Here is a 57671-nt window from a genome sequence, read left to right on the forward strand (position 1 = left end):
GGAATTTCAAGGCATAGATTCTAACAATGGAAGCGGTGTGTGGAATATGGAGCAAAACGACCCCGACCCATTTATGCGCGAGCTAAACAAGCAAGGCTTACCTTATGTCGTGCTTGAAATAGATTCTAATGGAAATTCTAAGATGCTAGAGGACGGGAGAAATAAATGAATCTCTACGTCTTGACAGAGGAGCGACCAAAAGAGGAGGTTATAAAAGAAATTATACAAATATTTTTGCATGATAAGGGATATTGTGCTTTTGTAGATTCTCTAAAAATCATTCCTATTATAAAGAATGGATTATTTTGCTTTTATTATGAGATTTTGGGTATTTCTTGTAAAAGCATAGAGAAAATCTATCTTAAAATCGTGAGCGGCAATAGTAGCTTTGTTGATTATTTGGTATATTTTCAAGATAAAGAGCCAAATACTAGCGATATGCCATTATATGCTATTGAGGAAACCAAAACTGATGATAGCGAATCTCGCAATACGGGCGTATATCAGCGAATTACAAAATTTGTGTATATTTCGCATTTTTATCCAAACACAAAAAAGATTATGCTCTATAATATTAAAGTGAAGCAAAAAGAGAAACCAACTCAAACATCTATTTTTGGAACGAGAATCTTGCAAACACTTGGTGTTGAAATTGTAGGCAAGAATTTTAATCTTAATGACACAAGTTTGCAGCCCTTTAGTGATATAAAAGAGTTTATAGAATCTAAAAATGTAATGAGAAAGCCACCAAAAGGCAATGTACCTATTACAATAAAGGTATGTGATAGTGAAATATCTTGTGATAGCATTCCACGAGATACACACATATATACAATACCAGAAAATAAAGAAATAACAAAAATACAAATTTCTGCTAGACTTATTAAAAATAATCATTTAGCACACGACCCAAATATTGGTGCACTAAGTGGTATTTGTGCGACTTTAAGAAAACTTGGTTTTGATAAGAAAATAGAAATAATTTCACACGGCTTAGAACAAAAACATATTGGCAACAATAATAAATTTATCCAAATTGCAAATCTTTTAGATATAAGTTTGCAAGGATTAAAGATTCCAAAAATAGAAATAAACAAACAATATTGGCATTATGAGACAAATAGTGAGAAGCTAGCGACTATTTTTATTCATTTGGCTGTTACTTATTTTAGTAAAGGATATGGCATTTTTGAGAACCACGCGGGATGCGAAAAGGGTTATTTTCTCACACCCAATGGAGAGCATATAGCCTTAGAAAAATATGAAAATAAAGAAGCCTATAAAAGCGGGGATAAGAATGCTATTGCCTTTATTCCAGATTTGATTTTACTTGATGTAGAGCATTTAGAAATCATCAATATAGAGGGTAAAAAATATGATAATAAGGCTCAAGGCTTAAAAGAACTACAAAATTATGATTTTATAGAACAAGCTTATATCAAAAAATATTATCCACAATATACAATCATTAGGACATTGGTATTGTATGGTTCTAATGAGGAACATATAGTAGAAATAGAAGTTGGATTTTTACTTAATGCTAAAGGGAGAATGATTCTAGGTATAAAAGCCCCAAAAGTATTCATACAATCCCTTAGCAACCTAATAGCTTTTTGGAATCCAAAATGAAGCAAACACGATTTTTAAAATCACCCCTAAACTATATAGGCGGTAAATATAAGTTGCTCTCACAAATCATGCCCCTTTTTCCAACAAATATTAGTACCTTTGTAGATTTGTTTTGCGGCGGATGTAATGTAGCTATCAATGTAGAGGCAAAAAAGATTCTGTGTAATGATAATTTAATTTATCTTATTGAGCTGTTAGAATTTTTACAAAGCAATTCCATACAATCAACATTAGAACAAACACAAGAAACAATCAAAAAATATACACTAAACAAAACAAATGAAAATGGTTATTACGCATTAAGGAATGACTATAATAAGAAAAAATCCCCGATTTTTTTACTATGCCTTATAGCTTTTTGCTTTAATCATCAAATACGATTTAATAATTCTCATCACTTTAATAATCCTTTTGGTAAAAATAAATCAAGTTTTAATGATACTATGAAAAACAATCTTATAGCATTTATTAAAACTATACAAGAAAAAGAAATACATTTTTCAAAGCTTGATTTTACCAAAGCCTTAGAAAATATTCCTCAAAAGAGTTTTGTCTATGCTGACCCGCCTTACCTCATCACACAAAGCACATATAACGATGGTAAGAGGGGATTTAGTGGCTGGAATGAATATTTAGAACAAAAACTCTTGTATTCCCTTGATGAATTAAATTCTCAAAATATATATTTTGCTTTATCAAATGTGCTGTATCACAAGCAAAACGAAAACAAAATATTAAAAAAATGGATACAGAGTAGAAAATATACAATACACAACATAGATTCTCATTACACGAATGCAAACTATCAAACAAAATACAAAGATAAGAATCAAACGCAAGAAGTGTTGATTACAAATTACTAAAGAATGAAATATGAGATATATAGGTAACAAAGAAAAACTAATCCCGATAATCCACAAAATAATGCAAAAATATATAAACTTAGATTCTAATATGAGCTTTTTTGATGTGTTTGCTGGTAGTGCTAGTGTTGGAAAATATTTTAAGAAAGAGGGGTTTAAGGTTGCAAGTTGTGATTTAATGTATTTTTCTTATTGTCTGCAAAGAGCATATTTAGGTGATTGTCATTTAGCATTTGACAATTTAAAGCAATGCAATAAAAGTTTATTCAACAATGCGTATTTGAATGTTTTGGAATATTTAAATGAGCTTCAAGGCACAAATGGCTTTATTTATAAGAATTATGCACCAAGCGGTAGTAAAAAAACAGGGATAACTAGAATGTATTTTAGCGATAGCAATGCCAAAAAAATTGATTCCATAAGAATACAAATAGAAAAATGGAGATTAGATTTACGTGAGAATGAATATTATCTATTACTAGCTACACTCATAGAATCTGTATCGCTGTATGCTAATATAACAGGCGTATATGGTGCATTTTGTAAGCAGTGGGATAACAGAGCATTAAAGGATTTTAAATTAAAACCATTGAATCTTATTGAGGGGGTATCGGGAGAATGTTTTTGTGGAGATAGTTTTAATATATTAAACAATGGCAAATACTATGATATTTTATATCTTGACCCACCTTATAACCATAGACAATATGCACCAAATTATCATCTTTTAGAGACAATAGCCAAATATGATAATCCCAGCATAAAGGGTATAGCGGGATTAAGAGACTATGCTACACAAAAATCAAGATTCTGTAATGTTAAAACAGCGTTAAACGAGTTAGAAAAAATCGTGAATTTAAAAAAATATCGTTACCTTATCTTAAGCTATAATAGTGAAGGTCTTATGAAAAAAGAGGAAATTGATAGAATCTTAAAAAATATAGGCAAAGTTGAGCTTGAAGAGATTGTTTATCCACGTTTTAAAAGTCAATCAAAATCTCATCAAAGATACATTAAAGAGTATGTTTGGGTGGTGGAAAGGCAAACATCATAATAAAGATTTAAGGCTTTTAAGCATAAAATATGGAGCAAAATGACCCCGACCCATTTATGCAAGAGCTAAACAAACAAGGCTTACCTTATGTAGTGCTTGAAATAGATTCTAATGGAGATTCTAAAGTGCTAGAGGATGGACGGAGTAAAAAAAATACATTTTGATTACAAGGAGATATTATGCAACAACCAAAACCCATTAGTAGAAGATATGATGATATCATAAGAAATATTGAAAATGGTATCTATCAGATTCCAAAATTTCAAAGAGATTTTGTTTGGGATAAGAATAAAAGTGCAAAATTGATTGAAAGCTTACTAAAAGGCTATCCTATTGGAAGTTTTATTTTGTGGAAAACAAAAGAACGATTAAAATCGCTTAAAAAGCTCGGTGGAGAAATTTTAAAAGAGATTGAAGAAGGTGATTTTGTTTATTATATACTTGATGGACAGCAAAGAATCACTTCTTTATATCTAGCCATTAAAGGATTAACAATAGATAAAAATGACTACAAAGAAATATTTATAGACTTAGATAAGAATGTAGAAAATGACGATGATGTTTGCGTGTGTGATAAACCGCAAAAGACTATTAGTTTTTATGATTTGATGAATAGGGATATTTTGGAAATTAGCGATGAATTTGGCAGAGATATTGCTAATCAAGCTAATGAGCTAAGGAAACGAATAGAAAACTATGAATTTTCTACCATAGAGATTGAAAACCAGTCTTTAGATAAGATAGCAGATATTTTCACAAGAATCAACACAAGTGGTAAAGAGCTTACGCTTTTTGAAATTGTGAATGCAAAGATGTATACTGAAGCAACACAAAATCAAGAAGGCTTTGATTTAGAAGAAAAATTTGATATTCTTATTAAAGACTTGGAACGCAGTGGATATGAGTCTATCGCAGAAAATAAAAATATTATTTTGCAACTTATGGCATTGATTCTAAAAAAGAGTGCAAAAAGAGAGGCAATTTTGTCAATAGATAAACATAGCTTTATAGAAAAATGGGATTGTGTTGTAGAATGTCTAAAGCTTTCCATTGACAAGATTAGAGATTCTTTAAAGATCCCTGCTTCAAAGCTTTTACCATATTATGCTCTTATTATTCCTTTTGCATATTTTTATTATATTAACGATAAAAAACCGCCAACAAAAAAGCAACTCGAGAATCTACACATATATTTTTTTAGGGCAGCCTTTGGAGAAAGGTTTTCTTCTAGCACAGAATCAAAGCTTAATGAAGATATAAAACTTGTAGAAAAAATTTGCAAAAATGAAAAGATAGATTTCACAAAAGAGATTAATTGTGATGAATCTAAGAAACATTATGAAGAGAGGCTTAAAAGTGGATTTTCAACCTCTAGTGCTTGGTATAAGGCAGCATTATGCATTCTTGCTTATAAAGAGCCCAAAAAATTTAATGACAACTCATCTGTGAGACTTGATAATTCTTGGCTAAATATTGCAAGTTCCAAAAACTATCATCACTTTTTTCCAAAGGCATATTTGAAAAAGTTGAATAAATATGATGAAGATGAGATAAATTGCTTGGCTAATATTACTTTGGTTGATGATTATATAAATAAAAGAGTCATAAAAGACAAAGCTCCAAGCATTTATATAAAAGATTTTCTTAAAGATAATCCAGATCTAGAACAAAGCTTAGAAACGCACTATATTAATTTCAGTGATTTTGGTATATTAGATGATGATTACGATAAATTTTTAAATAAACGTGCTAGTGTATTGGCTGATGAGATTTTAAAGAGAATTAAATCATAATTTTAAACTGAAAGAATACGCAGATAAAATAAAGGTGTTTGCAAATCCCCTACCATTTATATATTCTTGGGGCGATTGTGCAGCGTATTTAGAAAAAACCAAAAAATATTTGCTAAAAAGAATGTAAGGCGGGTTTTCATAACAAGCTGTGAGAATCTTGACTATGGCGTAAAGAAATTTTTAGAGGAAAATGATGTGGAATACAAAATCATCACTTATATACCATAATTGTTACATTTAAATGAGTATAAAAATAAATAGCAAATTTACCTATGTTATAATATTTAATTAATTATAATCAAGATTCTAAAGTGCTAGAGGACGGGAGAAAGTGAAATGAGATTCTAAACTTTACATAGCAAAGCTTGCAATGACTATATGAAGACTCTTTAGAGATTCTAGAATCCTTAGATATTTCGCTACGCTCAATATGACGTATTTACAGAATCTAGAATCTAGCAAAAAAGCACAAAAAAAGCTAAAAAATGTAAAAATTGCATAAGCAAAAACAATAATATAAGCAAAACTATTAAGGAAGTAAGGATATGGACTACAAACAAGCCTTTTTATCACAGCTAGAAAATAGCTATCTTGGTGTGCAGATACAAGATGCAAAAGATTTGTTCTCGCAAGATTCACTATCAAAGCAAACCCTTAAAAAGAGTGGCTTTATCAATTTATTGCAAATGAAATCAAAATATTTTGGGCATATTAAGAATCTTTTAGAGAAAGAAAAGCTAAACCATTCAATCTATACTAAGCTCTATAATTTCTTTTCAAGCTATCTCAACGAGACAGGCACACCCTTTTTCTACGATACGCCGATGCATAAAAACATCTATGCCAAAGTCTATACTAATTCAAAAGACACAAGCCTTTTTTATAAAACCCAAAATCTCTACTATGTCAAATCCGACACGCTCTACCATGATGCAGAGATTACAAGCCAAGATTCCAAATACACTTTCATCTTTGACACAAGCCATTTTATCCCAAATGCCGATAATGCCAAAAACAAGGTTATTTTTAAATTTGCAATAGAGGAAAATATAAGAATCTATGTGCTAAATGATAAAGAAAGCCTAAAAGAGCTCCCTAATGTTTTTAAACAAAATAGCAGTGATTTAAGTGATGAATTTATCAAATCCCTAAAAGATAAGAAAATACAGCTACAAGAAGAAGAAATAAAAAAGATTCTAAGCTCTTATAAAAGGCAAAATGAAATAGACTTCTTTATCCATAAAAACGCAAGAGCCTTTTTACAAGAGCAGTTTAATCTATGGCTATGTAACTATGTGCTAGATGATATTACGCAGTGGCGACAAGAGAAAATTGAAGAGTTAAATACTCTTAAAAAAGTAGCCTTTAGCATTATTGATTACATAGCGGATTTTGAAGATGAGCTAAAAGCTATTTGGTGTAAGCCAAAGTTTGCTAAGAAAGTGGAGTATGTCTTTAGCCTTGATAGGATAGATTCTGCCTTATTAGATTCTGTCATCAACGATGAGGGCTTTAAGGCGCAAATCAAAGAATGGCAGGAGCTAAAGCTAGTAGATGAATATTTTGAAATCAAAAATATTAGTGATGAAAAGTATAAATTTCTACCCCTTGATACCAAGCATTTTAGTAAAACGACAAAATACAAGATTCTAAGCTCTTTTAAGGATATAGAATCTACCCTCAATGGTGAGCTGATAAAAAGTGATAATTTTCAAGCTCTCAATACCTTGCTGCCAAAGTATCAAAACAAGGTAGATTTAATCTACATCGACCCACCGTATAACACAGGCAATGACGGCTTTATCTATACTGACAAATTTAACCATTCTTCATGGCTTACGATGATGAATAATCGCCTAGATCTAGCAAAAGAATTTCTAAAAAATAGCGGAAGTATTTTTATAAGTATTGATGATAACGAACAAGCAAGGCTTAAGATTCTATGTGATGAAATGTTTGGAGAAGAAAATTTTGTGGCGAATATTGTTTGGCAAAAGAAAAAAGGTGGTGGAGGCAGTGATTCTGAATTTTTTCAAAAAGAACATGAATATATTGTTTGTTATCAAAATCGAGAATGGAAAATTAATAATTTATTGGGAGAGCATGATGAAAATTTTTTTAATAAAAATATTAATGGGAAAAAAGCAAAAATTAGAAAACTAGAAAAAGATGGAGATAATGCCCTTAGGATTGATAGACCAAGTCTTTATTATGCGATTAAAGATCCAAATGGAAATGATTTTTATCCTATCGCTCCAAATGGAGCGGATGGACGTTGGCGAAAAAAACCTGAAAACTTAGATAGGGAACATATTTTTTGGCAAAAAGATTCTAAAGGGAGATTAACGCCTTATGAAGTGATTTATTTTGATGAAATTCTAGATAAGACAAAAATAATAAAAACACGCACAATTTTTACAGAATTTGGCACTACAACAGATGCGACAAAAGAGATTCAAGCTTTATTTCAAAATAAAATTTTTGACACCCCAAAACCCGAAAAACTTTTAAAAAGAATTTGTGATATAGGTAGCAATCAAGATTCTGTTATTTTAGATTTTTTTGCGGGTAGTGGCACGACAATCGCTACAGCTCATAAATTAGGGCGTAAATGGCTTGGTGTGGAAATGGGAGAGCATTTTTATAAAGTCATTATTCCTAGAATGAAAAAGGTCATCGGTGGTTTTGTAAGTGGGATTAGCAAAGAAGTAGAATTTAAAGGTGGCGGGGCTTTTAGGTATTATGAGCTAGAAAGCTATGAGGAAAGTTTAAGTAACTGCGAGTATGTGCTAGATAAAGATTCAATCATTGACTACCGCAAATCAAGAAAACTCATAAAAGCCCTAAACAAAGGCGAGGCCATAAGCTTAGATATGAATGGATATAGAGAGGGCTTTGATATACTGCATACTATGGCAAATGTTTTGGGGCTAAGGATACAAAGACTCTTTTTAGATTCTAAAGGCATAGAATGCGTAGAATTTGACAATGGCGATAGAGTATCTAGTGATAGCGTGGATTTATGCAAATACCCAAAGCTAACAAATCTTATCTGGTGGGAGAGGTAAGAAATGGAGCTGTTATTGTCCATTTTTTATTTGGTTTATGTTGCAATGGCATTAACGCCACTCATTATAATATTTGTATTAGGAAAAGACTTTGGAACAACGACTGTTTATCAATTTGTGATTCCAAATAATATTTTATGCGTTTTATGTATTATATTTGTTGCTTTGATACTTTCTTACTTGTATATTTATTGTATCAAAAAATATAACCAAAATACACAAAGTGAGCAAATGGAATGTAGCGAAATTGAGATTGCCGAGCCTAAATATATACCCATTTACATAACATATTTTGTTATTGCGGTAAGCATTAATGATTTTATGATTTTTTGTTGTGTGTTTATTTTAATATATCTATTGATTTTAAAGGGTAAATTCTCATATTTTAACCCCTATATTTTATTTTCATACCATTTTTACGAAGTGTCTATAAGTGCAAATGACAATAAATATGCTAAATATAAAGTTTTCTTAATTTCTAAACAAAAGATAAAAAATATAAAAACACATAACAATTTAATAAGACTAAATGATTTTACATATTTAGATAAAGGAGAAAAAAATGAATAAGAAAAATATTTATGGAAAGGCAAAAAATCAATTTTACAAAATAGCTGAACACTCACTAGAAAATGTATGGGATTACGAATTAGAATTAAGTAAAGAGGTTGATTTTGTCAAGCAAGGTGGTGGAAATTATAAGCTTGATGAAAATGAGGTATTTTTTATACAAACACAAGATGAGAATTTGCAAGATTATTTAAATCATATGACAAATACAAACTCTTGTAATTCTATAACAAAAAATGCTTTAAAGAATTTAGAAACTTTATATCTTTTTGAAACAAAAGCTAACAAGATTCATCTTTATATTCAAAGGATAATGCCTGCAGCTAGGATTGAAAAAACTTATTTATCGTGGAAGCCAGATATTAAATTAGCCCATATAGAAACAAAACTTAACGTAATTATTAAAAATAATACAGATATTTATTGGAATCAAGAGAAGCAAAAAATATATTTTTATAAATTTGTTGATTTAGAAAGAGTATTTCCTAATTTTTCTAAATATTATAGAGAAGCTACCAAAGAGGATATACAGACTTTTAAAGATAAGCAAAAATACCCTTTTTTACAAGTTAATATTGCAAATTTTGAAAAGATGCCAAAAACTAAGTTAAAAACTATCGCAATGATTGTAGATGAGTTAGAAAGAGTTAAAGAAAATATTGATGATTATAAAGGATATGCTAATAAATACAAAAAAAATTTTATTAAAGATGATAAATTTGAAATCAATAATACAAATGATATAGAGCATTTAGCTGATATAGTTTTTAGAAAAATTTATACGACCGAAGTAGGTGATGAAGAAATTAGGAGAGCTAATTCATTTAAGGTATTGGAAAAATGAATGCAAATTCTATGCAAAACAACCTAATCCTCTACACCACACGAGATAAAAAGATTAGAGTCGAGCTTTATGAGCTTGGTGATAGTGTGTATTTAAATCAAGAAAGTTTAGCTAAACTTTTTCTAAAGAAGCTTTGCTTTGACACCTCAAAGCAAAATATAACTATGCACATTAAAAATATCCTAAAAGAAGTGGAGTTGCAAGAAATTTCAGTTGTAAAGGAATACTTGACAACTGCAAGTGATAAGAAACAATACAATGTAAATTCTATCCTAAAAGATGAAAAGAATCTAGAAGAAACCTATAAAGTCCTAAAGGAAAGGTAATGGCAAAGGCAAAGCAAACAGCAGACATAAAAAAACATTTGCTTTTAAGTGAAATATGCAACAACAAAAGAGTGCAATATAAAGAAAGCTATGAAAACTATGATTTAAAAAGCTTTAGTGCGGATATTGCTTTGCAAGATTATCAAATAGCAAGTTTGCAAAGTGCCCTTATAGCCTTAGACTTATATATGTGCTATAAAGATTCTGATTATATAAAAACTAGAGGCGAAAAGCTTTATAGAATCTATAAAGAACAATACAAAGATTGTAAGCTAGAAAAAGAGGAGATTAACCGTGCGTCCTTTTGGATGGCGACAGGCAGTGGCAAAAGCATAGTGATGATAAAGCTACTTTCACTCTTGGGTAAGGCTATAAGAGAGAAAAAGATTCCAAATAAGCCCATAATGCTACTTGCTCCAAATGATACGATTTTAGCACAATTTAAAGACAATGTAGCAAAATACAATAATCACAATACAGATTTCATCACCCTCAAAGAGCTTAGAGAATATGAGAGTGCAACACAGGGTGCTTTGTTTGGAGAGACTACCGTTTTTATAGCAAGGAGCGATTTGCTAGATAGTGCGGATAATGTAGGCAAGGATAAGGGTGCAAAGAGGCTTGATTACAAAAACTACTGCAATAATGAGGGCTGGTATATCTTGCTAGATGAAGCTCATAGGGGAGATAGCAAAGAATCTATTAGAAAATACTATATCAATGAAATAGCTTGCGGGGATAGACTTAAGGACTATGAGGGCTACTCTTATAATGGCTACTCTAGGGGCTTTATTTTTAATTTTTCAGCGACTTTTAGCGATGAGCTAGATTTTTTTACTTGTGCTTTTAATTATAATTTAGAAAAGTTTAATAACGATGGATATGGCAAGAATATCGCTGTGCTAGATTCCAATCTCAAATCTTTTAGCAAAGAAAATAGTGAGAATGAAAGAATGATAAGAATCATCGAGGGCTTTATACTTTTTAGTGCTATCAAACAAAGTAAAAAGGAGTTATTGCGTAAGGCTAGGGACTTTGGTATCTCAAATATACAATATCATAATCCTTTAATCATCGCAGTATCTGATAAGGTCAATACCCAAGATGCTGGGATAAAGCTGTATTTTAAAGCGATACTACAGATTCTAAAAGAAGATAAAGATATACAAGAAATAGCTCAAAATCTTTATGAAAAACTAAAAAATCAAGAGCTGTATTTTGCAAAAGATGTCTTAAACGATGAGTTTTTAGAATATGTGAAAAATACAGATTCTAAAAATGTGAGGGAAAATGTCTTTTACGCGAGTGAGCCCTCACACCTAGAGTGTTTTAGAGCAAATGAAAAAGAGTTAGCTTTTAAGAGTAAGAATGCTAATGAGCCCTTTATGCTACTTAATATCGCAGAGGCTAAAAAATGGGAGAAAGAGCATTTATTAGAGCTTGGTGTGGAAAGCTTTAAGGATTTGCAAAAGAGTTATTTTAAAAACATTAATAATAATGATTCTAGCATTAATATTATGCTTGGAAGCAAAGTCTTTAGCGAAGGCTGGGATAGCAACCGCGTGAATCTTATCTATTTTATCAACATTGGCAGCAAAAATGCGAAAAAATATGTCTTGCAAACTATCGGCAGGGGTGTTAGAATCGAGCCTTTTTCTAATGTGCGAAAGAGAATGCGATATTGTGATATACACGAGTATAGCACAAAGCAGATTCTAAGCCCTCTTGCTTGTGGGCTAGAAACTTTGTTTATCTTAGCGAGTGATAATGAGGCTATTAAATATATTTTAGAAGAGATTGAAAGCTTCATTACTCAATATCCACTAAAAGGCTTTAAAAAGACAAATACTCTAAGCCCTCTTCCTACTCCAAAATATAAAAATACAGAATCTAAAGAGAGAAGATATAAAATTGGTAAAAAGGAATCAGAGGAGCTAAAAGAATACATACAAAGCTTTGATGAAGATGTCTTAACTCTTAGCAAATGCGTGATACACAGAGAATGTAGCTATGACACGCTAAGGGAAATTAAAGATTTTTTAGACGATAAAAGCGAGAGAATTATCCAATACGGGGATTTTCAAGAATTTGATAAAAATAAGACTTTTAGCCATATTCATAGAATCTTAAATGTTAGAAACAAAGAGCTTAAAGAATTTGTAGATTTAAGCGATGAAATCAATCATTATCAAAGCTTTAAAACCACTTTGGGAGAAAGTTTTGCAAATGAGATAAATGGGATTATAAAAACTCTCAATGTGTATAAAGCCTTAAAAACAAGAGAGGATTTGCAAAAAGAGGGAGTAGCAGAGGAATATATCCCAGCTATTTTAGAATCTGAAGCTAAAAAACAAAGCGGGATTGTAGATTCTTACACAATCAGTGCAAAACTAAGAGAGCATTACTATAATCCGCTTATTATCTGTAATAAAAGCGATAGAGATTCTAAGATAAATTTTGCAATTAATGAGGAGAGTGAAAAGGAGTTTTTACAAGATTTAGAGGAATTTTTACAAAGAGATTCTAAAGGGCTTATGAAATACGAATGGTGCTTTTCTAAACTTGTAGAAAATATCGATACTCTGTATATCCCATATTTTGATAGCGAGGCACAAAGCGAAAGGAAGTTTTATCCAGATTTCATATTTTGGTTTAAAAGTAAAGAAAATGGAGAATATACAATTCTTTTTATCGACCCAAAAGGGCTTACAAGAGAAGCAAATCCAAGAGATAAAATAAAAGGCTTTGAAGCGATATTTAAGGATAAGGAATTTTTATATAGAGGTAAAAAGATTCAAACCTATCTTTTTTATTATAATAAAAATGTGGGGGAATTTATAGGCTTTGAAAAATACAAAAAGAGTAGCATAAAAGAAATTATTGATGAGATAGTGGGTTAATGTGGCTTTTTAAGTGTAAAAATTAGGAATACTCGCAGGTTAGGCAAGAATATTTAAGAATCGCTATTTAAGAATCCTACTATTTAGGAAACTTGCCATTCAAGAAACTTACCATTTAATAATCCTGCCATTTATGTATATTCTTGTGGCGATTACATGGCGTATTGAGAAAAAAATCAAGAGATGTTAGCCAAAAAGAACGCAAGAATAATCTTTATAACAAGCTGCGAGAATCTAGATTATGGCGTAGAGAGATTTTTGTAAAAAATACATGGAGTATAGGGGTTGTGCCAATTTACTAGAATTTATCAGCTAATTTAAGGTAAGATTTACACTAGATTTGGGATTAAAAGCAATTTCTACAAAACAAATTTTTAAGGGATTTCTATGGAAGTAAAAGAGTTTCAGCCTATTATTAATTTTATTTGGAGTGTGGCAGATGATTTGCTACGTGATGTGTATGTCAAAGGCAAATACCGCGATGTGATTTTGCCTATGACTATTCTAAGACGCATTGATGTAATCTTAGAGCCTACAAAAGAGCGAGTGCTACAAACTTACAATACCTACAAAGGCAAAATAGAGAATCTAGAACCTTTATTATGTGGTAAGCAAGGAAGCAAAATGAAATTTTACAACTACTCAAATTTCACTCTTGAGACACTACTCAATGACCCTGCAAATATCAGAATAAACTTTGAAAATTACCTAGATAGCTTTAGTGAAAATATAAAAGACATCATCGCAAAATTTAAATTTAAAAATCAACTTGATACTCTTGATGAGGCAAATATTCTCTATGGCGTGATTGAGAAATTCTGCTCCTCTAAAATAAATCTCTCCATTAATCCTATTTTAGATGATAAAGGCAATGTAATCCACAAAGGCTTAAGCAATCTTGGTATGGGCTATGTCTTTGAAGAGCTTATAAGAAAGTTTAATGAAGAAAATAACGAAGAGGCAGGAGAACACTTCACCCCGCGAGAGATTATCGAGCTTATGACTCATCTTGTATTTTTACCTGTGAAAGAGAGGCTAAAAGAGGGAATCTATACTATCTATGATAATGCCTGTGGAAGCGGCGGTATGCTAACAGAATCTAAAGACTTCATCACAGACCCGCATGGGCTTATAAAGTCAAAAGCAAGCATTCATCTCTATGGACAAGAGATAAACCCGGAAACTTATGCGATATGTAAAGCCGATATGCTAATAAAGGGCGAAAATCCAGACAATATCAAATACGGCTCAACATTAAGTGATGATAAATTAGGTAATTTAAAATTTGACTTTATGCTAACAAATCCGCCTTATGGTAAATCTTGGGAAAAAGATCAAAAAGACTTAGGCATAGATAAGAAAAAGGATTGCCAAGACTTACGATTTCAAGTAGGTATCACAAGCAAAAGCGATGGGCAAATGATGTTTTTGCTTAATATGCTAAGCAAAATGAAGCTAGTAACTAAAGACACTCCGCTTGGCTCTCGCATCGCAAGCGTGCATAACGGCTCATCGCTCTTTAACTCCGATAGCGGTATGGTAGCCATAAGAAAGCATATCATAGAAAATGACTACCTTGAAGCCATAGTAGCACTGCCTACAAATATGTTTTACAATACCGGCATTCCTACTTTTATATGGATTATCACAAATAATAAGCCAAAACATAAAAAAGGCAAAGTCCAGCTTATCAACGCTACAAACGATAAATATTTTTCTAAGATGAAAAAGTCCTTAGGGCAAAAGCAAAATGAGATGACACAAAAGCATATAGAAAAAATCACAGATTTATTCTTGAGTTTTGAATCTAGCAAAGATTGCAAAGTGTTAGATAATAGCGACTTTGGTTATACAAAAATCCTCATAGAAAAGCCAAAAAGCATAGAATCTTTACAAGATGATGAGAAGTTTAACGCCCTAAAAGACAAAGATAAAATTTTAGAAAAACTCAAAGAGTTAGAATCTAAGCCAAAAGATTTCAAAGATAGGGCGGAATTTTTTGCTTATCTTGGCGTGAAGCTAAAAAGAGCCGAGGAAAATCTTTTACTAGATTCTGATAAGACAAACAATACAGAGAAAATCCCCCTAAAAGTAGATATACAAAGCTACTATGAGAGTGAAGTAAAGCCCTATGTAAATAACTCTTGGATAGCGTGGGAGAGTGCAAGTGTGGGCTATGAAATACTTTTTAACAAATACTTCTACACCTACACACCGCCAAGAAAATTAAGTGAGATAGATAGCGAATTAAAAGAGCTAGAAAAAGAAGTGCAAAACCTTCTAAGCGAGATAATGCGATGAGAGCTTACAAAGATAGTGGCATAGAATGGCTTGGGGAGATTCCGGAGCATTGGGAAATTAAGCCCCTTAGAGCAATTTTAAATCAAAGAAATGAACAAAACAATGATTTAAAATTACAAACCATTCTTTCTTTGATTAAGGACATCGGTGTAATTCCCTATGAAGAAAAAGGAAATGTAGGCAATAAATCAAAAGAGGATTTACAAAGTTACAAAATTGCACGAATTAATGATTTAGTATTAAATAAAATGAATGCCGTGATTGGTTCTTTAGGAGTTTCTGCGTATAATGGTTTGGTTAGCCCTATTTATTTAGTTTTTTATATTGACAACCCAAAGTATTTGATGAGTTATTACTACTATTTATTTCAAATCAAATCCGTGCAAAAATTTTTAAAAACATTTGCTTATGGTATTATGGAAATTAGAGAAAGCATTGATTATTTGGATTTTAAAAAAATGTTTTTGCCTACTCCACCATTAGAAGAACAAAAAGCAATTGCGGATTTTTTAGATTCTAAATGCAAACAAATAGAAAGCTTTGTGGATAAAAAGCAAAAACTCATCACCCTTTTAAATGAGAAAAAACAAGCCCTCATCAATGAATGCGTTACAAAAGGACTTAACAAAAACATAAAATACAAAGATAGCGGCATAAAACACTTAGGCAAGATTCCAAAGCACTGGAAGATTAAAAAATTTAAGCATTTGGCTATCATTTGCAATGGTAAAGAACAGTTACAAGTTGCTTCTGATAATGGTGTTTATCCAATTTATGGATCAGGAGGTATCATTGGAAAAACAAATCAATTTTTATACAATAAACAATCTGTGTTATTAGGAAGAAAGGGGACAATAGATAAACCATTGTTTGTCGAAATACCCTTTTGGGCAATCGACACAATGTTTTACACAAAAATTTTAGATATTGTGCATTCGAAATACTTTTACTATCTTTGCTTAACAATTGACTTTAAAATATATACTTCAGGCTCAGCAATTCCCAGTATGACACAAAGCGATCTTGCAGAAATTATTTTCCCCTTTGCCCCTCTACAAGAGCAAAAACAAATCGCAGAATTTTTAGATTCTGAAATTTCTAAAATAGATAGTATAATAGAAAAAATCAAAAAACAAATAGAGCTAATAAAAGAATACAAATCCACACTTATAAACCAAGCTGTGTGCGGTAGGATTAATTTATAAATGGAGAAAAGATGAAAATTATTCAAGTTAAAATAAGAAATTTTAGAAGTTATACAAATGAAATTATAATCGATTTTGAAAATTTAACAGCATTTGTTGGAAAAAATGATGTAGGGAAATCTACTATTTTAGAAGCATTAGATATTTTCTTTGATGGAGGTGTAATCAAAATAGACAAAAATGACATAAATAAAGAATGTGAAAAAAATGGAGATAATGAAATTCAAATATCTGTAGTTTTTGATAATTATCCTCAAGAATTAGTTTTAGATATATCAAATCTCACAAATTTAGAAGAAGAATATTTATTAAATCAAAACAATAAATTAGAAATTATTAAAAAATATCCCAATGCAGGAAAACCTAAAATTTTTCTCAAAGCATATCACCCGACCAATGAAGAGTGCAATAATCTGCATTCTTTAAAAATCACAGAACTTAAAAAAATCATCAAAGAAAAAGATATAGTATGTGATAATTTAACAAAAAGTGCGGAATTAAGAAAGGCTATTTGGCAACATTATTCTAATAATCTCCAGTTGCAAGAAATAGAAATAGAGCTTAATAAGGAAGATGTAAAGAATATTTGGGAACAATTAGAAAAGAAATTGCCACACTATGCTCTATTTCAAAGTGATAGAACAAATAATGATGGAGATAATGAAATACAAAATCCTTTAAAAAGTGCGGTGGCTCAAATTTTTAAAGATGAAAAAATCTCTAATGAACTTCAAACTATAGCTGAAGGAGTGATAAGTAAATTACAAGAAGTTACAAATTTAACCCTTGAAAAATTAAAAGATATGAATCCAGAAATTGCTAAAACTTTAAATCCTAAAATTCCAACCATAGAGCAACTTAAATGGGCTGATGTGTTTAAAAGTGTATCTATTGCTGGAGATGAAGACATTCCTATTAACAAAAGAGGAAGTGGGGTTAAAAGAATGATACTTTTAAATTTTTTTAGAGCTGAAGCTGAAAGACAAAAAAATAATAATGAAAAGAGTAATATTATTTATGCTATAGAAGAACCTGAAACTTCACAACACCAATATCACCAAAGATTGCTTATGGAAGCATTAAAAAATTTATCCAAAGAAGAAGGAATTCAAATTATTATTACAACTCATAGTCCAAACATTGTTAAGCAACTTCATTTTGAAGATATAAGAGTGGTTAAAAATAATGAAAATGCAAAAGAAATTGTAAAATTAGAAAAACATGTGCTTCCTATTCCTTCTCTCAATGAAATCAATTATTTAGCTTTTGATGAAGCAGATGAAGAATATCATAATGAATTGTATGGCTATATTGATTCACAAAGTCTTTTAAAAGATTATTTCTTAAATAAACCTACAAAAAACTACAATAAATTAAGCAAAGATGGAAAAACAAAACCAGTAAATATTACAATAACGGAATATATAAGACATAAAATACATCACCCTGAAAATACACATAATCCTAAATTTACTTTTGGAGAGCTACAACAATCTATTAAAGATATGCGAGATTTTATTCAAGCTAACAAAGGAAATTAACAATGCCTAACTACACAGAAAAAGACTTAGAAAGTTATATAGAATCCTATCTACTAGAACACAACGGCTATATAAAAAGAGAAAGTCAAAATTATGATAAAGATTTATGCTTTGATACAGAATTGCTTATAAGCTTTTTAGAATCTACACAAAGTAAAGAATTAGATGAACTTAAAAAGCGATTAGGGGAGGGCTATAAGATTGAGATTCTAAAGCACATTGCTTCTAAAATCAGTAAAGAGGGTATTGTAAAAGCCTTGCAAAAAGGAATAGAATTGCGAGGCATAAAACTTAGCCTTGCATATAGAAAGCCAAGTAATGCACTAAATAGCACAAGCATAGAAAATTATAATAAAAATACACTCTCAATCATTCGCCAACTTTATTATAGTAAGGAAAATCAAAATTCTATTGATATGGTGATTTTCTTAAATGGTGTGCCACTTGTAAGCATCGAGCTTAAAAACCAACTTACAGGGCAAAATGTTTATAATGCGATAGAACAGTATAAAAAAGATAGAGACCCAAAAGAAAGGTTTTTACAAAATTGTATTGTGCATTTTGCACTAGATTGTGATTTAGTCTATATGAGTACAAAACTAGAGAGGGACAAAACAAGATTTTTACCTTTTAATCGTGGGTTAAATAATGGCAGAGGGGATATAGGCTTACAAAGTGGTGCGGGAAATCCACCTAGCGATACTATCAAAACCGCCTATCTTTGGGAAAGGATACTCAAAAAAGACACTTTGCTTAGCCTCATCTTTGATTTTGTAAAGGTTCTAAAAGATTGCATTATTTTTCCGCGTTATCATCAATTTGATGTAGTAGAAAAGCTTTTAGAAGACGCAAAGGCTAATGGTGTGGGAAGACGCTATTTGATAGAGCATAGTGCAGGAAGTGGCAAGAGTAATTCTATCTCGTGGCTTGCCCATAATCTTGCAAGTTTGCATGACAATGATTCAAAACTTATCTTTGATAGCGTGATTGTTGTTACAGATAGAAAGGTGCTAGATTCTCAAATCAGAGATAATGTTAAAGGTTTTGAGGGAATTAGCGGAGTAGTAGAGGCTATCACGCAAGGAAGCAGACAGCTAAAGAACGCACTAGAAGAAGGCAAGAAAATCATCATCACAACTATTCAAAAATTTCCTTATATCTTAGATGAAATCACTAGCTTAAAAAGCAAGACCTTTGCTATCATCATAGATGAAGCACACTCTAGCCAAAGTGGCACAAATGCTCAAAAAATGAGCGAGGCTATCAGAGATAAAAGCCTTGATGAAGAGGAAGAAGCAAGAGAAGAAAGCCTAGATGAAAAAATAATAGAGATTATAAAAAATAAAAAATTGCAGAAAAATGCTTCATACTTTGCCTTTACTGCTACACCTAAGCCAAAAACGCTAGAAATGTTTGGAATGCCTTGTGAAATAAATGGGGAAGTAAGGTTTATCCCTTTTCATTTGTATTCTATGAAACAAGCTATTGAGGAGGGCTTTATCCTTGATGTCTTAAGGGGCTACACAACTTATAAGAGTTATTATAAAATTCTTTCCTCTATCAAAGATGATGATCCACGCTATGATAAAAAGAAAGCTAATGCCAAGCTAAAAGCTTATGTAGAAAATCATAAAGATTCCATTGCTAAAAAAGCAGAAATTATGATTGAGCATTTTTTTACCCATAGTTATAAAAAAATAGGGGCTAAGGCAAAAGCTATGGTTGTGACTAAAAGCAGAAAGAGTGCTATTTATTATTACTTTGCTTTTAGAAAATATTTAAAAGATCATTATCCACAATTTGAAGCTATTGTCGCATTTTCTGGTGAATTACATCTTGATGGTGAAACTTATAGTGAAAGTGCTTTAAATGGATTTAGTGAAGGTGTGTTAAAAGAGGAATTTAAAAAAGATAAGTATAAGTTTTTAATCGTGGCAGAGAAGTACCAAACTGGATTTGATGAGCCACTTTTGCATACTATGTATGTGGATAAAAAACTAAGTGGAGTAAGTGCGGTGCAAACTCTCTCGCGTCTAAATAGAATATGTAAAGACAAAGAGGATACTTGTGTGCTAGATTTTGTAAATTCACACGAGGAAATAGCCGAGTCTTTTAGCGCATTTTATAAGCAAACTTATCTAGGGCAAAGAAGCGACCCTGAAAAGATTTTTGAACTTAAAAGTAATCTTTTAGAATATGAAATTTATACGCAAGATGAGGTAGATGCCTTTGTAGAATCTATTTTAAAAGAGGAAAAAGAAAATAGTATCCACGCACAGCTAGATAAAATAGTGGAGCGATTTAATAAACAAAATGAAGATATAAAAGCAGAATTTTACAGCAAGATAAAAAATTATTTAAATAACTATGCGTTTTTAGCACAGATTTTACCTTATGAAGATGTAAATTTAGAAAAACACTATATCTTACTTAAAAAGCTTATAGCAAAGATTGCTCCCCCAAGGTCAGAGGATTTGGCAAAAGGGATTTTAGATAATGTAAGCTTTGATAGCTACCGCGTGCAACTTATAAAAAGTGAAGATATAAGATTAAAAGGCGATGGCAAGCTTATGCCTTCAGGTGCTGATGGTTCTAGCAAGATACAAGGAGCGGAGTTGCAAGAGCTTTCAGAAATCATCAAAGAATTTAATGAAAAATATGGCAATGTAGAATGGAATGAGGGGGATAAAATAGTAAGGACATTGCAAAATATCAAAGAGGATGTACTAAAAGATGAAAAATTTGTTAAATCCTCTAAACATTCTGATAGGCAAAATTTACGCATAGAATTTGAAGCACTTTTACAAGAAAAAATGCAAGAAATTATAGACGTAAATTTTGACTTTTATAAGCATTTTACTGATGATGCAGCACTTAAGCAAAGAATAACGCAAAAAATGTTTGATATTGTGCTTAATGAAATATATGAGTAATTGTGTAAAAGATTTTTGCAATACATGAGTGTATTTTTCATAAAAAATCTTAGAGCATTCTTTGCTTTATGGGCTATTCAAAGGATTTTTATGAATAGATTTTGTAAGTTAGCAGTTATGTTAATTATGCTATAATTTACTTATGTGGAGTTTGGGTATCAAGCTGATTTTTTGCAAAAAGATGCCAAGCTTTAATATGAAAATGTAGAGCCTTTTGTGGTCTTTGGTTTTAGTATGTCGCGGTATAAAAAGGCAAAAATTCTGATTTAATAGATGAAAATTTGGTAATGTAAAATATCGATGCGATGATAGATTTATTTAAATCAAAGCTAAAAATGCTAGAATAAGCTTCAAGCAAAAGGCATATTATGAAGTTATCAAAAAACATCTTTGGCTACTTTGTTGGCATCTGCGTATTTTTATGTCTTATACCAGCACTTATTTATCTCATCTCTGTGTATTTTGTCGCACCGATAGATAGTCTTGTTGCTTTTTTATTAGCCTACATTTTTATTTTTGTGGGTGTGGTATTTATGCTATGGTCTAATGTCTATATGGTACGTGTTGGCAAGGGTTGTCCTGCTGATGGCTTTAATGTCTCACTAGGGGAACGCACAAAAAGACTTATGGTAGCTAGAGCTTTTTGGCACTTTTGTCTTTTATTTAGGCGTAACCTTGCTTTGCAATTTTTACTATGCTATTATTTTCCCATTACACTCTTGCTGTTTTGTGTCTTAAATGTAACTTTTCACACTCTTTGTTATAATTTCCAGTGTTTGCTCTAGCTCATCTTTAAAATTTCGCTTTTGATTTCTTTTTGATGAGGAGCAAATGCAAATGTGTAGTGGGCAATTTTCTCTTAAAAAGCCTTCATAGTGTTTTTTATAAATCTTACTTGCTAGATTCCCCGTTGTGATAATTGCCTTGATATTTGGGGCTTTTTGTAAGAGACTTGGTATATCGTTTGGGGTTATACTTGAGAGGATAATATCACTATCGCTTGAACTACCCCTTTTTTTCACGCAAGATTTTATGATGTCCCACAGTGCTATTTTGTGCTTATACAAAAACTCCCTTTTAGCTTCAGGCGTATCGTGCAAAATTTCGCTTTTTAGAATTTCTGCTAGATTTTTCCAAAAATTATTATTTTTATGCCCGTAATAAAAGCCGTATTTTTCAGATGAGGGCGGCGGAAAAGAGCCTAGAATCAAGATTTTTGAATTTTCATCATATACGGGATTAAAAGGGTGTTTTACAAATTCTGTTTCGTATTGTTTATCATCTTTTTGATATTTAAAGCTATTCATCACCACCCCTTGCAAAAATACGTTTGATAAATAATAATTCTATTTTGCCAAATATTTATCATTTTTTAATGATATAAGGTTTGAAATTTAGCACATGGATTCTGTCATAGCAGCAACAAAGAGTTGAATTTGTTATTTATTTAGCATTCATCGTCGTATTTTTTTATTCCAAACAAAAGTTTTGGGTATCTATAAAATTGTCTTAGCTTAATTTTGAGATAAAGAAGCTTTATATTATTTATATTTATATTTATTCCTATATCTTTAAATAGCTGTATTATCTTTTTTGTTTCTTTCTCATTTTTGAAATTAAATATTTTTTTATTGTATTTTAATACAAATTCGCCCACTTGAGCATAAAAAATTTTTTTATAAAGTCTTCTAGAAAATAGATTTTTTATTTTGTATATTTCCTTAAATGATGTTAAAAAACCAAGACATCTATCATATGCTCTTAGATCTTTAAAATTGTCAAATTCTTCTTTTATATGCTGTAGTGACTTTGGCATAGTTTTTGGAAATTCTAATTCTTTAGTAGAATTCATTGTAGATCCACTACGAATTCTATAATAAAGCAAAGATTCATCGCATACAAAAATTTTTTTACTCAAAGCAAAAAGTATAATAGCAAAATCATGGTCTTCGTGGTATAAGAAATTAGTAAATCTAAGTTTAAAATCATTTAATAAACTCGCTTTAAATATTCCTTGGTATGTAAACCATAAATTAGGTATCATATTTTTTTCAAGCATTTTAAGTCCGCTATCATAATATCCTGTTTTTATTTTTTTTCCAATTAAATAAGCCTTGTCTTCTACAATATTAGAATCTTCATCAACTGTAGAAATGTTATGCATAAAAATATTGACATTTTTTTCTTTTATATTCTTTAAGCACTCGCTTATGCATCTTTTATCTAGGTAATCATCAGAATCTAAGTGATGTATCAAAACGTCTTCTGGTAAATCTTGTAGTATCAATTCGTTTAAATCCACAAGATCGGTTTTATATACCCTAGCTTGTATTTGTATGAAATATTTGCTAAGTTCTTTTGCATTTATATATTTCTCATCACTTTTATCAAAGCTATTTCTTCTTTCATAAGATTTTATTATGTATTTTTCATCTTGTATATTTTTTTCTAAAATTTCTCTTAATTTAGTTCCTTTCATAAGCTCAAGAGCAGCATTTCTAGCTGTTGAAGGTCCAGGACCACCGTTTGCTTTAGACAAGACAAAAATTCTTTCATCTTTTTTAGCATATTCAATAGCTATATCAAGGCTACTGTCTGTGCTGCCATCATCTACCAAGACTATATCTATATCATCTTTGCTTACATCTACTTGTTGCAGTATAGAATCTATGCATTCTTTTAAACAGTCTTGCACATTAAAAATTGGGATTAAGATTGAAGTTTTCAATTACATTCCTTGGTTTTTTCATTATATTAGCTAAAATTTTTAAATGTTTTGATTTTTTCTGTATTTTTGATAAAATATTATATATTTTAGAGTTTTACTTAAAGGAAATTTATTATTATGAAAAAGATTATTTCTCTAAGAAAAGATGCTAATGGTTCTAGATTTTTAGGCATGATAGCAGCTTTTTATTTAGCTGAAAAATTAAATGTTAAGCCTTGTTTTCATTGGTATGATTATGTCGAGCTCGGATATAAAAAACATTCAGATAGTAGCTCTTTTTATTTTAATGATCAAAAAATTCTAAGCGTTGGAGCAGATTCAAAAGAGGATATTTTTGACAAAGATTTTTTAAAAGAATTTCATGTAGATAGCTTTAAAGATGAAGAGATAGTTTTTGCTGATACTCCAGGAGCATGGCTAGCAAATATAGATGATATAAGAACTGCTTTATGTAAAGATGACGGTAAAAAATATGTAGAATGCGTGTTTCACTTCTTTCGTTTTGATAACAAAAATAGAGACAAGCATAAAGATTTTCCTCAAAAAGCTGTCGAGATTTTTAATGACAAAATAAAATTTAACGAAGATACTCAAGAAGTTATACATAAAGCAAAGAATTTGGCTAAAAGTTTAGGAGATTTTACAGCTATACACATAAGAAGTGGAGATTCCATTTACTCTTACGCACCTTACAGAAAGCATATATTTTTTGACTACCAAGCTACAAGTGCACATATTGCCATAGAGCTTATAAATAGCATAAGTGGCAAGGTTGTTCTTTTTGGAGATGACATAAGCACTATGAGACAAATAAAAGAATTTGTAAATGATGATAGACTGTTTATAGCACAGGATTTAAAAGAAAAATTATATGATGAAACGGGGGGGCATTCACTATCAGTAACTAAATCATTTTTGTTTGATGTTGTTTTTATGTCAAGAGCTAAGGATATTTTTGGCACTAAGTCAGGTGTTGTTAATTTAGCCTCTCAAATAGGAAATGCAAACTTTATTTATACCCATTCATATATACAAAATAAAAAAGCATATTATTCTATGAAAAAAAACTTGGAACAGCTTGCTTTAAATAAGGATCAACAAGCTTGTTCTTATTATTATACTTTTTTACTAGCTGATAAATTAAATATAGACATTTCTTTCCAAGAATACTGTTTAAAAAAAGCTTTAGAGCTTGATGAAGATAATGATAAATATAGGTTTCATTTAGTGCTTTATTATCTAAAACATTATGGTGTTAAACGAGCTGATGAGTATTTAGGAGATATTTTAAAATCAAGAAAAAAAGAGTTTTTGGATACTATATCTACAATTGACGGTGGCTTTCATACGTATGCTAGTAATGAGCTGAAGTTATTTTTTGTGCACAATGATAAAAAATTCCCAAATTTTGCTGTAATAAAACAAGATTTGATTGATAAAGGTCTTATTTGGAGGAAAAACGGTATAAAATACATTCTTTACTCTTATATCACATCTTTATTATGCAAAACAGGCATTATTAATAAATGTATAAAAAAGGGTAGGATAAAATGTGCCTATTATTTTAGGTAGGATTTTTGTTAGCTTTTTATAAATTTATTTATAGGTGCATAATTTAAGATAGTTTATTTTTTTTTTTTTTGTTATAATGTCAATTTTTAAATTTTAGTTAAAGGATTGATTGTTTTGAAAAAGATTATAGCTATGAGAGAAGATGCTAACGGCTCTAGATTTCTTGCAATGATACTTGGCTTTTATTTAGCAAAAAAATTTAACACAGACTTTGTTTTTCATTGGCCAGATAATTTATTTAACAAAGTGGTGGGCGTAAAAAATAACACCTTTTGTTTTGGCGAACAAAAAATAATCCCTGTAAGTGTTGATAAAAAAGAGGATATTTTTGATTCTGATTTTTTAAATAACTTTCATATAAACGAGTTAAATTATGATGAAGTAGCAAGCGTAGAAAATACAAAATTAGGTAATACGCAAGAAATAAAAAAAGCTTTTTATGATAATAACTTTTATAAGTATGTAGAACCTCCATTTTGGTATGCTTATTCAAGAAAATTTAAAAAAGAAAATAAAGATTATGTCAAAGAGGCTGTTGATATATGGGAAAATAAGATTAAATTTAAACAAAATATAAAAGATATTTGCAAAAAGGCTAAAAATCTTGCAAAAGAAATCAATAGGGGGGGGGGCTTTGTATCCATTCATGTAAGGTTAGGAGATTCTGCTTACTCTTATGCTGTTTTTAGAAAATACAGTATGGTATCGTATCAGCCAAGTAATCCGCATACCGTCGTTGAGCTTATACGAAGCTTAAATCAGCCCGTAGTTTTGTTTGGAGATGATATAAGCACACTTAGAGAGATTAAAAAATTTGCAAATTTAGATAATGTTTATCTTTGCGATGATGTTAAAAGTGGTTTAAGTCTTAACAATACAGAGAATTTTTTGTTTGACATAAGTTTAATGAGAGAAGCAAATGCTCTATACGGCACACACTCAGCTGTAGTGCAGTTAGCCACATTATCGTCAAATAAGCCTTTTTTCAACACACATGAGGCTATGAGAAGCAAAAAGCATTATATAAATATCAAAAAAAGTCTATCAAATTTTACAAATTTACATAAAGATGTGCTTGCTTGTTCCTATTTTCAATGTTTTTTACTTGCTAATTATTTAAACATTGATATTGCTTTTCAGGAAGAACTTTTAAAAAAAGCTCTTGATTTAGACTTTGAAAATGATAAATATAGACTTTATTTATGTTTATATTATATGAAGTATAAAGGTGCTAAAAAAGCAGAATACTACCTAAAAGAGGTGTTTAAAACAAGAAAGAATGAATTTTTACAAAACTGTGTTGCAAAATGGAATAATAATACAGATTCGGTTCATGAAAATATATCAAGATCATTAAGAGCTTTTTTGTATTGTGCTGACAAAAAATATGAATGCATAAACAATGTAAAAAATGAACTTCTAAAACATAAGATAATTTCTTATGATGAATTATCTCTTTCTAAAAAATATAAAATTTATTTAAGAAAAATACTTTATAAAATACCTTATTTGAGTAGATTTACGTTTAAAATAACATAATTTTTTTAAAACAATGGTGCCAAATCATAACTTAGCATTTATTTTTACAAATTTCATCAAAAGGCTTGCTTGGCTAATTTTACAAATGAAATAATGTCTATAAGCAAATATGTATAAAGATATGATACAATACAGCTATGAGTTTGGAAAATAAAAAAAATATTTTTATAAATTTACCTACTTGGCTTGGTGATGCTATTATGTGTTCTGCGGCTTTAAAAGCTTTGTTCTTGCATTTTAAAGACCATCACTTCATACTTTTTGGCTCTTTTGTAGCTTGTGAGCTTTTTAAAGATTGTGATAATGTCAGTATTCATCTTGATAATAAAAAAAAGAGATTTTTAAACTATATACTTTTTGCTAAAAAATACAAATTTTTATACGCTTTTTCATTCCGCTCGGCGTATTCAGCTAAAATTTCACTCTTTCTTTTAAAGGCGAAGCATAAGTTTATTTTCGATAAAAACAAACACAAAAATGAACATCAGGTTTTAAAATACATAAAATTCATAGAAGAAAGTTTAGATATAAATATAAAAAATAAAGAGCTTTTTTTGCCTTTTAAAAAACAAAATTCTAATAAAAAATTGCTAGGCATAAGTGCGGGAGCTAAGTATGGAGAAGCTAAAAGATGGGATCCTATCAATTTTGCAAATTCTGCCTTGGCATTTAAAGATAGCCACGAAATTTTACTTTTTGGCTCAAAAGAAGAAAAAGAATTACTATCGATCATAGAAAACGAGCTTGTAAAAGGCGGTGCTATTTGTAAAAATTTATGCGGACAAACAAGCATAAAAGAGCTTTGCGAATTTATATCAAGCCTTGATTTGTTTTTGTGCAATGACAGCGGAGCTATGCATATAGCGGCATTTTATAAGATAAATACTGTAGCTATTTTTGGACCGACAAATTTCAAGCAAAGTAGCCCTTGGCTTAATGAAAATGCAAAGATTTTGCATCTAGATCTTGACTGTATGCCTTGTATGAAAAGGGTTTGTCCCCTAAAACACAATGCTTGTATGACAGAGCTAAAAGCCGAATCTGCCATAAAAGCACTTAAAGACTTAGTATAACTTTATATACACCACCATCATTTATAACATTAAAAGTTTTATCTACTATTTTATTGTCTTTATTTTTGCATTCTATAAAAACCTTTGTAGCTAAATCGCCTATCTCTTCAAGCTTCACTACTTCACAAGAATTCACATCATCTATCCCATTTTTCAGGCTTTTTATTTTTTCTTCTAAGGCTTTGTTGATTTGCTCTGGGCTTAATTCTCTTTTTATACTAGCTGGAACGTATATATGAGATTTTGCTCTTCTTAGGTCATCTTCTTGTATAGCCTTTATGTAATCTGTGCTAACATAGCTTGGATTGTTTGTAGAACACGCTATTATAAAAAATGCTAAAAAACAAGACGCGAGTAACTGTTTCATTTTTTATCCTTTATTAATTTAAATAAATTATAGCCTTTTAAATTAAATTTGCTTTAATTTGTTAAACTTTTCACAGAAAGGACAAAAAATGCGTGATTGTATGCAATATCTTCCATATATGCAGAAAATAGATTCTACAATGTTTGATACAGTTTTAAAACTAAGACAGAGCTATCAAAGTGATATTTATACAGAAAAAGATGTTTTAAAAGCTTTAAGCTCTTATTATACTTCTGTGGAAGAGTTGAAAATCTTGCTAAGCACAGAGGCGGAAAATCATATAGAAGCATTAGCCAAAAAGGCACAAAATATAACTAAGCGGTATTTTGGCAACAATAAAGGTCTTTTTACGCCTCTTTATTTGTCAAATCACTGCAACAGCAAGTGTGTTTATTGTGGTTTTCAAAAAGGAAACAAGATAGCAAGAGCCATACTTGATGAATCCGAAATAAGAGCGGAAATGAAAGAGATATCTAAAAGCAATTTACAAGAAATTTTGCTTTTAACCGGAGAAGGTAGAGAATTTGCTAGTGTGGAGTATATAGCTAAGGCTTGTAAAATTGCAAAAGAATATTTTAAAGTAGTTGGAGTTGAAATTTATGTTTTAAATGTAGATGAATACGAGCTTTTGCACGAAAATGGCTGTGATTATGTAACTGTTTTTCAAGAGACTTATAATCCTGAAAAATATCAAAAAATTCATATATCCGGCGAAAAAACAGTTATGCCTTATAGATTTTATGCTCAAGAAAGAGCTTTAATGGCAGGTATGAGAGGCGTAGCTTTCGGTGCTTTGCTTGGTATAGATGATTTTAGAAAAGATGCCTTAGCGACGGCTTTGCACGCTCATTTTTTGCAACAAAAATACCCGCACGCAGAAATTTCGCTTTCTGTGCCGAGATTAAGACCAATTATAAATAATTCTAAAATTTCTCCAAAAGATGTAAGCGAAAAAAGACTTTTGCAAGTGCTTTGTGCGTATAGAATTTTCTTGCCATTCGCTAATATCGTTATTTCAAGCAGAGAAAGTAAAGAATTTAGAGATAATATAATAAACATAGCTGCAACAAAGATGAGTGCAGGGGTTAGTGTAGCCATAGGTGAGCACAGTAGCGAGAAAAAAGGAGACGAGCAGTTTGAAATTTCTGATAATAGAACGGTAAAGGAGGTTTTTACTATGCTTAAAAAGTCAAATTTTCAGCCTGTTATGAGTGATTATGTGGATTAAAAAAATTATAGCTGTAAGCGATCTTAGTTTTGTTAAAGAGCCATTTTTAGTAAGGGTTGAAAAACTTGCTAAAGCCAAGATAGATGCTTTTATATTTAGGGCAAAAGAGCTTAGCGAATTTGAATACTATGATCTTGCAAAAGAGGTGTTATCTATCTGTAAGAAATATAAAATTCAGTGTATTTTGCATAATTTTGATAAGGTAGCCTTAAAACTCAATCACAAGTATTTTCATTGCCCTTTAGATATACTTACAAAAGAACCAAGGATAGTAAAATATTTTCATATATTAGGCACGTCCATTCATAGCGAAGAAGAATTTTACCTTGCTAAGTATTATAAATGCAATTATGTAATAGCAGGACACATTTTTGAAAGCTCATCAAAACCGGATTTAAAGCCCAAAGGACTTTCTTTTTTACAGACTTTATTAAAGGAAAATTCCATACCAATTTACGCTATAGGTGGTATAAATTTAGAAAACATAAAGCTTTTAAAGGATTATGATATAAATGGAATTTGTATGAAAAGTGCCTTGATGCAAAGTGAAAATGTAAAAAAATACATAAAAAATTGCAAAGAACTTATAAATTTTGGCTAAAATAACGGTTTAAAAATAAGTGCAAATTTTAAGGAGTAGGAATGATAGTTAGAGTTGAAAATCCAAATGATAGAACAGCTTATTTGGAGCTTAGCAGAGATGATATAGAGCTTTTGTTGGAAGAATTTGTTTTGCATTATGAGAATTTAGACCAGTTTATAACAGCTTTTGATTTATTGGAAGTTACCTCTAAGATGGGCGATGAGCTTGGAGATTAGACTTGTATTTTAATATGCTTTTTCTTGTTTAATTATCAATTTTATGATAAAATATATATCAAAAAAGGCATATAATGATAAAATCTTTGGCTGAGTGGAGTGAGCAAGATTACCTTTTACTTGCTATACCCCATAAAAAAACTGATTGGTTGCCATATTTAGATGAAATTTTATATTCTTATATAGAGCTTACAAAAATAGTTAGCAAATATCAAAAAGTTTTACTTATAGCACCTGATGATAATGATTTTAAGCCTTTTAAAGATATAAAAAATACCGAATTTTTTATATGCGAAACAAATGATACTTGGATTAGGGATTATGGTGCGATAGATATTTTAAGAGACGGTAAGCTTTGTTCTTTAAATTTTACCTTCAATGCTTGGGGCAATAAATTTAGCAGTGAGCTTGATAATATGGTAAATAAAAAGCTTTTTAAAAATAAATTCAAAACTAGATTAGACGATGTAAATTTGATACTTGAGGGAGGAAGTATTGATTTTAATGGCGAAGGCATTATGCTAAGCACCAAAAAATGCCTTTTAAACGCTAATAGAAACAAGCTTGAAATGAGTATTTTAGATACAAAATTAAAAGAACTTTTTGGCTTAAAAAAGATAGTTTGGCTTGAACACGGATTTATAAAAGGAGACGATACAGATTCTCATATAGATACTTTAGCAAGGTTTATAGATGAAAAAACGGTCGCTGTTGCTACTTGTGATGATGTGCAAGATGAGCATTTTGGCGAACTTTTGGCTATGAAAACAGAGCTTTTAAATGAAGGATTTGAGATCTTAGAACTACCAATACCAAGTGCTAAATTTTATGAAGGAAAAAGACTTGGTGCAACATATGCTAATTTCATATTTATAAACAATGCTATTATTGTCCCTACTTATAAGGATAAAAATGATGATTTGATTTTAAAAAGATTTGAAAATTTCTTTAAAGATAAAGATGTTATAGGGCTTGATGCAACTGTTTTTATCAGGCAAAATGGCTCTTTGCATTGTTCTTGCCAAAATCGTTTTAAGGGATTAAGATGGCTGTAAAAGCTACTTTCATAGCTAGCTTAGTCGCTATATTTCTAGCACTTTTTAAATTTATAGTAGGATTTTTAAGCTCCTCTGTTGCCCTAATGTCCTTAGCTATAGATTCTTTACTTGATAGTTTTGTTTCTATTTTAAACACGGTAGCTTTAAAAAAAGCAAAACAAAATTCTAATGAAAATTATAATTTTGGCTATGAAAAAATGGAAGCCTTAGTATCCTTGATAGAAGCTTTGATAATATCTTTTGTGGGGCTTTTTATGCTGTTTAAAAGCGTGGAAAAAATCTATCAAAAAGAAGAGATAAGCTTCGTAATACCAGCGATTATAAGCATACTTTTTTGCATTTTAGTTACATTTTTTCTACTTCTTTATCTAAATAGCATTGTAAAAAAAGAAAATAGCTTGATACTTAGAGCCGATATTTTGCACTATAAGGTAGATCTTTTGACTAATGGAGCTACTTTTTTAGGCTTACTACTTATATATTTTACAGATTTTTATATAATAGATGCTATTTTTGGCATATTGATAAGCATTTACATTGTTTTTGGTGCTTATGGTATAGGTAAAAATGGCTTTGAAATGCTACTTGATAAGGCTTTAAGCAAGGATATTATAGATGAAATATCAAAGCTTATATTAGAAAATGATGAGGTTAAAGACTTTCATATGTTAAAGAGTAGAAGCACTGTAAATACAAACTATTTAAGCGTTCATTTAGTGTTTTCACCTACAATATCTTTGTTAAAGGCTCACGACATAAGCCATAAATTAGAAGAAAATATAAAAAATAGATTTAAAGATAGCAAATGGGAGATAGTTATACATCTTGACCCATATGATGATTTTAAAAAGGATTTAAATGAAAATAGCACTGATTCAGCATAAATTTCAAGGAAGCAAAGAAAAAACAAATGAAAAAATTTGTGCCTTTATAAAAGAAGCAGCAGCAAAAAAAGCTGAATTAGTATGTCTTGCCGAACTTCATCAAAGCGAGTATTTTTGTCAAAGTGAAGATGTGTCTAAATTTGATTTGGCGAATGATTACGAAAAAGATTTAAAATTTTGGTCTTGTGTGGCTAAGGAAAATTCAATAGTTTTGGTAAGTTCTTTGTTTGAAAAGAGGGCGATAGGGCTTTATCACAATACGGCTGTTGTTTTTGATAAGGATGGGAGTGTTGCTGGAAAGTATCGTAAAATGCATATACCAGATGACCCAAATTTTTATGAAAAATTTTATTTTACTCCCGGGGACTTAGGTTTTGAGCCTATAAAAACAAGTATAGGTAAGCTTGGAGTGCTTATTTGCTGGGATCAGTGGTTTGTTGAAGCAGCTAGGATAATGGCTTTAAAAGGAGCTGATCTTTTGATATATCCAACCGCTATTGGTTATTTTGATGAAGATGATGAAGAAGAGAGAAAAAGGCAACTTGAGGCTTGGGTTTTGGTGCAAAAGGGACACAGTGTAGCAAATGGACTTCATATAATAACTCCAAATAGAGTTGGTTTTGAAAAAGATGAAAGTAAAACAAGAAGTGGGATAAGATTTTGGGGCAATTCCTTTGTTCTTGGTCCGCAAGGAGAAGAGCTTTTTAGGGCAAATGAAAAAGATGAGTGTTTAAAAATAGTAGATATAGACTTGAAAAAGAGCGAAAATGTAAGGAGATGGTGGCCTTTTTTACGAGACAGACGGATAGAATATTTTGCTGATTTACAAAAAAGATTTTGTGATAATTAACACAAAAACAAATTTATCTCATAACAGATACTGTTATGAGATTAAGCTCCTGCAGGATATACAGATACTTTTTTTCTATTTTTATCTTTTCTTTCAAATTTTACAAAACCATCTATCAATGCAAATATAGTGTGATCCCTGCCCATACCTACATTACTTCCTAGATGAGTTGCAGTTCCTCTTTGGCGAATTATGATATTTCCAGCCCTTACAAATTCTCCACCAAATTTCTTAACACCTAGACGGCGACCTATAGAATCTCTATTGTTTTGAGTAGAACCTTGTCCTTTTTTGTGTGCCATACTATCTCCTTAAGCCTTTATATCACTTACTTTTACGCGTGTTATCTGTCTTCTAAACCCTCTTTTTAGTTTAGAATCTTTTCTGCGTCTTTTTTTGTAAATAATTACCTTTTTATCTTTAGAGTGTGCTAATACCTCTAAGATAACCTTTGCACCAGCTACAAAAGGCGCACCTACCTTTAAGTCCTTATCATTTACAGCAAGCACTTCGCTTACTTCTATGCTAGACTTTACTTCAGCCTGTAAGCGATCAAGTTTTAATTCATCACCAACACTTACTTTATACTGCTTACCACTGTGCTTAAAAATAGCATACATAATATAACCTTTCTTGGTAAGTTACCGCAAAGCACCACTAGGGATTTAAAAGCTTTTACGATTTTAAAAGCTTGTATTATAATAAAGATTTCTTGAATTTTTCATTAAAAATACAAAGTTTAAATTTAAAAAAATATTGTAAAAAATGCTTGACTTAGACTAAGTCTAATGTTTTATAATATAAAAAATAAAAAACAAAGGATAATCAATGGCTTATACTATCATAGAAGTAGAAAGAAAAACCGGAGTTTCATCTCATACTCTTAGATTTTGGGCTAAAAAAGGACTTTTTCCTTTCGTGCAAAAAGATGAAAATAAAGTAAAATATTTTAGCAAAAGCGATGTGGAATGGGTTGGTTGGATAAATTGGCTTAGAAAATCGCAGATGGATATACCTAGTATAAGACATTATATACATCTTGCAAATCAGGGAGAAGGCACTGCAAAAGAAAGAAGAGATATGTTAGCAAGGCAAAAAGAGATAGTTGAGGATAATATAGATGAGCTTAAGTCCGTGCTTGAAGTGCTTACAAAAAAACTTGCAGTCTATGATGAGATGTTAAACAAAAACATAGACGGTTTTAATCCGCAAAGCTCTCAATATAAGTCGTGCGATACTATCAAAACACTTGCTTGTGATGAGAGTGAAAAGTGAAAAGCACTCCATTTTTACATAAATTTCTTAGCATAATTTTTAGCATAAAACAAGAAGAATGGCTTTTAAGCATATTTTCTTTTTTGTTTATATTTTTATTATTTGCCTCTTACGCTATATTAAGACCCATAAGAGAGGCTTTGGGCGTTGAAGTTGGAGAAGATGAGATTAAGTGGTTATTTTTGGCTACTTTTATATCTTGCATTTTTGCTTCTTTAGCTTCTATGTATCTAAGCACAAAGATAAAAAGAAAACACTACATAAATGGCATTTTTATATTTTTTGCCCTTAATGCACTTTGTTTTGTAGTGGTGTTAAATTTTTTGCAAGATGGCACTCAAAACTTCTTTTGGTTTGGTAGAATTTTCTATGTATGGTTAAGCGTATTTAATATGTTTGTTATTTCTAGTGCTTGGTCGCTTTTAAGTGATTTATTTACAAAAGATAGCTCTAAAAGACTTTTTGGAATTATAATGTCAGCAGCTTCCTTTGGAAGTATTGTAGGTGCTTTTTTAGTAAGCTTTTTGACAGAAAGTTCAAAAATAAGCATCACAAGCTTATTTTTAATCTCTACAATATTTTTGCTTACATCCATAAGCTTTAAATATCTTTTGATAAAACAAAGTTTTAAATTACTAAAAAATAATGATGAAAGATATAAATTTGATAAAAAATTTAATACAAGCATAGGTTCTAAAAATCCATTTGAAGGCTTTAAACTAATCATAAATTCAAAACATTTGCTTACACTTTTATTTTTTATCCTACTTTCCACAAGTGCTAGCACGTTTTTGTATATGGAGCAACTTCGTATAGTAGAAGAATTTTTTAAAAGCAGAGAAGAAAGGATTCAGGTTTTCGCAAATATAGATCTTGCTGTGCAAATTTTAAGCTTTTTAATACAAATTTTTCTAACTGCAAAAATAGCACAGTTTTTTGGCATAAAATACCTACTTTCCTTGCTTGGCTTTGTGCTTGGCTTTGGATTTTTATTGTTAAGCTTTTTTCACCCCTCATTCTTGCTTTTCGTGATTATTATGGTTATAAGAAGGGTTGCAGAATACTCTTTAGTAAAACCGGGCAGAGAAATGCTTTTTGTGCCACTTGATAGCGATTCAAAATACAAGGTAAAGAATTTTTTAGATACGGTTGTTTATAGAGGAGGAGATGCATTGTCATCGCAACTTGAAAGCTATCTTACGACTTTAAGCATACAAGCTTCTTTATTTGGCGGTGCTTTGTTGAGTTTTATTTGGGGATATTTAGGACGAATGTTAGCTAAAAATTATGAGGATACAAGATGAAAAGAAGAAATTTTTTAAAATTTATTTCAGCTTTTTGTGTAAGTTTTGCCTTTGCAAATACAGTTACCACAAATAAGAGCATTCTTATTTTGGGTGCAAATGGACGCATAGCAAGGCTTGTAACGCAAAGGCTTAAAGATGATAAAACGTGCTTTTTAAGGCTTTTTGCAAGAAAGATTAAAAGATTAGATAAATTTAAAGATACAAACGTAGAGCTTATAGAAGGTGATGTATTAGACATAAATGCACTAAAAAGGGCTATGCAAGGCGTTGATGTGGTGTATGCTAATTTAGAAGGAGACTTAGCTACCTTTGCTAAAAATATAATTATAGCTATGCAAGAAAGCAAAGTAAAAAGGTTGATTTGGATAAGTTCTTTGGGAATTTATAATGAAATACCTAAAGATATATACGAAAAAACTTCTCCTTATATACCTAGACACAAAGCAGCAGCGGAGTTAATAGAAAATTCGAATTTAGACTATACGCTTTTGCGTCTAGCTTGGCTTAGTAATGCCGATGAAATTTCTTATGGCATCACAAAAAAGGGCGAAAGATTCATAAACGCACAAGAATATGTATCTAGAAAGAGTGCGGCGGATTTGATAGTACGTTTAATAAAAAATGAAAATTTTGGCATAAAAGAAAGCTTTGGAGTGCATAGAAAATAGTTTAATTTAGTAATGGTTATGGTAAAAAGATAATATCCACTAAATCGCCATCTTTAAGCTCTTGTTTATCGACTAAAATAAAGGCTTTAGAATTTAGCAAATTTGTAGTCATAGCGGAGCTTCCTTGTTTTTTGCCCTCTAAACTTGCATAAATTTTAGCCTCTTTAAAGTGCAAATTGCAGGGCAAAACTTCTAAAAAATCATTCTTTTTCTCATAAACTCCCTTAAAAAAAGCCTTGCTTGTGTAATCTTTTTTAAGTTCAAGCCAAGAATTTACTATATGCCTTGCAAAAAGGATAAAGGTTGTTATGGCAGAAAGTGAAAAGCCCGGAAGAGCTAGTATAAATTTATCCTCAAATTTAGCTATTTTTATGTGGCGACCCGGTTTTATATTTACCTTATCTATTAACACTTCATAGTCTTTTACAAGCTCTTTTAAAAAGTCAAAATCCCCCATAGAAACACCACCAGTACTTACTAATATATCACAAGCTTTTAACGCATTATTAAAGCTATTTTTTATACTATTTTTTTCATCTTTAACAAGAGGAAATATTATGCTATTTGCCCCAAGTTTTTTGGCTATGTTTGCTATGGCTATATGATTGCTAGAATAAATTTGTGCCTCATTTTCAAGGTTTTCTCCTAAATCTTTTAATTCAGAGCCAGAGCTTAAAACACCTATTATAGGTTTTTTAAAAACTGTTATATGAAAATATCCAAGCTCTGCTAATAAAGCAAGTTCGGAGTAGGAAAGCTTTGTGCCTTTTTTCAGTAAAACATCGCCTTTTTTGTAGCTTTGTGCTATCTCTCTTACTGCAAAGCCTTTTTTTACATTTTGTTTTATAATAATTTTGTCATCTTTTAATTCTACAAATTCAACAGGCACTAAAGTATCGCTACCATAGCTCATCAAAGCACCCGTCATAGTTTTGACGCAATCTTTTTTGCATAATTTAAAAGCACTAAGTTCAGAAGCATTTACCTGCCCTAAAATTTTTAATGCTTCATTTTGTTCTTCAAATTTAATTGCGTAGCCATCCATAGCAGCTGTTTCTTTTTGCGGGTAAGATCTTAATGCCTTTATATCCTCGGCTAAAATTCTATCAAGACACTGTGTAATAGCTACTTTTTCGAGTTGATTAAAATTATTTATGTATTTATCTAGTATTTTTAAAGAATCTTTATAAGCTAACATTTTTTTCCTAAAAGTCCAGCATTTTTGAGTTTTATAGAGCGATTTTTTGCATAAATTTTTTCTTCTCCTATAAAATCATATTTCCAAATAGGTGCATTTGCTTTAAAATCCTCGACAAAATCATTTAGCGTTATTAAACCTTCTTTTCTATTTTTGGAAAAAACTGCTGCAAAAAAAGAGCTTTCGTGCAAATAAACATCGCCTTTTGAATGTGCAAAGCAAAGTAAAATTCCTTCTTTTTCCACCTTTTTTTGCCACTGTGAAAACCAAGAAAGTAAAAGTTTTTCGTATATATCAAAGCTAAGTGCTTTTATGTTATCTTCAGCCCTAACTATGCCACAAAAAGACAAAAAAGCACCATAATTTTTATGTTTATAGCTTTTAAAGCATTCTTCATAAAGCTTAACTACATCTAAGCTACCATTTACAATTTTAAACATCAGCCGCCACTCACAGGAGGTAATAAATTTACAATATCTTTATCTTTTAAAGCAAGGTCTAAAGACGTAGCTATTTCATCATTAACTGTTACAGCACAAAGATCTAGCCACTCTTTTAAACTATCATCTTTTTGTAAAATTTCTTTTAGCTCTTTTAAACTAGAAATCTCTAGTGAAATGCTTTTTTTATTTATAGGTCCTAAAAAATTTACTTTTACCATTAAAAAAGCCTTTTTGAAACATAAAACTGTATAATAACACAAGTTTAGGTTAAAAAGGCTTAATATGCAAATTTTAAATAATATAAACAAGATAAAGCAAACTCCAATCTACATAATAGAGGAAGAAAAGCTTAAAAAGAATTGCGAACTTTTATCTTATATAAAACAAGAAAGTTCAGCTAAAATTTTACTAGCTTTAAAGGCTTTTTCTTTCACTAAAGCTTTAAGTGTGGTTGCTAAATATTTAGACGGTGCAACTAGTAGCGGTCTTTGGGAAGCAAAATTAGCAAAAGAATTTATGGATAAGGAAATTCATACTTATAGTCCAGCCTTTAAAGATGATGAGATAGATGAAATTCTTTCTTTGTCAAATCATATAGTTTTTAATTCTTTAAGCCAATTAAAAGAGTATAAAGAAAAAGCTTTAAAACAAAACACAAGCATAGGGCTTAGAGTGAATCCGCAATTTTCACTTGCTCCAAAAGAATTATATAATCCCTGCTCTAGATTTTCAAGACTTGGCATACTAGCAAAGGATTTAAAAGAAGAGCATTTACAAGGTGTTGAAGGACTTCATTTTCACGCTTTGTGCGAGGAAAGTGCCGATAGTTTAGAGCTTGTTTTAAAGGCTTTTGAGGATAAATTTAAAATGTTTTTTAAAAATATAAAATGGTTAAATTTTGGAGGAGGGCATCATATAACAAAAAAAGGATATGATATAGAAAAGCTTATAAAACTTTGCAAAGAATATTCACAAAAATATGGAGTGCAAATTTATTTAGAACCGGGCGAGGCTGTGGCTTGGCAATGCGGAACCTTAGTAAGCTCTGTTATAGACATAATAGAAAATGAAAAAAAGATAGCCTTGCTTGATACTTCAAATGAAGCACATATGCCAGATACAGTTATAATGCCTTACACAAGCGAAGTAGCAGGTGCTAGGATAGTAAAAAATGATATTAAAGAAGGAGAATTTCCTTATCTTTTGGGGGGAATTTCTTGTCTAGCTGGAGATGTAATGGGCGAATATGCTTTTACAAATGAGCTTAAAAAGGGAGATAAAGTGGTTTTTTTGGATCAAGCACACTACAGCATAGTTAAAAATACTACTTTTAATGGAGTAAGACTACCTAGTTTAGGTTTTTTAAGGACAAATGGAGAGCTTGAAGTGGTAAAAGAATTTTCTTATGATGATTTTAGGAGAAGAAACTAGAAATTGCGTTATAATGTAAAAGGCTAAAGCAATACCGTGAAAGGCATTTATGTTTAAGAGTATAGGTTTTAAAATTTCATCTGTTTTATTTGTGCTTTTGTTGATTAGTTTTATTTGTATATTAACAACTCTTTATTTTGATTTAAGAAAAACTACAACAAAAATGGGTCTTGATAATTTGCATTCAGTATCTGCTTCTGTATTTCAGACTATGAGGATATCTATGGACTTTGGTATGCGTGAAAAGATAGATGAAGCTATAAATAATGCCAAAAAGATAGAAGGGGTTTCTGATATAGCTGTTTATCCTGCACAAAAAACCATAGAATTTTTTGAAATGCAAAATCCAAGCACAAGCGAGGACGCTCATATATTAGAACAATTTAAAAATCCCAAAATAACTACATTAAAAACTATCATAGATGAAAAAGATCATTTAAGACTGATAAGACCTCTTGTAGCCGAGCAAAGTTGTTTGGCTTGTCACGATAATGCAAAAGAAGGAGATGTGCTTGGAGTTATGGATATTTATCATAGCTTAGAAGCTACTCAAAATGACTTACAAAGAACCCAAAATGTGTATTTAATAATATTTTCAGTAGCTTTAATAGCTACAGTTTTGCTTTGTGCTTTAATCTTAAGGATAGTCGTTGCAGGACCTATATTAGAATTACTACAAACCGCGAAAGAGCTTTCACAAGGTAGCGGAAATTTAAAAAGTAGATTAAAAATAAGAGGACAAGATGAAATAGCTAGAGCTTGTTCTTTTATAAATCTCTTTATAGAAAAAATTCAAAAAGCCATATCATTAGTAAGCATAAATTCAAATGAGATTAAAAAACAGAGTAAAATTTTAAATGATAATGCAAGCTCTTTAAGTGAAATTTCAAGCCAAACCCACCAAAAAATAATCACTAGTTATGGTATAGGCGAAAATTTAAATGATGGTTTAAATAAGCTTGTATCATTATCCAAAAATACAAATGAAGCAAACGATAAATCCTTTTCTTTGCTAAATTCTATGATAAATTCTTTGTTTGAAAGTGCTGAAAAAATAAATTATATATCAAAGCACGAGGAAGACTTAGCTGTAAAAGTAAAAAATATGACAGATTCCGCAAATAGCTTAAAAGACAGTATTGCAAAAATGGATGATATAGCAGAAATGACGAATTTGTTATCCTTAAATGCAGGTATAGAAGCAGCTCGTGCAGGAGAACACGGGCGAGGTTTTGCAGTGGTAGCTGATGAGGTCAGAGTTTTAGCTCAAAATAGCGAGAATTTTTTAAATGATATGCAAGGTATTATAAAAATTCTTTTAGAAAATATAAATGAATTAAGCGAACAGCTAAGGCAAAATTCCGCAGATATAAGCTCTTTAAACGATGATACAAAGATTTTGCTTAACGGTGCTAATGAAGTAAAACAAATGAATGAGGAAGCTAAAAATTTGGTTATATCTTGTGTTGCAATGATACAAAATTTGCAAAACGATATAAAATCGCTGCTTTATTACACAAAAGATACGGTGCAAAGCTCTAGTGAAAATGAAAAAATTTCTAAATTACTGCTTGATATAGCAAATGAGCTTAAAAATGTATGTTATAATTTGGAAAAAGAGCTTAATTCTTTTCAAATTTAAAGGAAAAAAATGTTAAAGAAAATTTTGCCAACTTGTTTTATAGCCTTTGTTTTTGCTGCTTGTTCTAGCAATGTGGCTAAAAATCAAGAAAAAGAAACTAAGGTATTAGCCGAGTATAAATTATCTATCAAAACAAATTCAGGACAAAGAACAATACAAATAAATTTTCTTGAAGATAATTTAGCAAGTTATAAGGTTTGCAACACTATATTTGGCACTTTTACAAAGAATGATAAGACCATAAAATTAAATTTCACAGCATCTACAAAAATGATGTGCGAACCCGAGTTAATGAAAATAGAAGACAAGATAATGAGGGAATTTAATGGGGAATTTAATTTTAAAGAATACGGTAACAAGCTTATACTGAAAAGAGATTCTTTAAGCTTTGAACTTGAAAAATATTAATTTTGCTAGAAATTATACTTTTCTAGCAACAAACATAGAGCTTACCCCAAAACTAAAGCTCTCAAAAAACATCATATCAAAACCGGCTTTTTCAAGCTCTTTTATAAATTCATCTTTACTTAAAAAACCATCTATAGAATTTGGTAGATACTTGTAAGCTTCTTTATTCTTGCTTATATATCCTCCAATTAAAGGCAATATATGCTTTAGATAAAAATCCCTTAGCAAAGCTATTATTCCGCCTTTTTGTCTTTTTGTAAATTCAAGGACAAGCAAAATTCCATCTTTTTTAAGCACCCTTGCAAATTCGTCTAAGGCTTCTTTTCTCTGCACTACATTGCGGATTCCATAACTTATGCTAAGTATATCTATTTCGTTATTTTTTTGAGGCAATTCAGTGGCTAATGATTGGATAAAATCCACATCTTTAAATTTGGATTTTGCAACTTCAAGCATACCTTCACTAGGATCAATGCCCTGTATTTTGGCTATCTTTTTATTTTGTTCTTTTGCACATTCCTGCCATATCTCTATCATATCGCCAGTACCACAAGCTACATCTAAAATTTTTAAAGAACTATTATCGGTAAAACAACGTAAAACTTTTTTACAAGCTTTTTGTCTCCAGCTTATATCAACGCCAAAGCTTAAAATTCTATTTGCTTTATCATAGCTTGGTGAAATTTCATTAAACATAGCTATGATTTTTTCTTGTTTTTTCAAATCAAAACCTTATCTACAATTTGGACAAAAATCAGTATATGCACTAAGCTCTAATCTTGTTATAAAATTACCTATAGTTTTTTCTAGCTCTTCTTGATATTTTGTTAAATTTGTATCTTTAAATTTTAAATCACTAATCTTGCCACAGTTTGAGCAAATAATATGCATATGAGGTTCTTCATATATATCATAATATGCCTTTTGATTTGGCACATTTACCTCTACAACCAAACCTTGCTCTTGTAAAGTATTTAAATTTTTATAAACAGTAGCCAAAGATATAGAAGGATATTCATCTTTAACTTGAGCATATAATTCATCTATATTTGGATGTTCATGTTTTTTTAAAATTTTAAGCACACAAAGTCTTTGAGGCGTAGCTTTTAAATCGTGTTTTTTTAACAAATTAATCAATTCCATACTTAAACCTTTATTAGTTTTGTTTATTATACACAAAAAACTTTTATATTTATTAATATTTTTTATTAATTGATACTAAAAGATTGTATTGATTTCAAAACTCGATCACATATTGATTTTGTATCTATTTTTAAATGTTTTTCTATATCAGATAAACTACCGTGTTCTATAAAACAATCATCATATTCAAAGCTAATTAACTTTATATTTATATTATTTTCTTGTAAAAAAGTAGAAAGTAAAGAAGCGATTCCTCCAATTTTAGCACTATCACTAAATACAAACCAAATTTTAGTTCTTTGTGCTAAGTCTTTTAAAAAAAATTCATCTAAAGGTTTTGCAAAAATCAAATCAACTAAATTAGCGAATCTACCACCTTCTTTACTAAGTTCATCTTGCACCTGTTTTGCTCTACCTACTCCTTGTCCGTAAGATATAAAAGCTATTTTAGAATCTGAATTTTCTAAAAGTTCAGCTTTGGCAAATTGTATCTTGCTGGGTTTAAATTCATTGTCTAATAAAAAAGTTCCTCTAGGATACCTAAAAGCAAAAACTCCTTTATGCTCACAGGCATAAGACATAATATTATTAAGCATTTTTTCGTCTCTAGGTGCGGCTAGAGATATATTTGGTATAGCTGATAAAAAACTTATATCAAAAGCCCCTTGATGCGTTTCACCGTCCTCGCCGACAATACCAGCTCTATCTATGGCAAAAACTACATTTAAATTCATAATAGCACAGTCATGTATAATCTGATCGTATGCTCTTTGTAAAAAAGTGCTATAAATTGCTATAAATGGCTTAAATCCTTCTTTTGCCATAGCAGCCATAGATGTAACAGCGTGTTGCTCTGCTATGGCTACGTCCCAGAATCTATCAGGATATTTTTCTATGAGCTTGTCAAGTCCTGTTCCATTTGGCATAGCAGCTGTTACCCCGACTATTTTTTCATTCTCAGATGCTAATTCTAAAAGATAGTTAGAAAAAAGTTCAGTAGCAGATTTTTTATTAGAATTCTTTTTTATAGGTTGTGCGGTATCTATATCAAAAGCAGCTACTCCGTGCCAGCTAGCATTTTTGCCTTCAGCTGGTTCATAGCCTTTTCCTTTGATAGTTTGAGCGTGTATTATGCAAGGTTTTTTCATAGCCTTTGCTTTTTTAAGAGTGCTTATAAGCTCTTTTATATCGTGTCCATTTACGGGACCTATATATTCAAGCCCAAGTTCTTCAAATAAAAGCCCGGGTGTGATTAGTTTAAAACTATCCTCTAATCTTTTAGCCATATAAGAAGCACTTTGAGGGAAAAAATCAAGCATTCTTTCAACTCTTTTTCTAAATTTTTGATAAAATTCACTAGACATAGCTTGAGAAAGATAGTTTGAAATAGCCCCTATTGGCTTTGATATAGACATTTCATTATCATTTAGTATGATAACGCAAGGATATTTTTTATCTCCTAATTCATTTAAAGCTTCATAAACCATACCAGCACTCATAGCCCCATCTCCTATAAGTGCTACTGGCTGTCTATTTTCATTTTTTAATTTAATTGCCTTACAAGCCCCGACCAAAAGCGATATAGAAGTGCTTGAATGTCCTGCTACAAAATAATCCCCTTCGCTTTCTTTTGTATAGCCACTAAGACCTTTAAATGTCCTTATTGTATGAAAAGAATCGTTTCTGCCGCTTAGAATTTTATGCACATAAGCTTGGTGTGAAACATCAAAGATAAAAGGATCGATATTATAGTCAAAAACATAATGCATAGCTATAATAAGCTCTACTGTTCCTAAATTTGAGCTTAGATGACCACCGTTTTTGCTGACTACTGATATAATTTTTTGTCTAAGATCTAAAGCTAAATTTTGCAAACTTTCTATGTCTAGTTCTTTTAATTTCGATAAATTTCCGTCCAAATTCACCGTCATTGTGCAACCATTTTTTTAATCTTGTCTAATCTAGCATTTAAATTTGACTCTATATTTGCAACATCGCTTAAAACTATAACGCTACCTTTTGATATAGCATCATCTAATGAAATTTTAAGATTTTTTATATTGTTAAGTTGAGATTTTATAAAATCATAATCAACAGGGCTAACCTTAAGTTCTATACTAGAGGCTCCTTTTAGCTCTTCCATAAGCTCTTTTGCTAAATTTAGGGCTATTTTAGAGGAATTTTCCTCAAGTTCTTTTGATATAACGTCTTTTGCTATTTCTATAGCTGTATTTGCTAATTCTTTTTCATTTTTTTCTATAAAATTATCTAACTTTTCACAGGCTTCATCTAGCTTGGCAACACTTTTTAGGCATTTCTCACCCATTTCGCTTAATTCTTTTTCAAATTCAGATTTAGCCTTTTCATATCCTTGCTTTTCTGCGGTTTTTTTAGCATTTTCAAGCTCTGTATTTAGTCTATTATTAAATTCGCTTTCTTGGCTTTCAATTTGCATTTGCAATTTGATTATATTTGAAGACATTTCATCTGTTTTTTTAAGCAAATCTTCCACAAAATCAGACTGAAAAGAGGAGATATGCTCTTTTGGTGTTTCATCGTCTTGTGTTTGTGTGTTTTCTGTTTTTTCAGGCTCTTTTTCTTGCTTTGTCTTATCGTCATCTTCTTTGCTAGTTTGTTGCTCTTGTTCATTAGAAAATTCTGACATAACTTTAAAATGATAGCTATCTATAATATGCGAATTAGAATTATTTTGAGAAATTACATTTGTATTTTTTATCATATTCTTACTCTATCATTTCATCAGCATCGCCAGCTTGGACTAAACCTTGCTCTATAAGTTTTTGCACAACTTCAACCACTTTTCTTTGTGCTTCCTCAACATCTCTCACACGCACAGCCCCTAAAAAGCCCATTTCTTCAAGAAAAGCTTCACTAGCACGAGATGACATATTTGAAAGAAATTTTTGTTTCAAATCCTCACTAGCACCCTTAAGACCGACCATTAAATCTTTTTTGTCAGCAACTTTTAAAATCTCTCTAATGGCTTGAGTTCCAAGCTTAGCAATATCATCGAAGGTAAACATTAAGTCTTTTATTGTTTCTGCTAGTTTTTCATCGCTTTGCTCTATGTAAGTGATAGTAGATTTAGATGCCTTTTGTCCCAAACGGTTAAGCACTTCAGCAACAGCTCTTGGACCACCAACTTCGACTTTGTAAGAAGTAAGGCTTTCAAGCTTGCTTTCAAGAACTGCAGAAACTCTTTTGATGATAGAAGGAGATATATCCCCTAATGATGCCATTCTTATAACAACTTCCGCCCTTAATTCATCGCTAAAATACTCTAAAGTTTCAGCTGCGTGGATAGAGTCCATATGAGCCAAAATAAGAGCTATGGTTTGAGGGTGTTCCTTTGTTATGAAGTCTGCTAATTGTTGAGGTTTTATTTGAGCTAAGTATGCAAAATTTTGGTTATTTTCCATACTTTTTGTAAGTTTTTCTAAAATTTTATTAGCTATATCAGGTCCAAATGTCCTAAATAAAATTTCTTTTGCGTATTCTAAGCCACCACTTTTTATATACTGGTTTGACTGTAAAAGCGTATAAAATTCTTCTAAAACAGCAGTAGCAACAGTTTTATCGACCTGCTTAGCCATAGCTATATAGCGAGAAACTTCTGTAATGATGTTTATTTCCATATGAGAAAATAGCACTGTTGTGGTGTCTTCTCCAAGCTGTATCAAAAAAATAGCGATCTTTTCTGCCATAGAAAGATCGTCATAGATCATTTTTTGTTCTTCGCTAAGCTTTATCATCAAATATCCCTATTTTCATTATACTCTGTATCGTTTTCAACTAAGGTTTGAAGCAAGGTTGCAACCTCTTGACTCTTATCATTGACTAAGGCTTTAAGCTTTTCTAGCAATACATCATACTGTAAAGCATCTTCGTTTATACCGTCTCCAAAACCAAGCTGTTCCTCAACTCTTTTTCTAGCAGCATTGAATTTCTCCAATGCATCTTCAGCATCATCAACAGGTCCTAGGTCTCTTTGTGCTTCTTCTTCAGCAGATTCTATATCTGCAAGCATTTTTTGCGTAAAAGGAGCAATGACCTTTTTATAGAATATAAACAACAATATAGCTGCTATAAAGTATTTAACAGGCGGTATGAAAGGTTCTATGAATCTTGAATAAAAAGTTTGCACCTTACTTTCAACCTTAACATCAGGTTGTTTAAATTCTAGGTTGCTAACGGTTACTTCATCTCCCCTTGCCGCATTGTAATTTATAGTTCTTCGCACTAGGTTTTGTATGTTTTGAAGTTCGGTATCACTTAAAGGGATATATTCGCTAGTGATTTCACCATCTTCTCCAACTTTTTCTTGATATTTACCATCTATCATAACGGCAGCTGATGTTCTAATAATCGTTGCGAAAGATTTTTCTACATTTGTAACGGTTTTTGAAACTTCATTATTTGTTGTAACTTGATTTTTCTTATACTGTTCAATTGTGCCATCATCGTTTAATCCTTCAACAGGACCTATATTTGAAACAGCTCCAGGAACGCCTTGTATAACAGGATCTTTTTTACCCGTTCTTTCCTCGTTTAAAGTTTGTTCGCTTCTTATAACTGTTGTTGGGTCATAAACTTCACTTTGCGAATTCATCTTTGAAAAATCAAATTCTATATTAACATTAGCTACAACCTTATCAGAACCGCCAGCAAAAGGAGCTAAGGTATTTACTATCTTTTTTTCTAATTCTTGTTCGTGTTCTCTTTTATATTTTACTTGTGCAGCTATGATATCGCTTTCATATGCACCCTCATCATCTAGTATAATACCTTTTTGGTCAGTTATTTTAACATTTTGTAAAGTAAGCTTAGGCACAGCAGAGGCTACGATATTTTTTATACCATCAACTTGTTTTCTTGTAAGTTTTAAACCCTCTTTTATATTAAGCACAACAGATGCAGCAGGTGGAGTTTGCCTTTCAGTGAAAACTGTAGGTTTTGGCATAGATATATGAACGTTGGCTTTTTGTATAGGTTCTAAGCTTTCTATGGTTCTTGCCAATTCTGTTTGCAAGGCTCTTAAGAATTTGATTCTTTGCTCTTCATCTGTAGCACCAAATTGAAGTTGGTCATAACCCTCCCAACCCATTTTAGAATCTTTTATAAGACCCTCACTAGCTATAGCCATTCTTTGTCTATATACGTGTTCTTGTGGCACAGATATAGTGCCTTCATTTTGTATAGTGTATGGAATTGAATTTTGTTCCAAATAAGTTACTATAGCAGAGGCGTTGCTAGCTTCCGCATTTTCAACTAAAACAGCATAACCGTTTGAGGTGCTTGAGCCTGAATTTCTATACAGTGCTAAAAATACAAGAAAAGCAACTACAGCCACAAGAGATACTGCTATAACTATTCTTTGTCTCTTACTTAAATTTTGAAATAATTGCCCCACTTGGTGAAGCATATTTTTAAATTCTTCCATAAAACCCTCTATCTAAAGCACGTAAATTTTCGAAAATTCATCGAAAAACCTATCGTTATCTTCGCTTTTGCCTATGGTTATACGCACAGCACTCATACCATAGCTTTGCAAATTCCTTATTATTATACCTTTTTTAAGCAATTTTTCGCACAAATCATTAGTATTTTTTTTCTCAAATATGTATGTTATGAAATTTGTGTAACTATTTATATAAGAAATTTCAAATTCTTTTGCGAATTTTTCATATCTTTTCATCTCGTTAAAATTTGTATTTAAAGTCCTTTTAACAAAGTCTTCATCATCAAGTGCTGCGACTGCCGCCTTTAAAGAGAGATTGCTTACATTAAAAGGTGCTCGTATTTTATATAAAGACTGTATTAGCTCTTTATTAGCTATTCCATAACCGATCCTAAGACCACCTAAACCGTAAAGCTTTGAAAATGTAGCAAGAAAAAGGACATTATCAAAATTATCCAGTAGATCTTTTGCGTCTATTTTTTTCTTGCTATCTTTAAAGGCTGCAAAATCATTATAAGCACAGTCTAAAGCTACAACACAGTCTTTATCGCAAAATTTAATAAAATCATAAACCTCGTCTTTATCTAAACAGTCTCCTAAAGGATTATTTGGAATGCAAAGATAAACAACTTTTATCTCATCTTTATGTTTTTTATAAAGTTCTTTTAACTCTTGTAAGTCGTGAGTTTTAGATGTGGTTTTATAAGCTTTAGCAGAACAATGTTTTGCGTAAATTCCATACATAGCAAAGCTAATACCGCACTGAAGATAGGCATTTTTTGAATTTAGTTTAGCGTGACTTAAAAACTCTATGATTTGGTCGCTTCCTGCACCTATAATGATGTTTGTGGTTTTTATCTTGTGTTTTTGTGCTATTTTTTCTTTTAATTCACTCATATTATCATCAGGGTAAAGATGAGCTAAATGAGCATTTTGCTTTATAGCTTCTATAACCTTTGCACTTGTGCCAAGTGCATTTTCATTACTGGCTAACTTTATTACATCTTTTACTCCGTATTCTCTAGCGACAGCGTCTATGTCTTTTCCCGGTTCGTATATAGGCAAACCGTCTAAATAAGCATTAAATTCCATTTCCATCTCCGCATAGATAAGAGCCAAGCCATACAAAATCTATATTTTTTAATGCTCTTTGCACGTTTTCATCGTCTATATGTCCATCAAAATCTATATAAAAACTATGCAAAAAGTTTTTAGATTTCATAGGTCTTGATTCTAATTTTGTTAAATTTATATTTTCTTTTTTTAAAGCATTTAGCAAATCACTTAAAGCTCCTGGTTTGTGTGCTGTTTGTGCTAAGATGGAGGTTTTGCAATTTGGCATTTTGGAAACTTTTATATCGCTAAGTATTAGAAATCTAGTTTTATTTGCTAAATTGTCTTCAATTTTACTGAAGAGTATAGGGACATTATAAAGTTTTGCAGCTATTTTAGAGCAAATTGCTGCGGCATTTTTATCTTGAGAAGCAAGATAAGCAGCTTGTGCGGTTGATTTAGATGGGATAAATTCTATATTGGCTAAATTATGACTTTTTAAAAAGCCTAGACACTGATTATAGCCTTGTGGATGAGAATAAATTTTTTTTATCTCCTTTAAATTTTCATTTATACTTACGAAAGAATGGTGTATATCCATATAAATTTCACCAAAAATTTTTATATCCTGATACCTGCCAAGGCAGTCCAAACTTATGCCAACTGCACCTTCTGTGTTGTTTTCTATAGGTATAACACCGTAGTTTGCTTCCTTGTTTATAAGCTCTTTAAAAACATCTTCTATTGTATCTAAAGCAATATAAGAACTCATAGCACCAAAACGACTCCTTGCAGCTTGATGCGTATATGTGCCTTCAGGTCCTAGGTATGCTATGCATTGTGGCATTTCTAAATTTCTTGAAACAGCAAAAATTTCTTGATATATAGCCTCTATGGCATTTTGGTTTAAAAGACCTTTGTTTTTATTTTTAAGCCTTGATATTATAGCTCTTTCTCTTTCTGGTCTATATATAGCACTTTGCGTGCTTTGTTTTATCTCTCCTATTTCTTTTACGAATTCCATTCTTTTATTTAATAAGGTTAAAATTTCATCGTCTATATTGTCTATCTTAATTCTTAAATCATCTATGCTATTCATTGTATTTCCTTTAAATAATCATTTACGCTAGAATAGACAAAATCAAGTTTGTTAGTATCTAGGTTAGCTGTGCTTTTTATCTTACCACTTAAAACTAAAGCAGTTTTCATACCTATATCCTTGGCTTTTAGCAAATCTCCCTTAAAATCATCGCTAATTATCAATACATCGCTAAATTTTGCATTTTTATTTTGTTTTTGTAGCAAGGTTAAAGCTTGTTCATAAAATGCTTTGCTAGGCTTTCCAACCACTTCATATTTGCAATTTGTAGCATAATGTAGCATAGCCATAATGCTACCCACCCCCGGATAAGATCTTGAATTTTTCTTATAAATGCTAGTTTCGTGCATAGCTATGATTTTGATTCCTAAATTTGCAAATTCTATCATAGACGCAAAATCATCAAAAGAAAAATTATCATAAGAAGCTATTAAAACTGCTTCTGGCTTTTTGTATTCAAGTTTATAACCAAGACTTTGTAAGCTCTGTAAAAAGGCATTTGCACCGTATGCTGCCACTTTGCAGGGTTTTATCTTATATGAAAGCACACAAAATGGGTCTAAATAAGCATTTTCTTTTATATCAAGTCCTGCTAGTCTTAAATCTTTCAATAAGGATAAATTTTTTGTATTATTTGTTATGATAACATAAGGAATGTTGTTTAAATTTAAATGCTCTATAAGTTCTTTTGAGCCTTTTATCAAAGACTTATCTTCATCACTTAGTAAAGTTCCTTGTACGTCTAAAAAAAGCATAGAAAAACCTTAATTTTTTTAGGATTATATCAAAAAATTTGGGCTTTTAAAAGCTTTTATTGGATTAATTTTTGAATAAATAAGCAAAAAATAAAATAAAAAGTGTTTGAAGCCCTATAAATAGGGCAATTTTTTATCTATATTCTACTATCTCTTGTATATTAAGTCTTTGTTTTTTGTATTTTGGCTCATCTTTTCTATATCCTAAGCTTAAAATTACAGCTGTTTGAAAAGGATAATTAAGCCTTAGGTATTCATCTACTTTAATCTTTTCAAAGCCGCCTATCATACAAGAGTCAATCCCTCTCGTCATAGCAGCTGTAGCCATTTGCATAAGAGCTAGATAGCAATTACTATGAGCATAATTATAAAGCTCACCTTCACTCATCAAATTTGTAGAATATGTGTAAGAATTAACAATTTGCTCAAATTTTTCTTTATTTTCATCAGGAGAGCAAAATCTAGCTACTTGCTTTCTTATATATTCATCTTTTGCTTGCAAATCAGTTCTTGCTAAAATTATTATATTATGACTAGCGGTAGCGACATTTTCTTGATTAAAACAAATTTCACTTAAGGCTTTATTGTCTTCTTTTTTTGCTTAAAACAACAAATTTCCAAGGCTCAAATCCACAAGAACTAGGAGCCATTCTACCAGCTTCAAGTATAAAATCTAGGTCATCTTTTTGTATATTTTGCTCCTTAAAAGCTTTACAAGCAAATCTTTTATACAATGTTTCCTCAAAAGTAAAAATCATTTTTTATCCTTTAGTATTTTTTTTGAAATGATATAATATTTTAGAAAACAATATATAAATTTATTTATGTGCCTATAACACCTCCATCAAGTTTTCTTATCATAACTATACTTGATCTTGGAGTTTTTCCATTAGGAAATGTGCTAGGTGCTAAATTTTCACCAGGATGTTGAATGCCTACAAAAGCTATAGTGCTATCCTCATTAAATGCCAAACCTGTTATCTCACAAGCTATGGGTCCTACTAAAAATCTCTTTAACTCACCACTTGAAGGATCTGCTGCTAACATACAGTTATTTCCCATTCCTTCAAAATCCCCTTTATTGCTGTAGTTTCCATCGGTTTGAATCCACAATCTACCATCTTTGTCGAATTTAAGCCCGTCTGGGGAATTGAATTTATTTTGAGTGTTTATATTTTTTGAACCCTTGTATAAGCCGCTTTTATTATCTGGCTGTCCCGCTAAAACAAAAATTTCCCAAAAAAATTCTTCATCTTTATGCGTATTTTTTTGCCAAAATTTTATTATATGTCCGTATATGTTTTTTGCTCTAGGATTGGCTGAATTTGCTTGTGTTCTAGCTTTATTATTTGTAAGAGATACAAAAAGCTCTTTTTGTCCGCTTTCTTTATGAGAGGCTATCCACTCGCAACGATCCATAGGAGTCGCACCTACTACAGTCCCTGCTAATCTAGCATTTATCAAAATATCTGCTTGAGAATCAAAGCCGTTTTGTTTGTTTAGACCGTTTTTACCAAATTCAAGTGCTATCCACTTGCCTTTACCTCTAAAATCATCTTCTTTGCCATCAAATTTAGCCACATACAAAATGCCTTCATCTAGTATTTTAGGATTAGCTACGCCTTTTTTATACTTATGCTTGCTTACAAATTTGTATAAAAATTCATTTGCTTCATCATCTCCCATATAAACTACCACAGTGCCATCTTTATCTATAACAAGCTCTGCATTTTCGTGCTTAAACCGTCCAAGAGCTGTTCTTTTTACGGGTGTAGAATTTTTATCGAAAGGATTTATTTCGACTACCCAACCGAATTTATTTGCTTCTTGTGGATTTTTTGATATATCAAATCTTTCATCAAATTTTTCCCAGCCATAAAGACTTTCTTTTGAAAAGCCATATCTTTTTAAATTTTCATTTAATTTAAATTCATTATCATTAAAACCAAAAAAATCATCTATATTTTCCTCACAAGTAAGATATGTTCCCCAAGGAGTTTTACCGTTAGCACAGTTATTTAAAGTGCCATAAACGAATTTTTCCTTACCAAGCACAGATGATTTTGCTGGACCACTTACGGCTATTTTTGTATGGGCTGTGATTCTTCTATTATATCTTGAATCAAGCACTACGGAGTAAAAATTTCCTCTTTTTTCTATCTCAAATATCGAAACTCCAAGGCTATTTTGCTCGTAAAGTATATCGTCTTTGCTTAGATTTTTGCCATTATGCTTAAACATTATTTCAGGGTTTATGTATTCGTTATTTACAGCTAAAATAGCTCTTGTTTTTGATAGCTTAAATATACTCATTCCGTCTGTATTGTCCCCAAAACTAAGAGATGCATTAGTGACTGCGTTTTTATCTATATTTTTGCTTTCATCGTATTGTTTTGCTTTTTTAAAAAGAGGATCTCCCCAAGAAATTAAAATTTTTGCTTCATAACCTTTTGGCACGGTAATCTTATCATCTGTGTTTGCTTTTACTTCTTCAAAGGTTAATAATTTTTTACTTGAAGCTAAAAGTTTTGAATTAGCAAAAAATGCCACCATAGAACCTATACAAGCTCCTTTTATAAAATTTCTTCTTTGCATAAAAACTCCTAAAAAAATATTTAAGAATTTTAAAAAAAGATGGAAACTTTTTAGAAACTTAATTAAGTATTTTACGTAAGCAAAGATATAAAGAATAAATTTAAATAAAGTGGCTTAAAGCCACTTTTTCTTAGAATTTGTAGTTAAGACCTATAGAGAAAAGATGAGAATCGTCTGGTTGAACCTTTCTTGTATTACCAGCTGTATATTTTTCTCCTAAACCTGGATCAAACCATTTGTATTTGCCTTCAAGCTCTAAATAATCAAGTATTTTATAAGTCCAACCAGCTTGTAAGCCCCATCCAAAAGCTGTATCGCTTCCATATCCTCCGCTAGTATCTGCAAATACTTCTCCCAAGCTAAGACCAGCAAAAACAGATATATCATTTGTGAAATAATAGCTAACATCGGCATTTAAGGTTATGATATTCATAGTTAAATCTTTAGCAAAAGAGCCAGAATTTAAGTAAGATGAATATGTGTATTCTAAGTAAGGTTTTACAGAAATGCTAGAATTATAAAACCACTCATAACCGCCTTTTATGCTTATATTGTAACCGCTAGTGCTTTTATCAGATTCCGAATTATTAATAACGCTATCATTACTAACTGTTCCTAAAGAATACCCAAAAGATGCACCAGCAAAATAGCCATTTTCATTAGCTAAAGCTAAAGCACAAGTAAAACTTAAAGCTAAAATACTTTTTTTAATCATTTGAAATCCTTTCATAAAAAATATTTTTTATTATAGCTAATTTTATTAAATTAAAACCATTTTTACACTGCTTCAAGCTCTGCGATGACAGAATTTGTTTGCAAACGCAATACACCTTTCCTTGCCACGATTTGAGAGATTTAAGGCTTTATATCTATGCTTTTATTTCGTATCCTTTGGCTCTAGTGAATCATTTATTACGATTTTGAATATAAATAAAAATATAAAAATATTAAAAATAAAAAATAAAATTAGTATAAAACTTTCAATTTCTCCTAACATTGCTTCATTTTGAAATGTATTTTCTTTAATACAGGAAGAAAAATAAAAACATCCGCTTACATATACCGTTAAAATTTCAAACATTATTTTATATATCATTTGAACAAGTAAATAAAGGGACAATAATGAATAAACCAACAATAAATATAATCTATGGTTAATCTCTACGGAGCTTTAGGCGGTGGAATTGAATATTCTAAGCAAAAATGGTGGTCCGATTGAATTCAAACTATCAAATTAAAGTCCTATTTTATAGTTATTCGCAGATTTAAGTTTTTATTTAGCAACCCAATTGGTAACCTAATTTATATTTTTAATGGTGAATTTTATAAAAAATCAAAACAAAGATTTCTTTTTATCTTTGGGGCATTTCTTTTTAATTTCTTTTTAATGCCATTAAAAAGAAATAACACATTGATATATAGACATTTGAAAGCATTTTTTCTATTTCTTTTTAAAAAATAGGTGTGTATAGGGATAAAAAGAAATACAAATTTATATGTTAAAAGTTCTATGTAGCAGTGTTTTGGATTACTTTTTAACAAGATTAAAATAATTCTTAGGATTAAGATTTTATGTAGTAGAAATATTTCATCTTTCTTTTGGAGTTTATGAAAAGCTCTTTAAAAATACTCTAGGTATTTTTAAAGGCTTTGATAATACGCCAAAAAAGAGCTATATATCAAAGAAATATTTACCCTTGATGACAGCAATGACTTTTAAATTTTTATTAAAATCGTTTTCTTTTAGATTAATTTTTTTACCATTTAAGCTTTTTAATATTATATCATCAAATTCTTTAAAATACTGTGCTACAAGAATACTTCCCTTAAAATCGATAATAATTTTATCTCCATTTTTAAGATTATTCTCACGCACAACGACTAAAATTTCATTATTTTTAGCATAGGGTTCTAACTCATTATATTTAACTTTAATGAAGCAAATATCAAAATTTCCCATTCCCTCAAATAAAGCATTTAAAAACCAAGATTTTATATTTAGCGGATTTTGTTCGCACTTACCATCTATAAAATTTTCAACTCCCTCATAAACAGCACAAATACTTTCTTCCATTTCTATAAACTCAAGCTTCTTGCTTGGGTCTATGCCATATTTTATAAAAGCCTCGTTGAGACTCATATCAGTATCAAAATATTCAAAGCCTATACCTGTGCCTTGCAAAATTTTCCATTTTACAGCTTGAGTAAGAGGATTAACATTATTTTCGTAAGAATTTATACTACCTCTAGTTACACCGATTTTATCGCCAAATTCTCTTTGACTTAGTCCATAAATGTTGCGTAAATCTCGTAGTTTATCACCAACTGTTTTCATATTAGTAATTGTAGCTAATTTTATCTTTAATCGAAATTAAAAATAAAATTAGTCAAATTATTAGAAATAATATGATATAATATCCTTTAATTTCTGTAAAGGAGAATACAAATGTCAATAAAAGAACTAAAAAACAAAGACTTTCTTACACCAAAAGAACTTGAAAGAGAATTTGGCATAAGCACAAATAAACAATACAAAATGCGTATGCGTAAGCATTATAATCAAGAAAATTCTATACCTTTCATAAAGCTTGGTAAAACTATCCTGTATAGAAGAAGTGATATTGAAAGTTGGCTAAATAAAAACACAATTAATAATAGGTTTGAATATGAACAATAGCTTAAGGCAAGAACCCGCTTTAAAGATAAATAAAGCGGAAAAACAATTTCCAATTTCTGAAATTCTAGCAGAAAAAGGTTTTAAAAGAATAATGGCTCAAGATTTGATTAATTTAGAATTTAAGTGGCTTATAGAGAGTTTTTTACCTAAACAATCTTTAGTGATGATTTATGCGGGAGCGGGAGCTGGTAAAAGTTATTTTGTGTTGTATCTTAGTAAATTTTTGCTTGAAAATAACAAGATAAAAGATATTATCTATCTTGATGCTGATAATGCTAGAACTTCATTAAAAGAAAGAAGGGTAGAGGTATTTTTGCAAATGTCAAATTTTCACTATCACTTTGCTAACAACTACAACAAATACACTATTTTTAAAGATATGCAAGAAGCAAATAATTTAAACGATACTTTAATTATCATTGATAGCATTAGAAATTTTATCCAATACGATTTCAATAAAGACTTCGCTATGGTTAAATTTTTTGATGAGCTTCAAAAATTAAGAGATAATGGAGCAAGTATTATTTTTTTACATCATCAACCTAAGCAAACGCAAGATGAAAATAACAAAATTTACAAAGGGGCTACAGCTTTTTTAGATAGCGTTGATGAGGGATATTTCCTAGACAAAAAAGACATAAAAGAAAATGAGGAATTTATCATTTTGCTAGAACCACAAAAAAGACGCTTTAAAACAAAACCTTGTGCTTTTAAAATAGATACAAAAAATCAAAGTTTTGACTTTGTAAATTATTTAAAATATAGTGAAAATCAAAAAAGCCAAATAACTTTAAGTCTTGTAATGGATATTTTAAGTGAATATAAAGAGGGCCTAAATCAGCAAGATTTAGCAAAAGAAATTAAAAAAAGAGTTGAACTTGATTATATAGAAATTGTAGGACGAAATGCTTTGTGGAAGTTACTTAACAAATACAAAGATATTTATTTTAGCATTGTTTATGAGTCTTCTCAAAACAGAGGAGGTAAAAAAAAGATTTTTAAATTATTGAATATTTTTTAATTAATGCAGGATAGGGATAAAATCCACAAAGTGATATAACACTTTTAAATTTTATCCCTCCTGCTCTGCGAGGCTCTTAAGTTTTTGTTTTATAAAAACTTTAGTTTTTATAAAACAAAAGTTGAGTTTTCTTACAAAAAAAATTTTTGTAAGAAAAGTAAAATAATTAGTAAAAAGGGAAACACTATGGCAAGATTTATTTTTACAATCGATGAAAAAAATTATAAACTACTTGAGGGATTAAGCAAAAAAACTAAGGCTTCTAAATCTAAAATTTTAAATACAATTTTAAAAATAAGCCAAGAGGAGGAGGAAATAAAAGGAAATTTACT

At 30.6% G+C, this 57671-nt stretch carries 53 protein-coding genes and 2 pseudogenes (1 of these 55 running past the window's edge); 34 read left to right on the forward strand and 21 right to left on the reverse strand.

Features of this window, described 5'->3' with window-relative positions; genetic code table 11:
- The 16 genes and pseudogenes from Q0J35_RS09005 to Q0J35_RS01795 form a co-directional block, all read left to right on the forward strand.
- Positions 1–169, forward strand: a pseudogene (locus tag Q0J35_RS09005) (saccharopine dehydrogenase family protein); the annotation flags it as partial.
- Positions 166–1629: a hypothetical protein gene (locus Q0J35_RS01725; protein WP_297192826.1), complete on the forward strand. Its 1464-nt coding sequence runs from the start codon at positions 166–168 to the stop codon at positions 1627–1629. The pseudogene Q0J35_RS09005 and the gene Q0J35_RS01725, both read left to right, overlap by 4 nt.
- Positions 1626–2492, forward strand: coding sequence for a Dam family site-specific DNA-(adenine-N6)-methyltransferase (locus tag Q0J35_RS01730; RefSeq protein WP_297192827.1), 867 nt, complete (start codon positions 1626–1628; stop codon positions 2490–2492). Before Q0J35_RS01725 ends, Q0J35_RS01730 begins: the two co-directional genes overlap by 4 nt.
- Positions 2493–2502: 10 nt before the next feature.
- Positions 2503–3546, forward strand: a complete 1044-nt coding sequence (locus tag Q0J35_RS01735) for a DNA adenine methylase (RefSeq protein WP_297192828.1) — start codon at positions 2503–2505, stop codon at positions 3544–3546.
- A 29-nt stretch (positions 3547–3575) separates the two neighbouring features.
- On the forward strand, positions 3576–3710 hold the full coding sequence (locus tag Q0J35_RS01740) for a hypothetical protein (RefSeq protein ID WP_297192829.1): 135 nt from the start codon (positions 3576–3578) through the stop codon (positions 3708–3710).
- Positions 3711–3725: 15 nt separating this feature from the next.
- The gene (locus tag Q0J35_RS01745; protein ID WP_297192830.1) at positions 3726–5339 is read left to right on the forward strand and encodes a DUF262 domain-containing protein; all 1614 of its coding nucleotides are present in this window, start codon (positions 3726–3728) and stop codon (positions 5337–5339) included.
- A gap of 545 nt (positions 5340–5884) precedes the next feature.
- Complete coding sequence (locus Q0J35_RS01750) at positions 5885–8407, forward strand: site-specific DNA-methyltransferase (RefSeq protein WP_297192831.1); 2523 nt, start codon at positions 5885–5887, stop codon at positions 8405–8407.
- A 3-nt stretch (positions 8408–8410) separates the two neighbouring features.
- Positions 8411–8977 (forward strand): hypothetical protein, encoded by a 567-nt coding sequence (locus Q0J35_RS01755; RefSeq protein WP_297192832.1) that lies wholly within the window; start codon positions 8411–8413, stop codon positions 8975–8977.
- On the forward strand, positions 8970–9821 hold the full coding sequence (locus tag Q0J35_RS01760; RefSeq protein ID WP_297192833.1) for a hypothetical protein: 852 nt from the start codon (positions 8970–8972) through the stop codon (positions 9819–9821). The genes Q0J35_RS01755 and Q0J35_RS01760 overlap by 8 nt, the downstream gene beginning before the upstream one ends.
- A complete protein-coding gene (locus tag Q0J35_RS01765) occupies positions 9818–10147 on the forward strand; it encodes a hypothetical protein (protein ID WP_297192834.1) in 330 nt (109 codons plus the stop codon). The genes Q0J35_RS01760 and Q0J35_RS01765 overlap by 4 nt, the downstream gene beginning before the upstream one ends.
- Positions 10147–13047: a DEAD/DEAH box helicase family protein gene (locus tag Q0J35_RS01770; protein WP_297192835.1), complete on the forward strand. Its 2901-nt coding sequence runs from the start codon at positions 10147–10149 to the stop codon at positions 13045–13047. The genes Q0J35_RS01765 and Q0J35_RS01770 overlap by 1 nt, the downstream gene beginning before the upstream one ends.
- Before the next feature lie 387 nt (positions 13048–13434).
- Positions 13435–15348, forward strand: a complete 1914-nt coding sequence (locus Q0J35_RS01775; RefSeq protein WP_297192836.1) for an N-6 DNA methylase — start codon at positions 13435–13437, stop codon at positions 15346–15348.
- Complete coding sequence (locus tag Q0J35_RS01780) at positions 15345–16553, forward strand: restriction endonuclease subunit S (protein WP_297192837.1); 1209 nt, start codon at positions 15345–15347, stop codon at positions 16551–16553. The genes Q0J35_RS01775 and Q0J35_RS01780 overlap by 4 nt, the downstream gene beginning before the upstream one ends.
- An 11-nt stretch (positions 16554–16564) precedes the next feature.
- The gene (locus Q0J35_RS01785; protein WP_297192838.1) at positions 16565–18094 is read left to right on the forward strand and encodes an ATP-binding protein; all 1530 of its coding nucleotides are present in this window, start codon (positions 16565–16567) and stop codon (positions 18092–18094) included.
- 2 nt (positions 18095–18096) lie between these two features.
- A complete protein-coding gene (locus Q0J35_RS01790; protein ID WP_297192839.1) occupies positions 18097–21027 on the forward strand; it encodes a type I restriction endonuclease in 2931 nt (976 codons plus the stop codon).
- A 368-nt stretch (positions 21028–21395) separates the two neighbouring features.
- Positions 21396–21812, forward strand: coding sequence for a hypothetical protein (locus tag Q0J35_RS01795; protein WP_297192840.1), 417 nt, complete (start codon positions 21396–21398; stop codon positions 21810–21812).
- Here the strand turns inward: Q0J35_RS01795 and Q0J35_RS01800 are convergent.
- Positions 21762–22334 (reverse strand): DNA-deoxyinosine glycosylase, encoded by a 573-nt coding sequence (locus Q0J35_RS01800; protein ID WP_297192841.1) that lies wholly within the window; start codon positions 22332–22334, stop codon positions 21762–21764. The two genes, Q0J35_RS01795 and Q0J35_RS01800, sit on opposite strands and share 51 nt — an antisense overlap.
- A 140-nt stretch (positions 22335–22474) precedes the next feature.
- A complete protein-coding gene (locus Q0J35_RS01805; protein WP_297192842.1) occupies positions 22475–23755 on the reverse strand; it encodes a glycosyltransferase family 2 protein in 1281 nt (426 codons plus the stop codon).
- A gap of 117 nt (positions 23756–23872) precedes the next feature.
- On the opposite strand from Q0J35_RS01805, the gene Q0J35_RS01810 reads away from it, so the two are divergent.
- The 3 genes from Q0J35_RS01810 (at position 23873) to Q0J35_RS01820 (ending at position 27939) form a co-directional block, all read left to right on the forward strand.
- Positions 23873–25327 carry a hypothetical protein gene (locus Q0J35_RS01810; RefSeq protein ID WP_297192843.1) on the forward strand — a complete coding sequence of 485 codons (1455 nt, stop codon included), beginning with the start codon at positions 23873–23875 and terminating at the stop codon, positions 25325–25327.
- 114 nt (positions 25328–25441) lie between these two features.
- A complete protein-coding gene (locus Q0J35_RS01815; RefSeq protein ID WP_297192844.1) occupies positions 25442–26866 on the forward strand; it encodes a hypothetical protein in 1425 nt (474 codons plus the stop codon).
- A 200-nt stretch (positions 26867–27066) separates the two neighbouring features.
- On the forward strand, positions 27067–27939 hold the full coding sequence (locus Q0J35_RS01820) for a glycosyltransferase family 9 protein (protein ID WP_297192966.1): 873 nt from the start codon (positions 27067–27069) through the stop codon (positions 27937–27939).
- On the opposite strand, the gene Q0J35_RS01825 is transcribed toward Q0J35_RS01820, so the two are convergent.
- Positions 27923–28306, reverse strand: a complete 384-nt coding sequence (locus Q0J35_RS01825; RefSeq protein ID WP_297192845.1) for a DUF4878 domain-containing protein — start codon at positions 28304–28306, stop codon at positions 27923–27925. The two genes, Q0J35_RS01820 and Q0J35_RS01825, sit on opposite strands and share 17 nt — an antisense overlap.
- A gap of 88 nt (positions 28307–28394) precedes the next feature.
- Between Q0J35_RS01825 and thiH the strand changes: the two genes are divergently transcribed.
- From thiH to Q0J35_RS01855, 6 genes are all read left to right on the forward strand, one after another.
- Positions 28395–29534: a 2-iminoacetate synthase ThiH gene (gene thiH / locus Q0J35_RS01830; protein ID WP_297192846.1), complete on the forward strand. Its 1140-nt coding sequence runs from the start codon at positions 28395–28397 to the stop codon at positions 29532–29534.
- A complete protein-coding gene (locus Q0J35_RS01835) occupies positions 29524–30135 on the forward strand; it encodes a thiamine phosphate synthase (RefSeq protein WP_297192847.1) in 612 nt (203 codons plus the stop codon). The genes thiH and Q0J35_RS01835 overlap by 11 nt, the downstream gene beginning before the upstream one ends.
- A 41-nt stretch (positions 30136–30176) precedes the next feature.
- Entirely contained in the window at positions 30177–30353 is a 177-nt protein-coding gene (locus Q0J35_RS01840; RefSeq protein ID WP_297192848.1) for a hypothetical protein, read from the forward strand.
- A 74-nt stretch (positions 30354–30427) separates the two neighbouring features.
- Positions 30428–31408 carry an agmatine deiminase family protein gene (locus Q0J35_RS01845; RefSeq protein WP_297192849.1) on the forward strand — a complete coding sequence of 327 codons (981 nt, stop codon included), beginning with the start codon at positions 30428–30430 and terminating at the stop codon, positions 31406–31408.
- On the forward strand, positions 31393–32295 hold the full coding sequence (locus Q0J35_RS01850; protein ID WP_297192967.1) for a cation diffusion facilitator family transporter: 903 nt from the start codon (positions 31393–31395) through the stop codon (positions 32293–32295). The genes Q0J35_RS01845 and Q0J35_RS01850 overlap by 16 nt, the downstream gene beginning before the upstream one ends.
- Positions 32270–33145: a carbon-nitrogen hydrolase gene (locus tag Q0J35_RS01855; protein WP_297192850.1), complete on the forward strand. Its 876-nt coding sequence runs from the start codon at positions 32270–32272 to the stop codon at positions 33143–33145. The genes Q0J35_RS01850 and Q0J35_RS01855 overlap by 26 nt, the downstream gene beginning before the upstream one ends.
- A gap of 41 nt (positions 33146–33186) precedes the next feature.
- On the opposite strand, the gene rpmA is transcribed toward Q0J35_RS01855, so the two are convergent.
- The gene (rpmA, locus tag Q0J35_RS01860; protein WP_297192851.1) at positions 33187–33447 is read right to left on the reverse strand and encodes a 50S ribosomal protein L27; all 261 of its coding nucleotides are present in this window, start codon (positions 33445–33447) and stop codon (positions 33187–33189) included.
- Positions 33448–33456: 9 nt separating this feature from the next.
- A complete protein-coding gene (rplU, locus tag Q0J35_RS01865; protein ID WP_297192852.1) occupies positions 33457–33765 on the reverse strand; it encodes a 50S ribosomal protein L21 in 309 nt (102 codons plus the stop codon).
- A gap of 208 nt (positions 33766–33973) precedes the next feature.
- Here rplU and Q0J35_RS01870 point away from each other — a divergent pair, with 208 nt between their 5' ends.
- From Q0J35_RS01870 to Q0J35_RS01880, 3 genes are read left to right on the forward strand one after another with little or no spacing between them, the layout of a single operon-like run.
- On the forward strand, positions 33974–34420 hold the full coding sequence (locus Q0J35_RS01870) for a MerR family transcriptional regulator (protein WP_297192853.1): 447 nt from the start codon (positions 33974–33976) through the stop codon (positions 34418–34420).
- The gene (locus Q0J35_RS01875; protein WP_297192854.1) at positions 34417–35724 is read left to right on the forward strand and encodes an MFS transporter; all 1308 of its coding nucleotides are present in this window, start codon (positions 34417–34419) and stop codon (positions 35722–35724) included. The genes Q0J35_RS01870 and Q0J35_RS01875 overlap by 4 nt, the downstream gene beginning before the upstream one ends.
- Positions 35721–36395, forward strand: coding sequence for an NAD(P)H-binding protein (locus Q0J35_RS01880; protein ID WP_297192855.1), 675 nt, complete (start codon positions 35721–35723; stop codon positions 36393–36395). The genes Q0J35_RS01875 and Q0J35_RS01880 overlap by 4 nt, the downstream gene beginning before the upstream one ends.
- A 16-nt stretch (positions 36396–36411) precedes the next feature.
- Here the strand turns inward: Q0J35_RS01880 and Q0J35_RS01885 are convergent, their stop codons facing one another.
- The 3 genes from Q0J35_RS01885 to Q0J35_RS01895 are packed head-to-tail and all read right to left on the reverse strand — an operon-like array spanning position 36412 to position 38254.
- Complete coding sequence (locus Q0J35_RS01885; RefSeq protein WP_297192856.1) at positions 36412–37593, reverse strand: molybdopterin molybdotransferase MoeA; 1182 nt, start codon at positions 37591–37593, stop codon at positions 36412–36414.
- Positions 37587–38033, reverse strand: coding sequence for a molybdenum cofactor biosynthesis protein MoaE (locus Q0J35_RS01890; protein ID WP_297192857.1), 447 nt, complete (start codon positions 38031–38033; stop codon positions 37587–37589). The genes Q0J35_RS01885 and Q0J35_RS01890 overlap by 7 nt, the downstream gene beginning before the upstream one ends.
- Entirely contained in the window at positions 38033–38254 is a 222-nt protein-coding gene (locus tag Q0J35_RS01895) for a MoaD/ThiS family protein (RefSeq protein WP_297192858.1), read from the reverse strand. The genes Q0J35_RS01890 and Q0J35_RS01895 overlap by 1 nt, the downstream gene beginning before the upstream one ends.
- 64 nt (positions 38255–38318) lie before the next feature.
- Here Q0J35_RS01895 and nspC point away from each other — a divergent pair, with 64 nt between their 5' ends.
- Genes nspC through Q0J35_RS01910 form a run of 3 tightly spaced genes read left to right on the forward strand, consistent with a single transcriptional unit; the run spans position 38319 to position 41517 of the window.
- Positions 38319–39467: a carboxynorspermidine decarboxylase gene (nspC, locus tag Q0J35_RS01900; protein ID WP_297192859.1), complete on the forward strand. Its 1149-nt coding sequence runs from the start codon at positions 38319–38321 to the stop codon at positions 39465–39467.
- Between the two features lie 49 nt (positions 39468–39516).
- Positions 39517–41109, forward strand: a complete 1593-nt coding sequence (locus Q0J35_RS01905; RefSeq protein ID WP_297192860.1) for a methyl-accepting chemotaxis protein — start codon at positions 39517–39519, stop codon at positions 41107–41109.
- Positions 41110–41118: 9 nt separating this feature from the next.
- Positions 41119–41517 carry an META domain-containing protein gene (locus tag Q0J35_RS01910; protein ID WP_297192861.1) on the forward strand — a complete coding sequence of 133 codons (399 nt, stop codon included), beginning with the start codon at positions 41119–41121 and terminating at the stop codon, positions 41515–41517.
- A gap of 12 nt (positions 41518–41529) precedes the next feature.
- Here Q0J35_RS01910 and ubiE read toward each other — a convergent pair whose 3' ends face one another.
- The 13 genes and pseudogenes from ubiE to Q0J35_RS01975 all read right to left on the reverse strand — a co-directional run bounded on the left by ubiE (position 41530) and on the right by Q0J35_RS01975 (position 55976).
- Positions 41530–42240: a bifunctional demethylmenaquinone methyltransferase/2-methoxy-6-polyprenyl-1,4-benzoquinol methylase UbiE gene (gene ubiE / locus Q0J35_RS01915; RefSeq protein WP_297192862.1), complete on the reverse strand. Its 711-nt coding sequence runs from the start codon at positions 42238–42240 to the stop codon at positions 41530–41532.
- 9 nt (positions 42241–42249) lie between these two features.
- Complete coding sequence (gene perR / locus Q0J35_RS01920; protein WP_297192863.1) at positions 42250–42660, reverse strand: peroxide-responsive transcriptional repressor PerR; 411 nt, start codon at positions 42658–42660, stop codon at positions 42250–42252.
- A gap of 65 nt (positions 42661–42725) precedes the next feature.
- Positions 42726–44591 carry a 1-deoxy-D-xylulose-5-phosphate synthase gene (gene dxs, locus Q0J35_RS01925; RefSeq protein ID WP_297192864.1) on the reverse strand — a complete coding sequence of 622 codons (1866 nt, stop codon included), beginning with the start codon at positions 44589–44591 and terminating at the stop codon, positions 42726–42728.
- Positions 44588–45400, reverse strand: coding sequence for a flagellar assembly protein FliH (fliH, locus tag Q0J35_RS01930; RefSeq protein WP_297192865.1), 813 nt, complete (start codon positions 45398–45400; stop codon positions 44588–44590). The genes dxs and fliH overlap by 4 nt, the downstream gene beginning before the upstream one ends.
- Positions 45401–45404: 4 nt before the next feature.
- Positions 45405–46433, reverse strand: a complete 1029-nt coding sequence (gene fliG / locus Q0J35_RS01935) for a flagellar motor switch protein FliG (protein ID WP_297192866.1) — start codon at positions 46431–46433, stop codon at positions 45405–45407.
- Positions 46433–48121 (reverse strand): flagellar basal-body MS-ring/collar protein FliF, encoded by a 1689-nt coding sequence (gene fliF / locus Q0J35_RS01940; RefSeq protein WP_297192867.1) that lies wholly within the window; start codon positions 48119–48121, stop codon positions 46433–46435. Before fliF ends, fliG begins: the two co-directional genes overlap by 1 nt.
- Before the next feature lie 12 nt (positions 48122–48133).
- A complete protein-coding gene (gene hisC, locus Q0J35_RS01945) occupies positions 48134–49231 on the reverse strand; it encodes a histidinol-phosphate transaminase (protein WP_297192868.1) in 1098 nt (365 codons plus the stop codon).
- Positions 49221–50291 (reverse strand): prephenate dehydratase, encoded by a 1071-nt coding sequence (gene pheA / locus Q0J35_RS01950; RefSeq protein WP_297192869.1) that lies wholly within the window; start codon positions 50289–50291, stop codon positions 49221–49223. The genes hisC and pheA overlap by 11 nt, the downstream gene beginning before the upstream one ends.
- On the reverse strand, positions 50288–51046 hold the full coding sequence (locus Q0J35_RS01955; RefSeq protein ID WP_297192870.1) for an HAD-IIA family hydrolase: 759 nt from the start codon (positions 51044–51046) through the stop codon (positions 50288–50290). Before Q0J35_RS01955 ends, pheA begins: the two co-directional genes overlap by 4 nt.
- A 133-nt stretch (positions 51047–51179) precedes the next feature.
- Positions 51180–51804: pseudogene (locus tag Q0J35_RS01960) on the reverse strand (nitroreductase family protein).
- A gap of 64 nt (positions 51805–51868) precedes the next feature.
- Complete coding sequence (locus Q0J35_RS01965; RefSeq protein WP_297192871.1) at positions 51869–53641, reverse strand: PhoX family phosphatase; 1773 nt, start codon at positions 53639–53641, stop codon at positions 51869–51871.
- A 130-nt stretch (positions 53642–53771) separates the two neighbouring features.
- A complete protein-coding gene (locus Q0J35_RS01970; protein WP_297192872.1) occupies positions 53772–54356 on the reverse strand; it encodes an outer membrane beta-barrel protein in 585 nt (194 codons plus the stop codon).
- Positions 54357–55313: 957 nt separating this feature from the next.
- Positions 55314–55976: a helix-turn-helix domain-containing protein gene (locus Q0J35_RS01975; protein WP_297192873.1), complete on the reverse strand. Its 663-nt coding sequence runs from the start codon at positions 55974–55976 to the stop codon at positions 55314–55316.
- 111 nt (positions 55977–56087) lie between these two features.
- On the opposite strand from Q0J35_RS01975, the gene Q0J35_RS01980 reads away from it, so the two are divergent.
- The 3 genes from Q0J35_RS01980 to Q0J35_RS01990 all read left to right on the forward strand — a co-directional run.
- A complete protein-coding gene (locus Q0J35_RS01980; RefSeq protein WP_297192874.1) occupies positions 56088–56318 on the forward strand; it encodes a helix-turn-helix domain-containing protein in 231 nt (76 codons plus the stop codon).
- Positions 56308–57339: an AAA family ATPase gene (locus tag Q0J35_RS01985; protein WP_297192875.1), complete on the forward strand. Its 1032-nt coding sequence runs from the start codon at positions 56308–56310 to the stop codon at positions 57337–57339. The genes Q0J35_RS01980 and Q0J35_RS01985 overlap by 11 nt, the downstream gene beginning before the upstream one ends.
- Before the next feature lie 186 nt (positions 57340–57525).
- Positions 57526–57671, forward strand: the beginning of a protein-coding gene (locus Q0J35_RS01990; protein WP_297192876.1) for a hypothetical protein. The gene runs 385 nt beyond the window's last position; only the first 146 of its 531 coding nucleotides appear in the window; it begins with the start codon at positions 57526–57528; its stop codon lies off the right edge, out of view.

Origin of the sequence: uncultured Campylobacter sp., assembly GCF_944323605.1 — a bacterium.
In the GTDB taxonomy this organism is placed as follows: Bacteria; Campylobacterota; Campylobacteria; order Campylobacterales; family Campylobacteraceae; genus Campylobacter_D.

Excerpts from the sequence above, each read along its gene's own strand:
- Q0J35_RS01725 (WP_297192826.1), top strand. The coding sequence starts at position 166 with ATGAATCTCTACGTCTTGACAGAGGAGCGACCAAAAGAGGAGGTTATA.
- Q0J35_RS01730 (WP_297192827.1), top strand. The coding sequence starts at position 1,626 with ATGAAGCAAACACGATTTTTAAAATCACCCCTAAACTATATAGGCGGT.
- Q0J35_RS01735 (WP_297192828.1), top strand. The coding sequence starts at position 2,503 with ATGAGATATATAGGTAACAAAGAAAAACTAATCCCGATAATCCACAAA.
- Q0J35_RS01740 (WP_297192829.1), top strand. The coding sequence starts at position 3,576 with ATGGAGCAAAATGACCCCGACCCATTTATGCAAGAGCTAAACAAACAA.
- Q0J35_RS01745 (WP_297192830.1), top strand. The coding sequence starts at position 3,726 with ATGCAACAACCAAAACCCATTAGTAGAAGATATGATGATATCATAAGA.
- Q0J35_RS01750 (WP_297192831.1), top strand. The coding sequence starts at position 5,885 with ATGGACTACAAACAAGCCTTTTTATCACAGCTAGAAAATAGCTATCTT.
- Q0J35_RS01755 (WP_297192832.1), top strand. The coding sequence starts at position 8,411 with ATGGAGCTGTTATTGTCCATTTTTTATTTGGTTTATGTTGCAATGGCA.
- Q0J35_RS01760 (WP_297192833.1), top strand. The coding sequence starts at position 8,970 with ATGAATAAGAAAAATATTTATGGAAAGGCAAAAAATCAATTTTACAAA.
- Q0J35_RS01765 (WP_297192834.1), top strand. The coding sequence starts at position 9,818 with ATGAATGCAAATTCTATGCAAAACAACCTAATCCTCTACACCACACGA.
- Q0J35_RS01770 (WP_297192835.1), top strand. The coding sequence starts at position 10,147 with ATGGCAAAGGCAAAGCAAACAGCAGACATAAAAAAACATTTGCTTTTA.
- Q0J35_RS01775 (WP_297192836.1), top strand. The coding sequence starts at position 13,435 with ATGGAAGTAAAAGAGTTTCAGCCTATTATTAATTTTATTTGGAGTGTG.
- Q0J35_RS01780 (WP_297192837.1), top strand. The coding sequence starts at position 15,345 with ATGAGAGCTTACAAAGATAGTGGCATAGAATGGCTTGGGGAGATTCCG.
- Q0J35_RS01785 (WP_297192838.1), top strand. The coding sequence starts at position 16,565 with ATGAAAATTATTCAAGTTAAAATAAGAAATTTTAGAAGTTATACAAAT.
- Q0J35_RS01790 (WP_297192839.1), top strand. The coding sequence starts at position 18,097 with ATGCCTAACTACACAGAAAAAGACTTAGAAAGTTATATAGAATCCTAT.
- Q0J35_RS01795 (WP_297192840.1), top strand. The coding sequence starts at position 21,396 with ATGAAGTTATCAAAAAACATCTTTGGCTACTTTGTTGGCATCTGCGTA.
- Q0J35_RS01800 (WP_297192841.1), bottom strand. The coding sequence starts at position 22,334 with ATGAATAGCTTTAAATATCAAAAAGATGATAAACAATACGAAACAGAA.
- Q0J35_RS01810 (WP_297192843.1), top strand. The coding sequence starts at position 23,873 with ATGAAAAAGATTATTTCTCTAAGAAAAGATGCTAATGGTTCTAGATTT.
- Q0J35_RS01820 (WP_297192966.1), top strand. The coding sequence starts at position 27,067 with ATGTGTTCTGCGGCTTTAAAAGCTTTGTTCTTGCATTTTAAAGACCAT.
- Q0J35_RS01825 (WP_297192845.1), bottom strand. The coding sequence starts at position 28,306 with ATGAAACAGTTACTCGCGTCTTGTTTTTTAGCATTTTTTATAATAGCG.
- thiH (WP_297192846.1), top strand. The coding sequence starts at position 28,395 with ATGCGTGATTGTATGCAATATCTTCCATATATGCAGAAAATAGATTCT.
- Q0J35_RS01835 (WP_297192847.1), top strand. The coding sequence starts at position 29,524 with ATGTGGATTAAAAAAATTATAGCTGTAAGCGATCTTAGTTTTGTTAAA.
- Q0J35_RS01840 (WP_297192848.1), top strand. The coding sequence starts at position 30,177 with ATGATAGTTAGAGTTGAAAATCCAAATGATAGAACAGCTTATTTGGAG.
- Q0J35_RS01845 (WP_297192849.1), top strand. The coding sequence starts at position 30,428 with ATGATAAAATCTTTGGCTGAGTGGAGTGAGCAAGATTACCTTTTACTT.
- Q0J35_RS01855 (WP_297192850.1), top strand. The coding sequence starts at position 32,270 with ATGAAAATAGCACTGATTCAGCATAAATTTCAAGGAAGCAAAGAAAAA.
- rpmA (WP_297192851.1), bottom strand. The coding sequence starts at position 33,447 with ATGGCACACAAAAAAGGACAAGGTTCTACTCAAAACAATAGAGATTCT.
- rplU (WP_297192852.1), bottom strand. The coding sequence starts at position 33,765 with ATGTATGCTATTTTTAAGCACAGTGGTAAGCAGTATAAAGTAAGTGTT.
- Q0J35_RS01870 (WP_297192853.1), top strand. The coding sequence starts at position 33,974 with ATGGCTTATACTATCATAGAAGTAGAAAGAAAAACCGGAGTTTCATCT.
- Q0J35_RS01880 (WP_297192855.1), top strand. The coding sequence starts at position 35,721 with ATGAAAAGAAGAAATTTTTTAAAATTTATTTCAGCTTTTTGTGTAAGT.
- Q0J35_RS01885 (WP_297192856.1), bottom strand. The coding sequence starts at position 37,593 with ATGTTAGCTTATAAAGATTCTTTAAAAATACTAGATAAATACATAAAT.
- Q0J35_RS01890 (WP_297192857.1), bottom strand. The coding sequence starts at position 38,033 with ATGTTTAAAATTGTAAATGGTAGCTTAGATGTAGTTAAGCTTTATGAA.
- Q0J35_RS01895 (WP_297192858.1), bottom strand. The coding sequence starts at position 38,254 with ATGGTAAAAGTAAATTTTTTAGGACCTATAAATAAAAAAAGCATTTCA.
- nspC (WP_297192859.1), top strand. The coding sequence starts at position 38,319 with ATGCAAATTTTAAATAATATAAACAAGATAAAGCAAACTCCAATCTAC.
- Q0J35_RS01905 (WP_297192860.1), top strand. The coding sequence starts at position 39,517 with ATGTTTAAGAGTATAGGTTTTAAAATTTCATCTGTTTTATTTGTGCTT.
- Q0J35_RS01910 (WP_297192861.1), top strand. The coding sequence starts at position 41,119 with ATGTTAAAGAAAATTTTGCCAACTTGTTTTATAGCCTTTGTTTTTGCT.
- perR (WP_297192863.1), bottom strand. The coding sequence starts at position 42,660 with ATGGAATTGATTAATTTGTTAAAAAAACACGATTTAAAAGCTACGCCT.
- dxs (WP_297192864.1), bottom strand. The coding sequence starts at position 44,591 with ATGACGGTGAATTTGGACGGAAATTTATCGAAATTAAAAGAACTAGAC.
- fliH (WP_297192865.1), bottom strand. The coding sequence starts at position 45,400 with ATGATAAAAAATACAAATGTAATTTCTCAAAATAATTCTAATTCGCAT.
- fliG (WP_297192866.1), bottom strand. The coding sequence starts at position 46,433 with ATGATAAAGCTTAGCGAAGAACAAAAAATGATCTATGACGATCTTTCT.
- fliF (WP_297192867.1), bottom strand. The coding sequence starts at position 48,121 with ATGGAAGAATTTAAAAATATGCTTCACCAAGTGGGGCAATTATTTCAA.
- hisC (WP_297192868.1), bottom strand. The coding sequence starts at position 49,231 with ATGGAATTTAATGCTTATTTAGACGGTTTGCCTATATACGAACCGGGA.
- pheA (WP_297192869.1), bottom strand. The coding sequence starts at position 50,291 with ATGAATAGCATAGATGATTTAAGAATTAAGATAGACAATATAGACGAT.
- Q0J35_RS01955 (WP_297192870.1), bottom strand. The coding sequence starts at position 51,046 with ATGCTTTTTTTAGACGTACAAGGAACTTTACTAAGTGATGAAGATAAG.
- Q0J35_RS01965 (WP_297192871.1), bottom strand. The coding sequence starts at position 53,641 with ATGCAAAGAAGAAATTTTATAAAAGGAGCTTGTATAGGTTCTATGGTG.
- Q0J35_RS01970 (WP_297192872.1), bottom strand. The coding sequence starts at position 54,356 with ATGATTAAAAAAAGTATTTTAGCTTTAAGTTTTACTTGTGCTTTAGCT.
- Q0J35_RS01975 (WP_297192873.1), bottom strand. The coding sequence starts at position 55,976 with ATGAAAACAGTTGGTGATAAACTACGAGATTTACGCAACATTTATGGA.
- Q0J35_RS01980 (WP_297192874.1), top strand. The coding sequence starts at position 56,088 with ATGTCAATAAAAGAACTAAAAAACAAAGACTTTCTTACACCAAAAGAA.
- Q0J35_RS01985 (WP_297192875.1), top strand. The coding sequence starts at position 56,308 with ATGAACAATAGCTTAAGGCAAGAACCCGCTTTAAAGATAAATAAAGCG.